Source organism: Solihabitans fulvus, assembly GCF_008386585.1.
In the GTDB taxonomy this organism is placed as follows: domain Bacteria; phylum Actinomycetota; class Actinomycetes; order Mycobacteriales; family Pseudonocardiaceae; genus Solihabitans; species Solihabitans fulvus.
In genome coordinates this window covers 111,455-169,125 of sequence record NZ_VUOB01000005.1, presented here as the reverse complement: position 1 = coordinate 169,125, position 57,671 = coordinate 111,455, and the positions used below count along the sequence as shown (strand labels likewise).

Below are 57,671 nucleotides of genomic sequence, written 5' to 3'. Positions count from 1 at the left end.
GGTTCGACCAGGGTCTTGATGCGCGCAGCGGCTCCCAATAGGAAAGAGGCCATGGACGACACGACGATCCGCCCGTACGCGCTCGCGCAGGGAACGGGCTGGACCTACAACTTCGGTGTTGACTTCGTGGTCAAGGTCGGCGAGCTCGGCCAGGGCCGGCGGCTGGCGGTCGTCGAGTACACGACCAGGGCCGGCGAGGAGCCACCGGACCACACACACGACACCGAGGACGAGTTCTTCTACGTGCTCAGTGGCGAGCTGGAGTTCCGCTGCGGGACCGAGCGGTTCGAGGTGGCGGGCGGCGGGTGCGTGTTCCTGCCGCGCGGCATCGAGCACGGCTACGAGATCAAGAGCGCGGGCGAAGTCCAGTTGCTCGCCATCACGGCACCGGCGCCGCAGGCCGCCGCCAGCGGCTGGGGTGGCTTCGTCGCCGACTTCGAGCAGGAGGCTGAGCTGCGGATCAGCCCGCCCGAGGGGTGAGCCATGCCGCCGGACGTGACCGTCGTGGTGCCGGTGTACGACGCCATGCCGTACCTGGTCACCTGCCTGTCCTCGGTGTTCGAGCAGTCGATCGGGCGGGACCGCCTTGAGGTGATCGCGGTCGACGACGGGTCGACCGACGGCTCCGGGACCCAGCTCGACCTCCTCGACACGTGCTGGCCGAACTTGCACGTGACCCACCAGCCGGCCTCCGGCGGCCCCAGCCACCCACGCAACGTCGCGCTGGACCAAGCGCGCGGGCGGTACGTGTTCTTCCTCGACGCCGACGACTACCTTGGACCCGAGGCGCTGGAACGCATGGTCGCGTTGGCCGACCAGCGCGACGCGGACGTGGTGGCCTGCCACCGCAGGAGCGTTGGCGGGCCCAAGGGCATCGCCAGCCCCGCCGACCACGTTCCGCTGGCCGGCCGGCTTCGGCATCCGGGCATCGACGCGCACGACTACATGGCCGCGCTCGGCCGCTCGGCCGCGGCGGCCGAACAGACCGCGCTACTGGTTGCCCTCGGGGACTGCAAGCAGCTGTTCCGCCGGGACCTGATCACCCGGTTCGGCATGCGTTTCGACGAGGAAATGATCTTCGGTGAGGACACCCTGTTCTCCGCCACCTACGTCGACCGGGCCGCGACCGTGAGCATGGTCAGCGACTACGACTGCTACTTCGAGCGGGTCCGCGACGACGGCAACAACCTGACCTCCCGACTGATCGGGACGCTGTCGCACGTCGAGTCGCTGGAACTGGGGCTGCGGCTGGACGATCGCCCGGAACTGCGTTGGCGGCGGGACTTCACGGTGCGCGACGCCGTGCTGGACCTGACCCAGCAGGTGTTCGGCGGGCGCTTCCTGCGGCACGGTCCCGACGCGCGGCGCGTGCTGGTCGACCGGTCCCGCGGGTTGCTCGCGACCTGGCTGACGCCCCGGGTGACCGCCCGCCTGCCGGCGCTCGACCGGGTGAAAGCCGAGCTCATCGCGCGCGGCCTGGAGGCCGAGTTGTCCGAGCTCGTACGGGTCGTCGCGGCTGGTGAGCGCGGACCGGACACCATCAGGGCCGGCCGGGTCTATGCCGGCTACCCGTACCTGGACGACCCGACGGTCGGCGTGCCGGCGAGCTGCTACGACATCACCGGCGAGCTCGAGGTGCGCCACCGCCTGGACACCCTGCGCTGGGACGGCCCCCGGCTGCGGCTGGCCGGGCACGCCTTCCTGGAGCGCGTGGACACCGTCGAGGTCAGCACCGAGCTGGTGCTGCGCGATCGGCTTGGCCGGCAGGAACACCGCTGGCCGGTCAGCCCAGTGCCCACGCCGGAGCTGGCCCAGGAGCACGGCCGGGGCCGTTTCGCGTTCGCCGGGTTCGAAGCGACGGTCGACTGCACGGACGTCGGGGACGGGCGGCCGCTGGCGCCGGGCCGGTGGAACGCCTTCCTCGTGGTGGGCGCGCAGGGCGTGCGCAGGGAGATCCCGCTCGGCGGCAGCCGAAGCGAGGCCGTGGACGCGGCGGCGGGGAGCGGGTCCGCCGGCATTTCGGTCTGCTTCGGCAGGTTGGGCACCCTTACGCTGGACGTCGGCGAGCTGACGTGACGGCGGATGGAGGCGCGACGGTGGTCACCGAGGAGGACGTGCGCCGGGTCGCGTTGTCGCTGCCCGCCACCACGGAGAAGCCCTACAACCGGCTGCCGGGCTTTCGGGTGCGGAACTCGCTGTTCGTGCGGGTCCACGAGCAGCCGGAGGTCATCATGATCGGCTGCGCCGACCTGGCCGAGAAGGACGGGCTGATCGCCTCGGAGCCGGACAAGTTCTTCACCACGGCGCACTACGACGGCTATCCCGCCCTCCTGGTGCGGTTGGCGAACATCGATCTCGACGAGCTCACCGAACTGCTGACCGACTGCTGGCGGCGGGCCGCGCCGAAGCGGTTGCTCGCTGAGTTCGACGCGGCGCACCCGCCAGCCTGAGCTCAGCCCCGCCCGTCGTCCTCGGACAGCACGCGCTCCCGTGCCCAGGCGGCCGCGTCCTCCGGTCGCGCGGGCACGGTGGCCACCCACCGGTAGGTGGCCGGCGCGCGCGTGTCGTCGCGGCCCCTGATTGCCGCCACGAACTGCTGGTGCAGCTCAGCGAAGAGGGGTTGAGCGGCCGAGGCGAGATAGCCCACCAGCCGGTGCCCGTCGGCGTCCTCCTCGACCATGACGGCGCAGGCCTCCGATCCGGTCACCGTGCGCCACACCTCGCTGGTGGCGGCGACGTCGACCCAGCCGGTAGCGAGCCGAACCCAGCCGGCGTCGCGCGCCACCTCCGGCACCCCGGTCACGCTGGCGAGGTCGGCGCCGTCCACGTCGCCGGAGCTGGCCGCCGCGACGAGCAGGCGCTCCATGCCGCACAGCAGCAGCCGCATCGTCTCGCGGGAGAGATATGCGGTGTCGCAGAACAGCAGCAGCGGCATGGTCGCGCCGTGCTGGGCGGTGAGCAGCAGCCGGATGTCCTTCCTGGTGACCTTGGCCTGCCAGGCCCGGTCCCACCCCGACCAGGTGTCGGGCGCGCTCAGCCCCGACCCGTTGGCGGAGCGCTCCTCGGGCTCTGGCTCGACGGGGTCGGACTGGTCCAGGGCCTCCTGCCCGGTCTGCATGTCGTTGTAGTAGACGGCCAGGTCCAGGAACGCGCCCCGGCTCAGCTGGATCTCCTCGCGCACCGCCGCGACCGCGGCGGGATCGCAGTAGGCGAACTGGTTCGCGGCGCTGATCGCCTTGGCCGCCCCTCGGGCGATCACCGCGAACGACGCGCCGGTCAGGTCGATGTGCATCAGGCCCTCGGACAGCAGCGTGCCGAGCATCCGCCGGCGGTCGCGGTCGGTGCGGTTGCCGGCGAACAGCTGCACGACCGCCGCGCGGTGCCCGGTGTGCTGGCCCAGCACCAGGGCCAGGGCGCCGAGCACGAGAGCCGCCTCGGGCACCCGCCAGCGCTTACGCAGCACGCGCACCGCGCGTGCGAGGGAGATCGACTGCATCTCGGCCATGACATAGCGCAGCTCGTCCGGTGGCGGCGGGGGGAAGTCGAACATCGACGGCGGGCACTGGGTCAGGACGGTCCGCCAGTACCGCACCGCCCGGTCGCTGATCGCCGCCCCCGCCGGGGCGAGCTCATGGCGCGTCTCCTGCCCGGACTGCCAGCGCGGCACCAACTCGCCGCCCCGGCCACTGGCCAGCTTGCTCATCTCGTCGATGACCGACTCCATGCTCTGCACGTCGATGAGCAGCCGGTTGTACGCCGTGACAATGAAGTCGGGCCGCCCGGCCACGGTCACCACGCTGACGCGGACTGGCCACTCCCGGCACGTCCACGGCCGAGCGGACAGCTCCTTGGCGATGGTGTCCGCGACCGATTCGGCGTCGCCTGGGTCGCTCACGTGGATCTCGATCGGGAACTCGCCGGAGCCGGCGATCAGCTGGCCGGCCAGCTCGCCGTCGGCGATCTCCAGGGTCGTGCGCAGGGCGTCGTGGCTGTGCAGCACCTGGCCGATGGCGTCGGCGAGGGTGTCGAGATCGCAGCCGTCGGGGATGTAGTAGCAGACATGGCAGGACTGCCCGTTGTCGAAGACGGCCTCGTCCTGGTCGACTATTCCGTGCCACTGCCAAATGCAGAGCTGTCCCCACGTCGGGGGCAATGCCGCCGCGGCGGCGCCGGTGACGGAAATGGTCAGGAATCGGGTCGGCTCCAGCACTCCACACCCCACGCGGTCAGCAATTTCAACCGTGGCCGGAAATTCGAAACACGAGTGTGGCGTGCCGGCCCGGTCCGGTGCAGTGGCGCGGTTTGCACGCCGGGACGTGGCCATTCTGCTCGGCTGGACGCCGGCCTTGATCGCGGCCCAGGCTCTGGGTCGGCACTGGACCGGAGAAGGGCGATCGGCGATGGAGCGGTCCGTCGAACGCGTCGAGACACCGTCGGGTCACCCGGCCTGGCACGTCGTCCGCCACGCCGAGGTGAAGGCCCTGCTCGGGGATCAGCGGCTTGGCCGCAGCCATCCCGATCCGGCCAACGCCGGGCGCTACTCGAAGGACGACATCGCCGGGCGTCCGGCCGGCGGGGGCAGCTCCGAGCACGCCGAGCACGCCTGGTGGCGCAGGACCATGAACAAGGTGTTCTCCCCGGCCAATCTGGAGCGGGTCACCCCCACGGTGCGGTCGCTGGCCGCGGCGGTGGCGGAGGAGTTCGCCGGCGCGGCGCAGCCGGCCGAGCTCAACGGCCAGTACTCCACCCCGCTGGCGTCGCGGGTTATGTGCGCGCTGCTTGGCACGCCGACCAACGACGTCGACCGCTTCCGTGAGTGGACCGAGGAAGGCGCTCAGGTCACCGATCTCGAGCGGTCGATGACCGGCATGAGGCAGCTGATGGCCTACGCGGCCAAGCTGGTCGGCCGGCGCAGGGCGGACCCGGGCGAGGACGCGGTGTCCGCACTCATCGAGGCCAGCCGGGACGGCTCGAAGATCAACCAGGGGAGGGTCGTCAAGCTGCTGGCCGGCATGCTGGCGTTCGGCCGGGAGACGCCGGCCTCGGTGATCGACTGGGGCACCCTGCTGCTGCTGACCAATCCCGGGCAGCTCGAGCTGCTGCTGGCCGACCCGGCGCTGGTGGCCCCGGCGGTCGAGGAGATCCTGCGGCTGTTCAAGCCGCACGCCGCCACCGACCAGGGGTTGCTGCGCTACGCGCACGCCGACATCGAGGTCGGCGAGGTCACCGTCCACGCTGGGGACATGGTGCTGCTGGACGTGATGCTGGCCAACCGCGACGAGGACGTCTTTCCCGAGCCGGAATCCTTTGACATCACTCGTGTGCACAACCCGCATCTGACGTTCGGATTCGGCGCCTACATGTGCAACTTCACCCGGCTCGGCCGGGCGGAGATCGGGATAGGGTTGGCGACGCTGTTCGAACGCTTCCCGACTCTCGCGCTGGATCAGCGCCCGGACGAGCTACAGATCAAGGACCACCTGCGGACCGGCGGCCTCGTCAGGCTGCCGGTCACCTGGTGAACCCAAACGCGGACATGCCGCAGTTGCACAGTTGCGCCGGTGGCCGGCCGCGAGAACCGTTGTTTCTTCCGCGAATCCGTGACCGATATCGAATTCATTCGCGCGGTCACGCTCGTGGTGGTCGTTTCCCTTCCTGAGGAGGAGATGCCGTGAGCCAGCGCGCCGAGCAGCTCGCCGCCCGACTCGACGAGGAACTGTCCCGCATGGGGGAGTTCGTGTCCGGTCTGACCGCCGCCCAACTGGACGCGGCATGCAAGGACCCCAGGGGCGTGACGGTCCGCCACGTGCTGGACCACCTGCGCGAGGGAATCGACCTGCTCCTCACCTGGAGCGACAGCGTCACCTCCGGCTCGCCGGCCGGAGTCGACGTCCCAGCGCCCCACACCCACGCCCATTCCCACGACCCCGCCAACGCGGCAGCCGACGTGGCGACGACGGTCGCGGCGCTGCGCGAGGGCGGGTCGGCCTTCGTCAGCACCGTGCGCGGGCTCACCGACCAGCAGCTGGACAGCAGTCCGCCGCCGACCGAGAGCCTGACCAACGGGTCGACCCCGCTGCACGAGATCGTCGCGTTCATCGCCGACGACGTGGCCGGTCACCTGACGCACCTGAAGGAGGCGGTGGGCGCGGGCGCCCGAGTGCACCAGGACGCGACGTGACCGAGCTCGGCGAGCTGGTCGGCCAGCTCATGCAGGCGTCGGAGGACCCCTATCCGACCTACGACCGGATCCGCGAGCACAGCCGGGTCTGCTGGGTGCCCGACCTCGGCCGCTGGCTGGTCACCGGCCATCGCGAGGTCCTCGCTGTGCTCAACCACGGGCGGGTGTCGGTGGACCGCCGTCGCTACGGGACGGCGCCCGACGACGACAACGGCGGCTACCGGCCCGGCGGCCTGCCGTTCGTCGACCCGCCCGACCACACCCGGCTGCGCTCGCTGGTCCAGGACTCCTTCAGCCCCAAGACGGTGGCGCGGCTGCGGCCGGAGGTGCAGCGGCTCACCGACGAGCTGCTGACCCGGGCAGCCGAACGCGGCGAGATGGACCTCATCGCCGACTTCGCCGGGCCGCTGCCGGCCATCGTGCTCGCCGGGCTGCTCGGCATCCCCGCCCGCGACCAGGCGATGTTCCGGTCCTGGGCGATGACGATCATCGAGACCATCGACCCGGTCAGCCACCGGGTCGTGTCCGAGGACGGACACCAGGCGCGCACCGACCTGACCGCCTACCTCACCGAGGTGGTCGCGGCGCGCCGCCGGAGGCCGGAGGACGACCTGATCAGCCGGATGGTGCGCGCCGAGGAGTCCGGCCAGCGGCTGACCGCCGCAGAGCTGCTGGAGATGTGCCTGCTGCTGGCCATCGTCGGCCTGGAGACGACAACCAACCTGATCGGCAACGGGATGAGCGCGCTGCTCGCGCACCCGGCGCAGCTGCGTCGGCTGCGCGAGGACCCGGCGCTGGTTCGGGGCGCGGTGGAGGAGCTGCTGCGCTACGACGCCCCGGTCCAGCTGGCCGGGCGGGTCGCGGCGGAGGACATCGAGCTGGCCGGGCAGGCGCTGCGTCAGGGCCAGGTGATCGGGCTGGTGCTCGGCGCCGCGAACCGGGACCCGCTGGCGTTCCCCCTGCCCGACCGGCTCGACATCGCGCGCGGCCCGGCCAACCACGTCGGGTTCGGCCGGGGGATCCACTTCTGTCTCGGCGCGGCCACCGCACGGCTGGAGGGCGCGGTCGCGATCACGGCGCTGGTCACCCGGTTCCCGGACCTGCGCCAGTCCGGAGCGGTCAAGCGCCGGCAGAACGTCCACGTGCGCGGGTTCGAGTCGCTGCCCCTGGCACTGAACTGACGAGCACCGGAGAGAGCGGACCGCCATGTTGTCATCGTTGCTCGGCGAACTCGCCCGGGCCGGCATCAAGCTCAGGCTGGCCACCGGCGACCGCCTCGAGGTGGCCGCGCCCCGGGGCGCGCTCACCCCCGAGCTGCGGGACCGCATCGCCGGGCACAAGGTCGAGCTGGTCGGCTGGCTCGCCCGCGCGGACGAACACGCCACCGGCGGGCCCGCGCTCACCCCCGACCCGGCCGCCTGGACGCAGCCCTTCGCGCCGTCCGACCTCCAGGTCTCCTATCTGGTCGGCAGTCGAGAGGGCCTCGAGTACCACGTGCGGCCGCACCAGTACATGGAGTGGGACTACCCGCTGCTCGACCCGGCGCGCTTCGAGCACGCGCTGAACCGCACGCTGCGGCGGCAGCGAGCGAACCTCATGGTGCTGCGCGAGGACATGCGGCTCCAGGCAGTCGGCGACCCGAACCCGGTCAGGGTCGGGGTCACCGACGTCCGCGCACTGCCCGAGACGCAGGCGTTGGCTGAGGTCGAGCGGGTCCGGGAGCGGATGCAGCGTCGGGAACCGCCGCTGGACCGGTGGCCGTGGCTGGACGCGCACCTCACACTGCTGCCATCCGGTCGCGCGCGACTGCACTACAACCACAACAACTTCTTCTGCGACGGACCGAGCATCAACCAGCTGCTCAACGACATCCACCACTACTACGACCATCCCGACCAGCCGCTGCCCGAGCTGGCGCTGAGCTACCGCGACTGCGTGCTGGCCCTGGCCGACCTCGAGGAGACGCCGGCGGGCCGCGCCGCCCGGCAGTACTGGCTCGACCGCCTCGCCGACTGGCCCGACGCGCCGAGCCTGCCGCTGGTCGCCGGTGCCGACAGCAGGGACCGGACCCGGCTGGGCCGACGGGACTTCGTCCTGCCGGCCCCAGTGTGGGCGGCGTTCAAGCGGCGCGCCGCCGCGCGCGGGCTGACCCCGACCGCCTCGGTGTGCGGCGCGTACGCGGAGATCGTCGCCTACTGGAGCGGATCCCGGCACTTCCTGCTCAACAACATGATCACGCACCGGATGCCGCTGCACCCCCAGATCGGCGAGGTCATCGGCAACTTCGCGGCGCTCTACCCGCTGGAGGTCGACTGGCGGCCCGACGAGCCGTTCCGCGATCGGGTCCGCCGGCTGGCCACGCGGATGCTGGCCGACCTGTCCCACACCAGCTGGAGCGGCACCAAGGTGCTCCAGACCCTGAACCAGGTGCGCGGCACCCCGGGCCGCGCCGTGTGCCCGTTCGTCATCGGCAGCGGGCTGTTCATGGGGCAGCTGGACCGCCCGGCCTTCAGCCGGCTGGAGACCCCGCAGGTGTTGCTGGACTGCCAGTTCTGGGAGCAGCACGACGGAAGCCTGTGGATGGTCTGGGACGTCTTCGACGAGATGTTTCCCAACGGCCTGATCGACGCCATGCAGGCCGGCTACCGCTCGCTGCTGTGCCGGCTCGCCGGCCAGGACGCGGCGTGGGACGCCGAGGCATTCCCGCTGCTGCCCGTCGAGCAACGCGACGGGCGGGCCGAGGTCAACCGGTCGGCGGCCGCGGCGCCGGAGGGCCTGCTGCACCGCGGCCTGGCCGCGCGCGCCGCCCAGACACCGGAACGGCCGTACGTGGTGGCCGAGGACCGCACCCTGAGCTACGGCGAGACCCGTCGGCGAAGCGCCGCACTGGCCGCGCGACTGCGCGCCGAGGCGGTGCGGGCCGGAGACCTGGTGGCCGTGGTGCTAGCCAAGGGCTGGCAGCAGATCGTCGCGGTGCTCGCGACGCTGTCCGCCGGGGCCGCCTACGTCCCGGTCGACCCGGACTGGCCGGACGACCGGATCCGGTACCTGCTCGCCAGGACCGAGGCCGCTGCGGTGCTCTGCCTCGGTGCGGCGGCCGACCGGCTCGGCGGGCTCACCGACGCACCGGTCATCGACGTGGGGACGCCGGCCGCCACGGCCCTCGACACGGACCTCGCCGCCGGAGTCGACCAACGCGACGTGGCGTACGTGATCTTCACCTCCGGGTCCACCGGCCGACCCAAGGGCGCCATGCTCGACCACCTCGGCCCGCTCAACACGGTGGTCGACATCAACCGCAGGTTCGACATCGGCCCTGAGGACGTGCTGCTCGGCGTCTCGTCGCCGTGCTTCGACCTGTCGGTCTACGACGTGTTCGGCGCGCTGGAGGCCGGCGCGACGCTGGTGCTGCCAGACCCGGCGCGCAGCACGCCGGCCGACTGGCTGCGGCTGCTGCGCGACTACCGGGTGACCGTGTGGAACTCGGTCCCGGCGCTCATGGAGCTGCTCGTCGCGGAGGCCGCCGCGGCGGACGTCCGGCTGCCCGCGCTGCGCACGGTCCTGCTCAGCGGCGACTGGGTTCCGGTGCAACTGCCCAGCAGGATCCGCGAGATCGCCCCGAACGCCAGGGTGGCCAGCCTTGGCGGCGCCACCGAGGCGTCAATCTGGTCGATCTGCCATCCCGTCGACGCCGCCGACCCGGAGCCGGTGAGCATCCCCTACGGCCGGCCGCTGGCCAACCAGACCTGGCACGTGCTCGACGCGCACGGCCGCGACGCCCCGACCTGGACGGCCGGTGACCTGTACATCGGCGGAATCGGCGTCGCCGTCGGCTACCTGAGCGACCCGGAGCGGACCCGCGCGGCCTTCGTCGCCCATCCGCGCACCGGCGAGCGGCTGTACCGCACCGGCGACCGGGGCCGCTACCTGCCCGACGGGGAGATCGAGTTCCTCGGCCGGGCCGACTTCCAGGTGAAGATCCAGGGATTCCGGGTGGAGCCCGGCGAGGTCGAGCACACACTGTCCGGCCACCCGGCCGTCCAACAGGCGGTAGTGGTCGCCCGAGGGACACCGTCGGGCCGGCAGCTGGCGGCCTTCGTGCTGGCGCGGCCCGAGACCCGGCCGGACCCGGCCGAGCTGCTGGCCCACCTGTCCGATCGGCTGCCCGGCTACCTGGTGCCCAGCCACCTCAGCCTGGTCGACCGGCTGCCGCTGACCGCGAACGGCAAGATCGACCGGCTGGCGCTGGAGACCGTGCACGGGGCCGACCCCGCCACCACGGCCGATCCCGTCGCGCCGCGCACCCCGCTGGAGGAGGCGCTGGTCCTGGCGTGGCAGGAGATCCTGTCCGCGCGGTCGGTCGGCGTCCACGACGACTTCTTCGCGCTGGGCGGCCAGTCCTTCGCCGCGCTGCGGCTGGTCACCCTGCTGCGCGAGCGGCTGGGCCGGCAGGTGTCGATCGGCACGCTGCTGGAGTCCAGGACGGTGGCCAGGCTCGCCGAGCGGCTCGACGCGGAAACGGCCAGCTGGTCGCCCCTGGTGCGGCTGGCGGAGGGCGGCGCGGCGGATCCGCTGTTCCTTGTCCATCCGGCCGGCGGCGACGTGCTGTGCTACCGGGACCTGGCCGTGCTGATCGACCGGCCCTGCTACGCCTTCCAGGCGCCAGGCCCCTCGGTCGGACGCCCTGTGCCGCAGACCGTCGAGGGCCTGGTCAGGGAGTACCTGCCGGCGCTGTGGTCGGCGCGGCCGAGCGGCCCCTACCTGCTCGGCGGCTGGTCGTCGGGTGCCGCGATCGCCTTCGAACTGGCCCACCAGCTGGAGCGCCGGGGCGAGACGGTGCGGCGGGTGGTGGTGCTGGACGCGCCCGCCCCGGTCGCGCCGTGCGAGGTGGACGAGGTCACCTCGCTGCTGTGGTTCCTGGAGAACCTGGACATCGGGTTCGACCCGGCCCTGGTGCCGGCACAGGTCAGGCGCGAGCTCGCGGCGCTGCCCGGCGACACCCGCCTGGACGCGGTCCTTGAGGTCGCGGCGCAGCAGGGGGCGCGCGAGACCGACGCGGGCCGGGCTGGTCTGGGCGGCCTGCTCGCCGTCTTCGCGGGCGTGGTGCGGGCCTGCCACCGCTACCGCGCGCCGACCATCGCGGCGGACCTCACCGTCGTGCGGGCGGCCGAGGGCGTCGTGACCGAGTTCGGCGACCACCCCGACGCGGGCCGCCCAGACTGGGGATGGTCCGCGCTGACCAGCGGGCGGGTGGACGTGGTCGCCGTGCCCGCCACACACCACGCGATGCTCGGCGCCCCGCACGCGACCGCCGTGGCCGCCGCGATCGCCGAGCGGGTTCGACACCCGAGCACCCCCGTCGGGTGACCGCCGGGACGGACATCGGGAGACAGGAGATCGGGATGGCGCAGGACCTACTCCTCGAGCTCCACCGGCGCGGCGTCCGGCTGCGGCTGACCGACGACGGCCGCCTGGACGTGCTGGCGCCGGCCGGGGCGCTGACCGAGGAGCTGCGGACGCAGCTGCGGAAACACCGCGACCACCTCGTCGCCATGCTCAGGCTCAGCGCGGGGGCGGAGCACCTCGCCGAGATCGCTGCCGACCCCGCGCGCCGGCACGAGCCGTTCCCGCTGACCGACATCCAGCACGCCTACTGGGTGGGCCGCGCCCCGGCCGTGGAACTGGGCGGAGTCGCCACCCACTTCTACGTCGAGCTCGAGCGCGACGGCATCGACATACCGCGCCTGTCAGCGAGCCTGCGCAGGGTGATCCAGCGCCACGACATGCTGCGCGCGGTCATCCAGCCCGACGGCAGCCAGCGGGTGCTGTCCGAGGTGCCCGACTACGACATCGCCGTCGCGGACCTGGCCGGTCTTGACCCGGCCACCCAGCGGGCACGCATCGCCGGGATCCGCGCGGAGATGGGCCACCAGGTGCTGGCCGCGGACCGGTGGCCGCTGTTCGAGATCCGCGCCACCCTGCTTGACCACGAACGGATGCGCCTGCACGTGAGCCTGGACCTGCTCATCGCCGACGCGTTCAGCATGTACCTGCTCTTCCAGGACTGGCGGCGGTTCTGCGAGGACCCCGACTGGTCGCCGGAACCGCTGGCGGTGTCGTTCCGGGACCACGTGATGACCGAGCAGGCCGCGCGCGGCGGAGACGCCTACCGGCAGGCGCGGGACTACTGGCTGGCCCGGCTGGACTCCCTGCCGCCCGCGCCGGCCCTGCCGCTGGCCGTGCGGCCCGCGCAGCTGCCGCGACCGGAGTTCACCCGCCGCCGCGCCAGCCTGGCCCCGGCGCGGTGGGACGCGGTGAAGCGGGAGGCCCACCGCAGAGGGCTCACGCCGTCGAGCGTGCTGGCCACCGCGTTCGCCGAGGTGCTGCGGCTGTGGTCCAACCAGACGCGGTTCACGCTGAATCTGTCGCTGTTCAACCGCCCCCCGGCGCATCCGCAGATCAACCAGGTCATCGGCGACTTCACCTCGGTGACGCTGCTCGAGGTGGACGCCGCCCCCGAGGAGGCGTTCTGGGTCAGAGTGCAGCGGCTCCAGCGGCAGCTGATGCGCGACCTCGGGCACCTGTCCTACAGCGGGGTGCGGGTGCAGCGCGAGCGCGCCAAGCGAGTCGGCGGCGGCCCCACGGCGGCCATGCCCATCGTGTTCACCAGCGCGCTGGCGCTGAGCCCGGTGGAGGACGTGACTGACGGGCGGAGCTTCTTCGGTGGCACCGGGTACTTCGGCACGTTCACCTACGGCATCAGCCAGACCCCTCAGGTGTGGCTGGACCACCAGGTCGCCGAGGAGCAGGGGGAGCTGTTCGTCAACTGGGATGCTGTGGAGGCGCTGTTCCCCCCGGGACTGCTAGACGACATGTTCGCCGCCTATCGGGGCCTGCTCGACAGGCTCAGCGTGGAGGCGGACCTGTGGGACCGGCGCGGGTCGATGGTCTCGGTGCCCGAGCGGCAGGCCGCCGAGCGGGCCGCGGCCAACGACACCGCGGCGGACTACCCGCCGCGCACCCTGTGCGGGCTCGTGGCCGACCAGGTGCGGGCGCGACCGGACGCCGTCGCCGTGCTGGCCGCCGACGGCCAACTCACCTACCGGGAGCTGGCCGGGCAGGCCCATCGGCTCGCCAGGCGGTTGGGTGCGCTCGCCGCGGCGGCGGACACCGCACTGGTCGGCGTGGTCCTGCCGAAGGGATGCGAGCAGGTCGCCTCGGTGCTGGGCGTGGCCTGGTCGGGCGCGGCCTACCTGCCGATCGACCCCGAGTGGCCGGCGGCCCGTCGGCGGCAGCTGCTCGAACAGGGCGGGGTGCGCACCGTCGTCACCACCCCCGGGCTGCGCGACAAGCTGACCTGGCTGCCCGGCATCACCCTGGTCACCCTCGCCGACCGGGAGGTGCGCGAGGCCGATCCCGCGTGCCCGGAGGCCGCCCCGGCGCCGGAGGACCTGGCCTACGTCATCTTCACCTCGGGTTCGACCGGGCAGCCCAAGGGAGTGATGATCGACCACCGCGCGGTGGCCAACACCATCCAGGACCTCAACACCCGCTTCGCGGTTGGGCCACAGGACCGGGTGCTCGCGCTGTCGGCGCTGAGTTTTGACCTATCGGTCTACGACGTGTTCGGCATCCTCGCCGCCGGCGCCACGGTGGTGATGCCGGATCCGGAGGGCGGGCACGACCCCGCGCACTGGACCGACCTGATCAGCCGGCACGGCGTCACCGTGTGGAACTCCGTCCCGGCGCTGATGCAGGTGTGGCTGGACGCGCCGTGGACCCGCGCCGAGCCGCCGCCGCTGCGGCTGGTGCTGCTGTCCGGCGACTGGATCCCGGTGACCCTGCCGGACGCGGTGCGGGCCCGCGCTCCCCGGGCCAAGCTGGTCAGCCTCGGCGGCGCCACCGAGGCGTCGATCTGGTCGGTGTGCCACCCGATCGGGCAGGTGCCGGCGGACCTGGTGCGCATCCCGTACGGCCGGCCGCTGGCCAACCAGACCCTGCACGTGCTGGACGACCGGCTGGCCGACTGTCCGGTGTGGACGGTCGGGGAGATCCACATCGGCGGGGCTGGCCTTGCGCTGGGCTACTGGGCGGACCCGGCGCGCACCGCCGAGCGGTTCCTGCTCCGCCCCGGCACGGGCGAGCGGCTCTACCGCACCGGCGACCACGGGCGCTACCTGCCCGGCGGCGACATCGAGATCCTCGGGCGGACCGACAACCAGATCAAGCTCAACGGGTACCGGATCGAGCTCGGCGAGATCACCTCGACACTCCAGCGCCAGCCGGGCGTGCGGGACGCTGTGGTCACCGTCGACACCAATCCGGCGACCGGCCGCCGCCAGCTCGTCGCGTACGTGGTGCCCGAGCGGGGCGCCGACGGGAACTGGCCGGCCCTGGTGGCCGCCGGGAGTGACCGGCGCGAGCGGGAGGCGAGCACCGGGGCCGACGGGCTCGCCGACTACGCGGCGGTGATCCGGGCGTTCAACGAGACCACGACGCCGCTGATCGCCGCGAGCCTGGCCGGGCTCGGGGAGTTCACCGCCGAGGGCGACCGCGCCGACGCGGGCGGGATCGTCGAGCGGCACGACCTGCGGCCGCGTTACCGGGGCCTGCTCGCCGAGTGGCTCGCACTGCTGGCGGGAGAGGGCCTGCTGGCCGCGGCCGGGCGGCCCGGCGAGTACATCTGCCGGCGCCCGCTGGACGCGAGCGTGCTCGACGCGAGGGTCCGGCGGGGACTGGCCGCGCTCCCGGTGGACGGCGCGCTCGGGGTGCTCGCCGGCAACTTCGCCGACTGCGCCCGGCACCAACTGGACCTGCTGCGTGGGCGGACCAACGCGCTGGAGTTCCTCATCCCGGACGGCGGCCTGCATGTCGCCGACGCCATGTACGCGGACAACCCCATGGCGCGCATGCAGAACCGGATCGTCGCTAGCCTGGCCTGGTCCTTTGTGGACTCTCGCGCGGACGGCCGGCCGATGCGAGTCCTCGAGGTGGGTGCCGGCTGCGGGGCGACCACCGCGCAGGTGCTGCCCGAGCTGCCCCCGGACCGGGCGAGCTACCGGTTCACCGACGTGTCCAGCTACTTCACCCAGCGGGCCCGCGCGCGGTTCGCCGACCACACCTTCGTGGACTACGCCCAGTTCGACATCAACCGCCCTCCGCAGGAGCAGGGCGTCGCGGCCGACTCCGTGGACCTGATCATCGCCGCCAACGTGCTGCACAACGCCGCCGACCTCGACCAGACGCTGCGCCATCTCCGCGTGGCGCTGGACCGGGACGGCCTGCTGGTCCTGGTGGAGAACACCCGCAACGAGCCCTTCCACACGGTGACCGTCGGCTTCTACCAGGACTTCGGCGACTACCGGGACGGGCGCCGCCTGCCGTTGCTGGGACCCGACCAGTGGCGCTCCGCCCTGCGCTCCGCCGGCTTCCCCCTGACCGAGGCGATTCCCGGCGCCGGAGCGGACCCGCTCGGCCAGCACGTCCTGGTCGGCGCCGAGGGAACCGGGCGCGACGCCGACCCGGCGCGGCTGCGCGATGCGCTGGCCGAGCTGCTGCCCGGGTACATGGTGCCCACCCACTACCAACTCATCGACCGGACCCCGCTCAGCGGCAACGGCAAGGTGGACCTCACCGCCGTGCCCAGCCCGTGGGAGGGCGGCCAGGCCGCGCGGGTCGACCCGCGCGGCGAGCTGGAACGCCAGATCTTCGAGATCTGGCGGGACGCGTTGGCGCGCGACGACTTCGGCGTCGACGACAACTTCTTCGAGCTGGGCGGCGACTCGCTGCACGCGGTGCGCGTCATCGCGCGTCTGCGGGAGGAACTGGGTGTCGCGATGACCGCGGACGAGGGGCTACAGGTCCTCTTCGACAGCCCCACGGTCGCCGAGATGGCCGGCACGCTGCGGCCGGTGACGGAGCCCTGACCGGGATGGCGGGCGGCTGCTCGGTTCGCGGCTGGGACGACGTGGTCGTCGGGGCCGGCTCCGCCGGCGCCGTGCTCGCCAGCCGCCTGTCGGAGCGATCGGACCGCCAGGTCCTGCTGATCGAGGCCGGCGTGGACGGTCTCGACCCGGCGCGCCAGGGCGCTCCGGTGCTCAACGGCTACAACTGGGACTACGAAGCGATTGTCGGCGCCGACACCGCGCACTCCCGGCGGTTCCCGTACCGGATGGGGAAGGTGGTCGGCGGCTCGTCCGCGGTCAACGGCGCCATCGCCCTGCGCGGCCTCGCGTGCGACTTCGACGAGTGGGCGGCGGACGGGAACCCCGACTGGGCGTGGCGCCGGGTGCTGCCGGTGTTCCGCGCCATAGAGACCGACGGGGACTTCGGCGGCCAGGCGCACGGCGGGACCGGACCGGTGCCCATCCGCCGCTGCCGCACCGACGACCTCGACCCGGTCTCGCGCGCCTTCTGGCTCGCCTGCCGCAACACCGGCCTGCCGGAGGTGCCAGACCTCAACGCCGGCTCCGAGATCGGAGTCGGGCCGGTGCCCGCCAACGTCGACGCCGGTCACCGAGTGTCCACTGTGGACACTCATCTGGCCGCCGCCCGCGACCGGGCCAACCTCGCGATCTGGGACCGCTGCCGTGTGCGCAGGGTGCTGTTCGCCGGGCGGCGGGCGGTCGGCGTTGAGCTGGTCCGGCGCGGCCGGCTGGAACGGGTGCGGGCCGGCCGGGTGACGCTGTGCGCCGGGGCCGTGAACACCCCCGCCATCCTCCAGCTCTCCGGTCTCGGCCCGGCGAACCGGCTGATCGAGGCGGGCATCCGGATCGTGGCCGACCTGCCTGGTGTCGGCGAGAACCTCGTGGACCATCCGACCATGGCGATCTGGTCGGTGCTGCGGCCCGGTGGCGGCGCGCCGGGCCGCTCCGAGCACTCGGTGATGGCACGCCTGGCCGTGTCAGGCGGCGACCCCGACATCAGCGTCACCGTCGCCAACAACGTCGCCATCCCCGACATGCCGGGCATCGGGGCGATCCTCGGCGACCGCGTGTGCGTGTCGGTCGCCGCGACGCTGCTCGCCCCGCGCTCCCGCGGCCGGGTGGCGCTGCGCGCCGGCGACCCGGACGGCCCGCCGGTCATCGAACTGCGCCTGGCCTCCACACAGCGCGACGTCGATCTGCTCATGCGGGGCACCCGGTTCGCATGGTCGCTGATCCGCGCCGCCCCGCTCGCCGACCTGCTCGACCGGACGTTCGTGTGGACCGACCGCATGGTCCGCGACGACGCGCTGCTGGCCTCGGCGGTGCCGCGATTCGTCTCGCCCATGTGGCACCCGGCCGGAACGGCGCGGATGGGACCGGCCGGCGACCCCCTGACCGTGGTGGACGAGCGCTGCAGGGTGCGTCAGGTCGAGGGCCTGCGGGTGGTCGACGCGTCGGTGATGCCCTCGGCCCCCAGGGCCACCCCCAACCTCACCTGCATCGTGATCGCCGAGCGGGCGGCCGCGTGGATGGACGCGTCGGAGGCGGGATGACCAGCGAGCCGAGTGCCGAACCGTTCCCCATGACCGACCTGCAGGAGGCCTACCTGGTCGGCACCAGCTCGCTGGTCGACCTCGGCGGGTTCCTGCCCCACTTCTACCTGGAGTTCGACGTGGCCGGCCTGGCCGCCGAACGGATCGAGAGCGTCGTCAACCAGCTGGTCGCGCGGCACGAGCAGCTGCGCACCGTGGTCGGAGAAGACGGCGCCCAGCGCGTGCTCGACGTCGCCGAGCTGCCCCGGCTCCGGGTGCCGGTGGCCGACCTGCGCGACCAGGACCCGCGTCGCGCCCTCGCCAGGACCAGGCGCGGCATGACCGAGTCGGGGCACGACCCGGCCACCTGGCCACTGTTCGACGTGGCGGTGAGCCTGCTGCGCGAGCACCGCGCCAGGGTGCACATCGGGATGAGCCTGCTGCTGCTCGACGCGCACAGCACCTGGCAGGTGCTCGCCGAGGCGCGCGCTCTGAGCGTGCACCCGGCCCGGCCGCTGCCGCCCGTGCCGCTGACCTTCCGGCACTGGCGCCGCGCGCAGGCGGCCCAGCAGGTCGACGGGGAGCACTGGCGGTACTGGTCCCAGCGCCTCGACTCGCTGCCGCCGGCGCCCGAACTGCCGACCGCCAGACCGCTGGCCGACCTCGGCCCGGTCCGGCTCACCCAGCGCACGTGCGCGCTGACCGCGGCGCAGTGGCGGCAGCTCCGCACAACCGCGCGCCGCGAGCGGATCATGCCGGCCTCGGCGCTGGCCCACGCGTTCGCCGAGACGCTCGGCGCCTGGGCGCTCAACCCGCGCTTCTGCCTCAACGTCCTGCACGAGGGCTGGCGCGGCCGGCACCCGGAGTGGGCCGGCGTCGTCGGCCAGCTCGGCGCGACCCTGCCGGTCGAGGTGGACCTGAGCCGCGACGAGGACTACTGGCAGCGCGGCCGCCGGTTGCAAGGCCAGCTGTGGCGGGACCTCGAACACTGCGACGTCACCGCGGTGCAGGTCATGCGTGCTGTCGCGGCCAGGCGGGGCTGGACGTCGCGACCGGCGCTGCCCTACGTCTTCAACGGCATGCTCGGGTCCGGCCCGCGCGCCGCCTCAGCGCCTCGGCCGACCGGCCGGATCGCAGCCAGCGCGCTGCGCACGCCGCACGTGCTGGTGGACAGCCAGGTGCAGGACGCGCCCGGCGGCGGCATCACCTGCACCTGGTACACGGTGGACGAGGCGTTTCCCCCGGGACTGCCGGACACGATGTTCGACACCTACCGCGACCTCCTGCACGAGATCGCCGCGCCGTCCTCGGCCGCGCCGACCCTCGCGCTGGCCGCCCACCGGGCCACGGTGGCGGCCGTCAACGACACGGCCACGCCGCAGCCGAAAGGGCGACTGGAGGACGGCTTCCTGCGCCAGGCGGCGCTGCGCCCCGACGCGGTCGCGGTGGTCAGCGATGAGCGGACGATGACCTATCGCGAGCTGGAGTCCGCGTCCCGGGCCGTCGCCGGCTGGCTTGGCCGGCTCGGCCTCGGCCGGGGCGACCTGGTGCCGGTCGTCATGGTCAAGGGGTGGGAGCAGGTCGTCGCCGTACTCGGCGTGCTGCGCGCGGGAGCGGCGTACTGCCCGGTCGACGCCGGGCAGCCGGTCGACCGGATCCGGCGTCTGGTCGGCCAGTGCTGCGCGCGGGCCGTACTCGCGACCTCGCATCATCCGGCGGCGCTGGGGGAGCAGATCCCCGTGCTGGAGGTGGATCACGCCCCGGCGGGCGGCGAGCCGGTCACCGGAGTCCCCGGCGGCGTGGACGACCTCGCGTACGTGATTCACACGTCGGGGTCGACCGGCACGCCCAAGGGCGTCATGATCGAGCACCGCGCCGCGTGGAACACCGTGCAGGACATCAACGACCGGATCGCGCTGGACGCGGGCGACCGGGTGTTCGCCATATCGTCGCTGAGCTTCGACCTGTCGGTGTGGGACGTCTTCGGCACGCTGGCGGCCGGAGCCGCGCTGGTGCTGCCGCTCGCCACACCCGTGCCGGCTCCGGCGGAGTGGGCCCGGACCGCCGCCCGGCACGGCGTCACGGTGTGGAACTCCGTCCCCGCCCTCGCCGACCTGCTGGCCGAGGTCGTCGGGCACCAGCCCGAGCGCAGCCGGCCCCCGCTGCGGGTCGCGCTGCTGTCCGGCGACTGGATCCCGCTTGCCCTGCCAGACCGGCTGCGCCGGCTCTGGTCAGAGCTGCGGGTCATCGCCATGGGCGGCGCCACCGAGGCCGCGATCTGGTCGAACAGCTTCGAGGTCGGCCGGGTCGACCCGGGGTGGCGGAGCGTCCCGTACGGCACCCCCCTGCGCAACCAGCGGATGCTGGTGCTCGACCACCGGATGGAGGTTCGGCCGCCGTGGGCCACCGGGCGGATCCACATCGGCGGCGCGGGCCTGGCCAGGGGCTATCTGGGCGACGCGGAGCGCACGGCACGGCGTTTCGTCCGGCATCCGGGCACCGGGGAGCGCCTGTACTGGACCGGGGACCTCGGCCGGTACTGGCCTGACGGCACCATCGAGTTCCTGGGCCGGGAGGACCGCCAGGTCAAGGTGCTCGGTCACCGCATCGAGCCGGGCGAGGTGGAGTGCGCGGTCCGCGAGTGCCCCGGGGTGGCCGAGTGCGTGGTCACCACGGACACCGCCCCGGACGGCGGCCCGCTGCTGGTCGCCCTGGTCGTCGCCGAGGACGGCGCGCGCCTGGACTGCGACCGGACCCGGGCGTCCCTGCGCGAGCGCCTGCCCAGCCACCTGGTGCCCGGCCGGATCCACCTGGTGGCGGCGTTGCCGCTCACCGTCAACGGCAAGGTCGACACCGCCGCCGCGCTCGCCTCGCTGCCGGCCATGCAGCCCGCGCCGCTGCCCGACGGCGCGGACGGCCCGCTGACCGCCGAGCTCGCCGGGCTGTGGTCGACGCTGCTCGGCGTCCCGGCAGTCGCGCCGGACAGCGACTTCTTCGCCCTCGGCGGCACCTCGCTGCTCGCCCTGCGACTGGTCCACCGGATCCGGGACGAACTCGCCGTCGACGTCCCGCTCGGGGTCGTCTTCGAGGCCCCGACCGTGCGGGCGCTGGCCGCCCGACTGCGCGCCGGCTCCGGAGCCGGCGGCGAGACCCGGGCGGTCCGCCTCAAGGCCGGCGCCGGCCCGGCGCTGTTCCTGTTCCACCCGGTCGGCGGCTCGGTCGGCTGCTACGCGGAACTGGTCCGCGGCTGGCCGGGGCCGGTCCACGGGTTCCAGAGCTCGGCCCTGACCGGCCGGACCGCCGCGACCTGGCCGGATCTGGGGTCCATGGCCGCCGGCTACCGCGACGAACTGCTCCGGCTGGCTCCCGACGGCCCGCATGTCCTCGGCGGGTGGTCGATGGGCGGCGTGCTGGCCCACGAGGTCAGCCGACAGCTGGCCGGGCGGGGCCACCGGCCGTGCGTGGTCATGATCGACAGCGAGGTTCCCGCCGGCGCGGGCCCCGACGACGAGCGCACCCGGCACCTCGCCTTCCTGACCGACCTGGCCGCCGGGCGGCTGCCATCGGACACCGCAGCCGCGATCCTCGACGCGGACCCCGGGGCGCTCAGCCGGCGCGCCCTCGACGCGGCAACCGAGGGCGGGCTGCTCCCTGCCGGCACCGACATCCCCGGCTACCAGCGGTTGATGGGCGTGCACCGGCGCAACCTGGAGCTGCTCAACGGCCACCGGGCGGGCCACTCCGACGCGCCGACGCTGCTGTTCGTGGCGTCAGCCGCCGACCGCCCCGACCCGGCGCCGGCCTGGCGGGCGCTGTGCCGGGACCTGGACGTGGTGCGGTGGCCGGTCGACCACTACGCGATCGTGTCGGACCGGCGGCTGGCCAGCATCGCCCGCCGGATCACCCGGTGGCTGCCGGGTGCGCGGGCCGATGGGAGGCCTTGAGCAGTCCAGTCATGGGGCGTTCAACCGCGTCCCGTCGCCGCCCTGGTCAGGACCGGCGGCGTCGCTATTGTCGTCGATATGATCTCGTTCGTCTGGACGGCTTCGTCCACATGGGACGATCCGCTGCCGGTCGTTCCGAGCCAGGGCGGCACGGAGATGGTCACCCTCGGCCAGTGCCGCGAGCTGGACCGGCGTGGCATCGCCAACCGGATCGTCACCTTCCGGATGGGCACCGACGACGGCCGCGGCCACTCGCCGGACGTCAGGTTCGAGGCCTATGCCAGTGTGCGGGAACTCGGCCGCCTGGACGGCCGGTCGTTGCTGGTGACCGAGCCGCTGGACGCGCCGGCGGACCAGCCGCCCTTCCAGATCCTGCACGGCCGGCCCTACGTCCACCTGAGTCGGCAGCACTACCGCACGGCGCTGGCCAACCGGCGGCTCATCGCGCCCAGCCGCGCCGCCGCGCGCATGTGGGCCGACCACCTGGGCGCCTCGCCGGACACGATCGCGGTCATGTATCCCTTCGCCGACAGGGCTTTCGGCGTGCGGCCCCTGCCGCCGCGCGAGCCCGGCCCGGTCCGGGTGCTCTTCGCCGGTCGGCTGTCGGTGGAGAAGGGCGTGTACTCGTTCCTGGAGACACTGCACTACTTCTACGGCAAGGACTTCGTCTTCACCGTCGTGCTGGCCGGCGCGCTAGGCAACGAGTACCCCCTCGTCGAACCGCTGCTCAAGGCCAACCTGATGGTGAGGACTCTGCCGGAGCAGACCCGCCAGCAGATGGCCGAACTGCTGGTCACCCAGGACGTGGTCGTCATGCCCGGCCACGGCACCCTGCCGCCCGAGCCGTTCGGGGCGCTTTCGGTCGAGGCGCAGCACGCCGGGTGCCGGGTCGTGGCGGGCGACGCGGGCGGCCACCCGGAGACCGACTGCGGCGGGCTGGTCCTGTTCCGGCCGGGCGACCCGATCGCCCTGGCGCACGCCATCCGCCGGGCCGGCAGGATGGGTCGGCTCACCGAGGCCGAGCGAGAGAAGGCGGCGCAGCGGTTCACCGTCGCGCAGTCGGTCGACCAGCTGCTGGAGATCCTGGACGGAGACACCCCGGCATACCAACCCTGACCGGCTCCTAGAGGGCGTTGCGTGAGGGATTGCCCGATATTGGCTTGGGCGGGGTTTGAGCAGCGGTCCGGTGATGTCGGCTGCCGGCCTCTCAGAGCGTCAGGATCTCCGTGTCGGCGCCGTCCTCCAGCGGCTCGTCGCCCAGCGCGATGACACTGCGCAGGGCCAACTGCTCACAGATCGACTCCACGACGTCCACCACCGTCTTGCCGTTGAACAGGAACTCCGGCGGGATGTCGGCGGCGAAGTCGAGCAGGATGCGGTTCTGCAACTGCACGGCGGTCAGCGAGTCCAGGCCCATGGTGCTCAGGTGCCTGTGCCCGGCCGTGGCCCGCAGCTCCTCCTGGTCCTCCGGAGCCAGCCGCAGCAGGGGCGCGAGCTGCTGGAGCAGCCCAGCCAGCACGGCCTCGCGGGCGGCGGCCGGATCCCGCACCGCCAGCCGGGCCAGGTCGGGTCCAGCTGGCCTGCGCGGGATCGGCGCCGTGCGGTCGGGTTGCACCGGCAGCAGGTCGGCGATCACCGTGTCCGGCATCCGCCGGCCGGCCGCCACCCGCCGCCAGTCCACCGAGGCCACGCCGATGTGCGCCGGTGTCGCGGCTCCCGACGCCGCCCCGGCGAGCACCCTGCCCAGAGCGTCGAGGTTGACCCCGGCCGGGACCGAGGACAGGCCGGCGGCGGCCAGCCGGTCGGCCAGGTCCCGCCGCGCGACCATGCCGACCCCGGCCCACGGACCCCAGCTCACGCTGACCGCTGGCAGGCCACGATCGCGCCGGTAGCCGGCCAGCGCGTCGAGAAAGGCGTTGGCCGCGGCGTAGTTCGCCTGGCCCGCCGTCCCGATCATCGACGCCACCGAGGAGAACAACACGAAGAAGTCGAGATCGAGCCCGGCCGTGCCGCGGTGCAGGTGCCAGCCGCCGCGCGCCTTGGGATCCAACACCTCCGCGAACCGCTCCCAGCCCAACCAGGTCAGACTGGCGTCGGCTGTCACCCCGGCCGCGTGCACCACCCCGCGCAGCGCGGGCAGCTCGCCGCTAGCCGCGGACAACAGGTCCGCGACGCGGCCCTGGTCGGCGACATCGACCTGGCGCAGCTCCACCCGCACACCGGCGGCCCGCAGCGCCGCCAGTGCTGGTGGCTCCTCGGCGGGCAACGACCGGCCAACCAGCAGCAGGCACCGGGCGCCCAGCCCGGCCAGCCAGCCAGCGACCTCCAAGCCCAGCCCGCCCAGCCCGCCGGTGATCAGGTAGGTGGCGTCCGCGCGCACCGGGACGGCGGCGGTTGGGGGCAGCTCGCGAAGCCGCAGCCGCGCCTCCTGCCAGCGCCCGCCGCGCAGCGCCAGGTGACCCGCGCCGGGGAGCCGGGCGACCTGGTCGAGCAGCTCCGGCAGCGCCGGCGCCTCGGGCCCCAGATCGACCCGCACGCACCGAAGGTCCCGATACTCGGCGGTGACCGCCCTGGTCAGCCCACCAACTGCGGCGTGCGCGAGGTCGCCATCGGCCAGGCACACGACCACGTCCGGCCGCTGCGCGCCGTGCGCCAGCAGGAACTCCTTCAGCAGAGCGAACGCGTGCCGGGTGAGCCGGTAGCCGTCCTCGACCGGGTCGCCGGCCGGTGACGGCGTCCCGCAGTGCAGGACCAGGCCGGCCAGCCGCGCCGCGCCCCGGGCGGCCTCAGCGAGACCGCGCCGCACATCGTCCGCAGAGCCCGTGGCCACGGGGCGCACCGCGACTGCCGGCACGCCCGCCGCAGCCAGCTCGGCACACCACCGCCCGACCAGGTTCACGTCGGGGCCAGACACCAGCCACGTGCCCGCCGGCCGATCCACGGGCGAGCGCTCCGCGACGACCGGCCGCCAGCGCACCTCGTGACACGCCAGCCGCGCGCCGCCCAGCTGCGCCAGCGCCGCCGGGGACACCGCTCGCAGCCGCATCTCCTCCATGGTCGCCAGCACCTGGCCGGCCTCGGAGAGCAGGTCGAGGTCCATCGCGCACTCGCCGGCGGGCCGGCGGCCCTGCCAGCGCACCCGACACCAGACCCGGCTGGGCGGCCGGTTGTGGACCACCACCCGGCGCACCCCCGATGGCAACCACACCGCGCCGCCGTCCTCGGGCAGGAACACCGCCGCGACCTGCACGCACGCGTCGACCACCACTGGGTGCAGCGTGTATGTGCCGCCGTCCTCGGCGGCCTGCCCGGCCTCGATCAGCGCGAGCGCCTCGGTCGCGCCGGAGAACAGCCGGCTCAGGCCGTGGAAGGCGGGACCGTGGTCCAGCCCGCGATGCGACCACCCCCGCCGCACGGCGTCGACGTCGCGCTGGGCGAGCGTGGCTCGCAGGCAGTCCAGGTCCACCCCGGGCGGCCGCACCGGCCCGCCAGGCGCGGCGTGCGCTACCGCCACGTGCTCCGTCCACGCCGCCTCCGGCAGGCCGGCCGGCCGCGCGAAACAGCGAACCCGGTGACCGTCCTCGGTGGCCTCGACCATCGCCTGGACGCTCACCGGGCGCCCTTCGACGACCGGCAGCGGAGCCAGGAACGTCACCTGGTCCAGTGTCTGGCTCCCGGCCGCGCCACCGGTGGCCGACCGCAGCGCCCCGAGCGCCCACTCGATCATCGCGGACGCCGGCAGGACCGGCGTGCCCAACAGCGTGTGCTGGGCGAGGAACCACGGCTCGTCCACCGCCAGCGTCCCACCGAACCAGCGGCTTTCGTTCTGTGCCAACGGAATCGGCCGGCCGGCCAGCGGATGGCCGACGCGGGCGACGGTGACGGCGTCGGGGTGCCAGCAGTAGCGGCGCTGGAACGGGTAGGTGGGCAGGTCGACCGGATGCCCGGCACCTGGGTGGGCGCGTTCCCAGCGGACCGTGCCGCCGCCGCGCGTGTGGAGGTGCGCGAGGGCGGCCAGCAGGCTTTCCGGCTGCCGCTGGCCGGGGTGACCGGCGCTGGCGATGTGCGCGGTGCTGTCCTCGCCGAGGCAGCGCCGGATGTGCGAGCCGAGCGTGGGCACCGCGGCGATCTCCAGGATCGTCGCGGTCGGCGCCGCGCCGCCGAGGTGGGCCACGGCCTGGGCGAACCGGACGGGCTTGCGGATGTGGTCGGACCAGTGGGCGGGGTCCTGGAGCTGCCCATCGGCGGCGGGCTCGCCGGTCACCGTGCTGATCACGGGCAGACCGGCCGGGTGGTAGGCCAGGCTCGCCGCGGTCCGCAGGAACTCCTCGAGGATCGCGTGGGTGGCGGGGGAGTGCAGGGCGTGGCCGACCGGGAGCAGGACCGCGCGGCGGCCCAGGTCCCGAACGCGCGCCACGACGGCGTGGATCGCCGCCGGATCACCGGAGACGACGGTGACGCCGGGGGAGTTGTAGGCGGCGACGCTGACCGGAGCGAGCCCGTCGACGAGCGTCGCGAGCTCGTCGGGGCCGGCGTGGATCGCCGCCATCGCGCCCTCGGGCAGGCTCGCGAGCAGGCCGCCGCGGGCGGCGAGGAGGGCGCAGGCGTCGGGCAGCGTGAGGACGCCGGCCAGGTGCGCGGCGGTGATCTCACCGAGGGAGTGGCCGATGAGCCAGTCCGGGGTCAGCCCCAGCGACTCAAGCAGCCGGCACAGCGCGGTCTGATAGGCGAAGACGGCAGCGTGGGTGTAGCGGGTGTTGTCCAGCAGGTCGGCGTCGCGGGTGCCCGGATCGGCGAACATGATCTGCCGCAACGGGGTGGGCAGCTGCGGGTCGAGCAGGGCGCAGACCCGCTCGAGAGCGTCAGCGAAGACCGGGTACCGCTCGGCCAGCTCGCGCCCCATACCTGGGTGCTGGCTGCCGTGCCCGGGCAGCACGTAGGCGATCGGCCGGCCGGATTCGGCGACGCCCCGGACCAGCCGAGGCCCGTCGCTGCCCTCGCGCAGCGCGTCGACACCGGCCAGTAGCTCGGCGCGGGTGCGGCCGAGCACGACCGCCCGGTGGCCGAACACGGCCCTGGTGGCGGCCAGCGAGTAGCCGATCCGCTCGGGCTCCCAGCCGGGGTTCGCGTCGAGGTGGCCGCGGAGCCGGCGGGCGGCCGAGGCCAGCGCCGCCGCCGAGGCCGCCGAGACCGGCCACACCATGGGGTTCGGCCACGGCTCGTCGCCGGCTGCGGCGGCCGGCGCGGCAACCGGCTCCGGTGGCTGTTCGAGGATGAGGTGCGCGTTGGTGCCGGAGATACCGAACGAGGACACCCCGGCCCGGCGCGGACGGTCCGACTCCGGCCAACGGATGGTCTCGGTGAGCAGCGCCAGCCTGCCGTCGTCCCAGTCGACATGCGGGGAGGCGGGGCACGCGTGCAGGGTCCCCGGCAGCATTCCCAGCCGCACCGCCATGATCATCTTCAGTAGCCCGGCGACACCGGCGGCGGCCTGGGTGTGCCCGATGTTCGACTTGACCGACCCGAGCCACAGAGGCGGCCCGCCCGGTCGCGGCCGGTAGGCGTCGGCCAGCGCCGCGGCCTCGATCGGATCCCCCAACCGGGTGCCGGTGCCGTGCGCCTCGACGACGTCGACATCCGACGCCGACAGGCCGGCGTCGGCCAGAGCCGTGGCGATCACCCGCTGCTGGGCCGACCCGCTCGGCGCGGTCAGCCCGTTGCTCGCGCCGTCCTGGTTCACCGCGCTGCCCCGGATCACCGCCCAGACCTGGTGGCCGTTGGCCAGCGCGTCGGACAGCCGCTCCAACACCACCACCCCGGCGCCCTCGGCCCACCCGGTGCCGTCGGCCGCCGAGGAGAACGGCTTGCACCGGCCATCGGCGGCAAGCCCGCCCTGCGCGTCGAACTCGGCGAAGATGCCTGGTGTGGTCAGCACGGACACCCCGCCGGCCAGCGCGAGCTCGCACTCGCCGGACCGCAGCGCCCGACCGGCGAGGTGAATCGCGACCAGCGACGACGAGCACGCGGTGTCCACGCTCAACGCCGGCCCGCCCAGCCCGAGCGTGTACGCCACGCGACCCGCCACTATCGACGGCGCGGTCCCGGTCAGCACGTGCCCCGCAGCGGACGCGGCCTCGTGCAGCCGCGGCCCGTACTCAGAAGGGGACACACCCACGAACACCCCGACCGCACGCCCGCGCAACGTGCCGGCATCCAGGCGAGCCCGCTCAACCGCCTCCCACACAACCTCCAGCAGCAGCCGCTGCTGCGGATCCATCGCCCGCGCCTCACGCGAGGACACCCCGAAGAACGCCGCGTCGAACCCGGTGGCCGTCGCGACGAACCCGCCGGTGCCCGACAGCGGCCCGTCCGGCCCGACCCAACCCCGATCACCGGGGAACCCGCCGGTCGCGTCCACGCCGTCCACCGCGATCCGCCACAGGTCCTCGACGCGTTCCACACCCCCGGGGAACCGGCACCCGACGCCCACCACCGCGATGGGCTCGCGCACCCCCGCCTCGGCGTCTCGCAGCCGCTGACGCGCGGCACGCAGGTCGTTGGTGGCGCGCCTGAGGTACTGGCGCAGCGTCTGGTCACTCGCCATGTGGGTCCCCCCGATCGTGGGGCGGGCCGGGAGGCGGGCCGAACTCGCGCTCAAGCGTGGCGAGCAGTTCCTCGTCCGTGCCGTTCTCGGTGCCCGCGCCCTCTTCGTCGAGTCGCCAGACCAGTTCCAGCAGACGCGCTCTGACCGCCGCGCGCTCGTCGTCCACGGTCAGGCCGGCCACCGCCGCGCCGATCGTGTGCAACGCCGCGTCCAGGGACGCCGCCGCTGGCGCCGGTTCGGTCGCGGCGAGCCGGTCGCGCAGATGATCGGCGAGCGCGGCCGGCGTCGGATGGTCGAAGACCAGCGAGGCCGGCAGCCGCAGGCCGGTCACGTCGCCGACCCGGTCTCGGAGCTCGAGCGCGGCATGGGAGTCAAACCCGAGGTCCTTGAAGGTGCGGGTCGCGTCCCCGGCGGCCAACTGGCGATGCCCGAGGGTCGCGGCGGCCGCGTCGAGCACGACCTCGCGCACCGACCCTGCCCGGACGGGCCCGCTCGCGGCGGGGACGCCAGCAGGCTGTGGAGCCTCGACGGGGGCCGGTGGGCCCGCCGGGTCGCAGGCCAGCCAGTGGCGTTCGCGCTGGAAGGCATAGGTCGGCAACGGCACCCGCCGCCCGCCGAACTCGGCGTTGACGACCTGCCACGCGACGGTCGTGCCGCGCACGTGCGCCCGCGCCGCCGCGCGCAGGAACTCCTGCCAGCCCCCGCCCTCCATCGCCACCGCCACCGGCGCCTGGTTCGCGTTCAGTGTGCGCGGGCCGATCTCGATGAGGACCGGGTGGCCGTCGTTGGCCATCGCCCCCAGGGCCCGCTCGAATCGTGTGTGCTCCCCGAGGGCGCGGCTCCAGTGCCCGGAGTCGAGATCGGTGGCCGCGAGCCGTTCACCGGTCACCGCTGAGTAGACCGCGACCTCCGCCGGCCGGGGCCGGACGCCGGGCGGCTCGGCCGCCTCCCGGCCGCGCCACACGGCGAGCCGAGCAGCGTCCTCAATGGACAGTGCCCCCGCGGCTCGCGCCGCCGCGACCTCGCCGATCCCTCGGCCCACGACCGCGTCGGGCCGTACACCCACCGAGCGCCACAGCGCGGCCAGCCCGAGCATGACCGCCAGCCGCAGCGGCTGCGCGACCTCGTCCCGGTCCACCGGTTCGTGGCGCAGCAGGTCGGCCAGCGACAGGTCCGAGTGGGCGTCCACGGCCTCGGCGCAGGCAAGCACCTCGCGACGGAACACCGAAACGTCGCGCAGCCGCAGCCACGCTGCCGCCGCCCATCCCGTGTCCTGCCCGGAAAACACAAAGCCCGGCCCCGAGGGCGCATCGCACCGCCCGTCGAGCACGGCCGGCGACGGCGCGCCCCTGGCCAGGTCGGCCAAGCCACGCAGGAAATCGGCGCGGGTCCTCGCGACGACGACGGCGCGGTGCTCGAAGCTTGACCGGGTGCTGGCCAGCGAGAACCCGACGTCGGCCAACCCGAGATCGGACCTGGCGGCGAGGAAGTCGCTCAGTCGGGCGGCCTGCCCGCGCAGCGCGCCACGGCTGCGCGCCGAGATCGGCCACGCCAGCAACGGCCCCACCTCGCCCGGCGCCTCGACAGCGGCGCCGGGCGCCTGACCGAGCAGGAGGTGGCAGTTGGTGCCGCCCATGCCGAATGAGCTCACGCCGGCCAGCAGCGGCTCGTCAGGGCGCGGCCACGGTCCACCAGTGCTGCGGACGGCCAGGTTCAGCCGGTCAAGCGGGATGTCGGGGTTCGGGGTGACGAAATTGAGGCTGGGTGGGATCTCGCGGCGCCGGATGCACAACGCCGCCTTGAGGACCCCGGCAATTCCCGCGGCGCCCTCCAGGTGCCCGATGTTGGTCTTGACCGAACCCACCAGCAGCGGCCGCCCCGCATCTCGCCCCGCACCCAGCGCGCCGCCGAGCGCGGCCGCCTCCACCGGGTCGCCGACCCTCGTCCCCGTCCCGTGCAGCTCGACATACTGGATGCTGGCCGGGTCGACGGCCGCACGGGCACAGGCCGCGCGCAGCACCGCCTCCTGCGCCAGTTGGTTGGGCACCGCGAGGCTGTCCTTGTCCCCGTCGCTGTTGACGGCGCTGCCGAGAACCACGCAGTAGACGCGGTCGCCGTCGGCGAGCGCGTCCGACAGCGGCTTGAGGACGATCACCCCGCCGCCCTCCCCGCGGACGTAGCCGTTGGCCCGCGCGTCGAAGGTGTGGCAGCGGCCGTCTGGGGACAGCGCGCCGAACCGCTCGGCCCGCAGCGCGCTGCCCGCAACGAGGTTCAGGTTGACGCCGCCGGCCACGGCTAGCGCGCACTCGCCGCCGAGGATGCTGCGGCAGGCGAGGTGGACGGCGACAGCGGAGGAGGACTGCCCGGTGTCCACGGCCAGGCTGGGGCCGTGCAGGCCGAGCGTGAAGGACACCCGGTTGGCGATGATGCCGCGGTGCAGCCCGGTGAGGCTGTGCCGGGTGATCGCGGCAGGCCCGCCAAGGGCCACCATCGCGCTGTAGTCGTCGGCGGCGGCCCCGATGAACACGCCGCACCCGCTGCCCCGGAGGGAGGCTGGCACGATCGCCGCGTCCTCCATGGCTTCCCAGGCCAGCTCGAGTATCAGCCGCTGTTGCGGATCCATCGCCGCGGCCTCGTTCGGGGAGATGCCGAAGAAGTCGGCGTCGAAAAGGTCGACGTCATCGAGAAATCCACCAGCGCGGGCGTGTGGAGCCTGCCCCGAGGGCCACCGGCCTTCCGGCACCTCGGTGATGGCGTCGCGGCCCGCGGTCAGCAGCTCCCAGAACGAATCGAGATCCGCCGCCTTCGGAAAGCGGCACGAGCAGCCGACAATCGCTATCGACTCGTCCGTCCGCATCCGCACCGTCCCTCTGTACCGCCGTGCGCCGCGTGCGGGCAAGGCGGTCAACGGGCCGCCATCTGAGCGTGGCATGCCCCGGAAGCCTGGACCCACTACAGATGGGACACCCGACCAGCACGCCGCCCTAAAGATCACCTACTTGCGCGGCCGCCCAGGTTCATCATCGCGCGGTAGACACACGTGAGCGCACGGGCAAATAGGCCGTGTTCGGGGGCAGGACGCGAGCACCACGCCGGGGCGGCGCCCTCAGGCCAGTGCCTCGGTAGGGGTGAGCCTGGACGCTCGAACCGCGGGATAGGCGTCGGCGATCGCGCTCACGGCCATGGCGGCGCCGACTCCGCCGAGCAGTGCTGGCAGCGGGATGACAGCCGGCCAACCTTGGCTGGCGGCATAGCCTGCGGTGGCGGCGATACCGGCGAACACACCGACCGCGCCGCCCAGGCCCGACATGAACACCGACTCGGCCAGGAACTGGCCACATCCCCATGGCCTGGACGAGGTGCGCGGAGGTCGCGGCAGCATCCCAAGGGGTCGGCGGCGCGCTGGGCGAGTCGGCAGAGCGCGCGGGGCGTGCGTCAGGTCGAGCTGTCCTGGTCGCAGGCGGTCGCCCAGCGCCAGGCCGCTCAGGGCTCGATCTTCCGATCTTGATGATCTCGCACAGGCCGACTCGGCCGAGGCGTGGGTTGATCAGGCGCTACGACCGGCGCGACACCCGCGACCCCGACCGCACCTGCCACTCCCAGACATGCGCAGGACACCGTCCGGGCTGCGACGGCTCCGAGTACACCCTCACGGCGGCGTGGGCCGTGGACGACCTCGCCGGCCCGGCGTCGTGCGGCGGCTCCTTACGAAACTTTCGTCCACTGTGGACTTTCTGGGCAACGCCTGGACAACATGAGGATGAGTCATATTGAGCCCTAACGGGACTCAACGAGGCGTTTCCGCTGGTGAGGGAGCTGAGCCCCCTCACCAGCGGATGATCAGCCGTTCTGCTGCTCCAGCCACGACCGCTGGCCGGTCTCGGGCAGCGTGGCGATCGGGTCGTAGTAGGGGTAGCGGCGGTTGAGCGCCTCGGGGTCGTCCAGCTCGATCCCGGTGCGGTAGTTCTTCGTCCAGTAGGAGATGCCCAGCTCGCGGTCGTACTCGGCGATCTGGTGCACCCACCGCTTGCCCACGTACGGCACGTCGCAGACGATGCGGGGGGTCGCGTACCCGGGCAGGTAGCCCATGATGGCGTGCTGGAGCTCCTGGGCCTCCCACACCGCCACCCGCCAGTGCTCGGCGTTGGGGATCATGTCGCACATGTAGAAGTAGTACGGCAGGATGTTCGCCTCGCCCTGGAGCGCGAAGCACAGGTCGAGCAGATCCTCCGGGGTGGCGTTGACCCCGCGCATCAGCACGCCCTGGTTGCGGACGTCGCGGACGCCGACCTCCAGCGCGGTGCGGGCGGCCTCGGCGACCAGCGGCGTGACCGACTGGACGTGGTTGACGTGCGTGTGGATCGCCAGGTTCACCCCGCGCCTCGCGGCGGTGCGGGCGACCCGCTCCAGCCCCTCGACGACCTTGGCCTGGAGCCAGTGCTGGGGCAGCCCGGCCAGGGCCTTGGTCGCCAGGCGCACGTCGCGGACGGAGTCGATGTCCAGCAGCCGCATGAGGAACGACTCGAGCTGGGGCCAGGGCACGTTGGCGACGTCGCCGCCGGAGACCACCACGTCGCGCACGCCGGGGGTGCGCTTGAGGTAGTCGATCATCTGGTCCTGGCGGTCGGTCGGCTTGAGGTCGAGCTTGAGCTTGGCGACCTGGGGCGTGGAGTTGCCGACCAGGTCCATCCGGGTGCAGTGGCCGCAGTACTGGGGGCAGGTGGACAGCAGCTCGGCGAGGACCTTGGTGGGGTAGCGGTGGGTCAGGCCCTCCACGACCCACATCTCCTGCTCGTGCAGGGAGTCGCGGGAGGAGTGCGGGTGGCTGGACCACACGGGCTCGCGGTCGGCGCGCACGGGCAGCATGTAGCGGCGCACGGGGTCGGCGAGGAACGCGGCGGTGAACGACGCCTGGTCGGTGTCGGCGTGCGGGGCCATCGTGTTGACCATCTGCGGCGGCACCAGCATCGACATGGTGGCCAGGTTCTCCTGGTCGGCGATGAGCTCCTCGTAGAAGCTCTCGGCCAGCAGGTCGCCCATCAGCGCGCGCAGCTGCTTGATGTTCTTGACGCAGTGCACCCGCTGCCACTGCGCGTCGCGCCACTGGGCCTCGGTGACGTCGCGCCAGCCGGGGAAGCGCCGCCAGTCCGGCTCGACCAACTCCCTGCGCACGTACTCGTAGGGCTGTCGATCGGTCTGGTCGACGGCCGCCGAGACCGTGGTCGCGGTGCCCCTGGTGGTCGGCACCGCTTCGTGAAGCGCAGTCATCCCTACTCCTCGCCCTCAAGGTGACGTAAAGATATGCTGCCAGAGGGTGGATGAGACGTAAATATTTCGGATCAGTCGAGTTTCAACGCAGGTTGTCCGGCGTCCCCCAGGTGTCGGGAGCGTTTCGGGCGGCTCGTTCGTTGACCCTGCACGCGCCCGCGAATCCGAACTGGAGGTGCGCACCGTGCCCGTGCTGCTGCCCCTTGCCGCCCTCGCCGAGATCATCGCGTTCGTCGCGGTCGGTCAGGCGATCGGCGTGCTGCCCGCGATCCTGCTGCTGCTCGCCACCTCGGTGATCGGCGTGGCCCTGCTGGGACGGCAGGGTGCGCGCGCCTTCGCCGCGCTGCGCGAGGCGGTGGGCGCGCGCCGCAACCCCCAGCGGGAGGTCGCCGACGGCGCGCTGCTGACCGTGGCCGCCGTGCTGGTGGTGCTGCCGGGGTTCCTCACCGACCTGGTCGGCTTCGCGCTGCTGGTGCCGGCCGTGCGCCGCTTCCTGTCCGGCCGCGTCGCCCGCCGCGTGGTGCGGCACGTCGCCCCGCCCGGCGCCGGCATGGTGGTCGACGCGGCCGGCTTCGCGGTGCGCACCGTCCGCTCCCAGCGCGCGGACCGGGCCGAGCGTGTCGACCAGGTGCAGCGCGCCGACCAGGCGCAGGGTGCCGGGCCGCGGGGCGCGGCCGCCCCGATGGTGATCAGCCTGCCGCCCGCCGACGTCACCAGCCGCCCCGCCGAGCCGGGGGCCGACGGCCGGTAGCCGCCGCTCACCACCCGACACCTCCGACTGTCCGCAACCGATACTTGCGGAAGATTGATGGATGACGTGAAGATGTTCACGCCATCCAGACATGAACCGGAGGATTTTCAGGTGACTGCCTCCCCGTACGGCCTGCACCGCGTGCTCGAACCCGCCGGCGTGCTGCCCCAGCAGGCCTGGCGGCTGGACGCGGACCCGACGCCGTGGCCGGACGAGGTGATCATCGACGTCGACCGACTCAACCTCGACGCCGCCTCCTACCGCCAGCTGCGCGAGCAGCACGGCACCGGCGACGCCGTCCGCGCCGCGGTCCTCGAGATCATCGAGCAGCGCGGCAAGATGCAGAACCCCGTCACCGGCTCCGGCGGCATGCTGCTGGGCACCGTCCGCGAGGTCGGCGAGCGATCCCCGCTGGGCCTGCGCCCCGGCGACCGCGTCGCCACCCTCGTCTCCCTGACCCTCACCCCGCTGCGCGTCACCGACGGCCTGGCGTCCTGGGACGGCGAGGACGAGCAGGTCCCCTGCACCGGCACCGCCGTCTTGTTCGGCCGCTCCATCGCCGCCGTGCTGCCCGCCGACCTGCCCGACCCGCTGGCCCTGTCCGTCCTCGACGTCTGCGGCGCGCCCGCGCTGACCGACCGCGTCGTGCGGGAGAAGGCCGGGCAGCGCGGCCGCGCCGCCACCGTGTGCGTGCTCGGCGGCGGCGGCAAGTCCGGGTCGCTGTCGCTGGCCGCCGCCCGCCGCGCGGGCGCCGGCAGGCTCGTCGCGCTGGTGCCCACCGACGCCGAGGCCGCCGCGGTGCGGGCCGCCGGCCTGGCCGACGAGGTCGTCGTCGCCGACGCCCGCAACCCCGTCGCCGTCGCCGACGCCGTCGGCGAGCAGGTCGACATCACCGTGGTGTGCGTGGACGTGCCCGGCTGCGAGCACGGCGCGATCCTGGCCACCGCCGACGGCGGCACCGTCGTCTTCTTCTCCATGGCCACCTCCTTCGCCGCCGCCGCGCTCGGCGCGGAGGGCCTGGCCGCCGACGTGGAGATGATCGTCGGCAACGGCTACGTGCCCGGCCACGCCCACCTGGCGCTGGACCTGCTGCGCGAGGAACCCGGCGTGCGTGCCCTGTTCGAGGGGCGCGCCGGAGTCGCCGCGCACGCCGCGGGCGCCGACGGGCAGACTTCGTCCCCGTGACGACCGAGAACACCGCCGCGACCACCCGCAGGCCCCACACCACGCTGCTGCTGGGCGGCCGGATCCACTCCCCGGCCAACCCCGACGCGACCGCCATGGCCGTCACCGACGGCACCGTGGTGTGGCTCGGCCAGGACTCCGTCGGCCGGGCGCTGCACCCCGACGCCGACGTGGTGCCGCTGGACGGCGCGTTCGTCGCGCCCGCGTTCGTCGACGCGCACACCCACGCCACCGCCACCGGCCTCCAGCTGCACGGCCTCGACCTCGCCGGCGCCGACAGCCTCGCCTCGTGCCTGGCTCGGGTCGCCGCGCACGCCACCGCCCACCCCGGCGCCCCGATCTGGGGGCACGGCTGGGACGAGACGCGCTGGCCCGAGCGCCGCCCGCCGACCCGCGCCGAGCTGGACGCGGTCGTCGGCGACACTCCCGCCTACCTGTCCCGCATCGACGTGCACTCCGCGCTGGTGTCCACCGCCCTGGTCGCGCTCGCGCCCGGGGTCCGCGACGCCGACGGCTGGTCGGAGCGGGGACCGCTGACCACCCAGGCCCACCACCACAGCCGTGGTGCCGCGAAGGACGCGCTGCGGCCCGAGCAGCGCGCCACCGCCCAGCACGCGTTCCTCCGGCACGCCGCCGCCAGGGGCGTCGCGAGCGTGCACGAGTGCGCCGGTCCCGACATCTCCAGCGCCGAGGACCTCGCCGACCTGCTCGCCCTGTCCCGCCGCGGCGGCCTGCCCGAGGTCGTCGGCTACTGGGGCGAGGCGGGCGCCACCGCCCGCCTCGGCGAGCTCGGCGTGCGCGGCCTGGCCGGCGACCTGTTCGTCGACGGCGCGCTCGGCTCGCACACCGCCGCCCTGCTCGAGCCCTACACCGACCGGCCCGACAGCACCGGCGCCCTGTACCTGGAGCCGAAGGCCATCGCCGAGCACCTGGTCGCCTGCACCGAGGCCGGCACGCAGGCCGGGTTCCACGTCATCGGCGACGCCGCCGTCGCCGCCGTCGTCGAGGGATTCGCCCTGGCCGAGCGGACCGTCGGCGCGCCGGCCCTCGCCGCGCGCCGCCACCGGCTGGAACACCTGGAGATGGTGACCGCCGAGCAGGCCGCGCGACTGGCCGCGTGGGGCGTGGTCGCCTCCGTGCAGCCCGCGTTCGACGCGGCCTGGGGCGGCCGGCACGGCATGTACGCCGACCGGCTCGGCCCCGACCGGGGCAGCCGCCTCAACCCGCTGTCGCGGCTGGCCTCCGCCGGCATGCTCCTCGCGCTGGGCTCCGACGCGCCGGTGACCCCGGTCGACCCGTGGGCGGTCGTCCAGGCCGCGGTGCACCACCGCACCGACGGCCTCGGCCTGTCGCCGAGGGCGGCGTTCACCGCGCACACCAGGGGCGGCTGGCGCGCGGCCGGCGTCGACGACGGCGTCACCGGCACGCTCCAGCCCGGCGCGCCCGCCACCTACGCCGTCTGGGACGCCCCCGAACTCGCCGTCACCGCGCCGGACTCGCGCGTGCAGCGCTGGTCGACCGACCCGCGCTCCCGCGTGCCCGGCCTGCCGCCACTGGATCCCGGCACACCACTGCCCACCTGCCTGCGCACCGTCCTGCGCGGCCAGGTGATCTTCGACCGCGAGGGAGCACTGGGTTGACCGCACCACCCGCCGCCATCAGCCCCACCGGGTTGCTGAACCTGGACCCCACGGTCGTGGCGACCGCGCGCAGGCTGGCCGCGCGCGCCGCCGAACCCGTCGTGGCGATGGCCAGGGCGCACACGACCGTCGCCGTGGAGCGCGCCACGCTGCGGCTGGCCGGCATCACCGGGGCCGACAGCACCCACCGCGCCGGTGACGTGCCTTGGGTCAACCGGGTCGTGGACACCGTCCGGGAGCACTGCGGCCTCGAGCACGGCGCGGTCCTGCCGGTGTTCCACGCCCTGCGCGAGCACAACCTCGGCACGCTCACCGAGCTCGCCGAGGCCACCGCCGCCGGGCAGGTCCGCTACACCGTGCCCGATGGCCGCGACCGGGACCGCGCCGCGAAGGCCGGCCGCACGGCCGTGGCCAGGGGCCTGCGCACGGTGGACCGCAACCGCGCCCAGCGCGACCGGCTCGTCGGCAGGCTCGGCGACCCGAAGCAGCGGCCGTGGATCTACCTGATCGTCGCGACCGGCGACATCGACGAGGACGTGGTGCAGGCCGCGAACGCGGCCCGCGCGGGCGCCGACATCATCGCGGTGATCCGCTCGACCGGGCAGTCGCTGCTGGACTACGTGCCCGAGGGCGCCACCCACCACGGCTTCGCCGGCACCTACGCCACCCAGGAGAACTTCCGCATCATGCGGGCCGCCCTGGACGAGGTCTCCAAGGAGGTCGGCCGGTACGTGCGGCTGACCAACTACGCCTCGGGGCTGTGCATGCCCGAGATCGCGGTGCTGGCCGGGCTGCAACGCCTGGACATGATGCTCAACGACTCGATGTACGGGATCCTGTTCCGCGACATCAACCCCGTGCGGACCTTTGTGGACCAGCGGTTCTCCCGGCAGGTCCACGCCCGCGCCGGCATCATCATCAACACCGGCGAGGACAACTACCTCACCACCGCCGACGCCGTGGACGCCGCGCACACCGTCACCGTGTCGCAGCTGCTCAACGAGCACTTCGCGCACGAGGCCGGACTGCCAGACCACCTGTTGGGCCTCGGCCACGCGTTCGAGATCAACCCGACGATCCCCGACTCGTTCCGGCTGGAGCTCGCGCACGCGCTGCTGGCCCGCGAGCTGTTCCCCGACGCGCCGCTGAAGTGGATGCCGCCGACCAAGCACATGACCGGCGACGTGTTCAACGGCTACCTGCTCGACGGGTTCTTCAACCTCGCCGGTGTCCTGACCGGCCAGTCGATCCTGCTGGTCGGCATGATGACCGAGGCCGTGGTCACGCCGTTCCTGTCCGACCGCGACCTGGCGTTGGCCAACGTCCGCTACGTGCTGGGCGCGGCGGGCGCGCTGGCGGAGGACTTCCGGCCCGCGCCGGACGGCCTGATCGTGACGCGCGCCAAGCAGGTGCTCGGCGAGGCCGTCGACCTGTTGGAGCGCATCGTCGACGACGGTCTGCTCAACGCGATCGCGGACGGCACGTTCGGGCTGATGAAACGGCCCGCGGACCGGGGCAAGGGCGTGGACGGCGTGGTCGAGAAAGCCGACGGCTACTGCAACCCGGCCTCGGAGCTGCTGGAGTCCGGCCAGTCGGAGGAGGGGGCCACCGCATGACCGACACCATGGGCGCGCAGGCCGAAGCGGGCACGCCGGACGGGCCCGGCGCGAAGCGGTACGTGCGGCCCTACGGCGACACCACCGGCGACGGCATGGCGCAGCTGTCGTTCACGCTGCCCGTGCCGCACGGCCCGCGCGCCGACGGCGCCGCGCAGCAGTTGGCCAACAAGATGGGCATGGATCCCGCGATGGTGGTGCACTCCCATCCCATCGGCGCGGACTTCACCTTCTTCGTGGTCTACGGCTCGGTGTCGCACCTGGTTGACCTGGACACCGTGCGGGTGGTGGAGCGCGAGTTCCCGCTGCTCACGCCGTCGGAGGTCAACGCGGACGTGAAGAAGCTGTTGCGCCGCAAGCTCGTGGTGGTCGGCGCGTGCATCGGCACCGACGCGCACACCGTGGGCATCGACGCGATCCTCAACATCAAGGGCTTCGCCGGCGAGAAGGGCCTTGAGTACTACCGGGAGCTGCGGGTGGTGAACCTCGGGGCGCAGGTGTCGGTGCCGGAGCTGGTGCGGCAGGCCCGCGCGGACAAGGCCGACGCGGTGCTGATCTCGCAGGTGGTGACCCAGCGCGACGCGCACATCCTCAACACGCAGGAGATGTCGGCGGCGTTCCGCGAGGCGATGGGAGACCGGCGTCCGCTGCTGATCGCGGGCGGTCCCCGGTTCGACCCGCTGATGGCGGGCGAGCTGGGGGTGGACCGGGTGTTCAGCCGGGGCACTACTCCCGGCGAGGTGGCGAGTTATCTGGTGCACGCGGTGCGGACGAAGCGAGGAGCGACGGTATGACGGGGGCATTGGTCGAGGGTTTCGCGGTGACCCACCGCAGGTACGTGCCCTACGCGCACGCCCACTACGGCGGCAACCTGGTCGACGGCGCGTACAGCCTTGGGCTGTTCGGGGACGTCGCCACGGAGCTGTGTGTGCGCACCGACGGCGATGAGGGCCTGTTCGCGGGCTACGAGTCGGTGGAGTTCGTGTCGCCGCTGCACGCCGGTGACGTGGTGGAGGCCACCGCGACGCTGGTGCGCATCGGCAACCGGTCCCGGCGCGTCGAGTTCGAGGCGCGGGTGGTGTGCCGGGCGGCGACCGACCGGGGGCCCTCGGCGGCCGACGTGCTGGACCCACCAGTGGTGATCACCCGCGCCACGGGCACCGTGGTGGTGCCCATCGCGGCAGGCTGAGGCGCGGGCGCCCCGCGATCCGGTCGCGCCGCGCCGACCGGGCCTGCTCGGCCGGCGCGGCGCCCAGGTAGGTGTGGAGGTCCTCGAGGAACGTGCGGCGCAGCGCGGGGATCCGGCCGGTGTGAGGCCGAAGTGGGCGCGGGCGTCGGCCAGCGCCAAGCGGCCGACGCCGGGCTTGTAGAGCGGGTCGTCGCCGCTGGTGCCGTTGTTGTCCAGCGCGTCGGTGGCGCTACCGATCCGTCGGGGCGAGGCCTGCGAAGTCGGCCATCACCTCGACCTGGTGGTCGAAGTACTCCTGCCGCGCCGCGAGCATCGCCTCCAGCCGGCCGAACACCTCGAAGCTGATCAGGCCGAACAGCTGCGTCCACAGCGTCATCGCGACCGCGAGCACCGCCTCGGCCGGCACCGCCGCCCATTCCCTCGGCAGCGGTTCTGGACCCGGCCACTTGCCCATCAGCTCCCGCAGGTCCGCCAGCAGCGCGGGCGGCATCGGCGTGGCCGGGCCCTGCGCGAGGTGGCCGGCCGCCGCGCCGTCGAACAGCACCGCGACCACCGCCACGATGACCCGCGAGGCCGGGCCGACCGTGTCCTGCGGCGCGGCGTAACCGGGCACCGGGCTGCCGTAGATCAGCGCGTACTCGGCCGGGTGCTCCAGCGCCCAGGTCCGCGCGGCCCCGCAGACCGCCAGCCACCGGCCGCGCGGGTCCGCGCGCGGCACGGCGGCCTCCGCCGCCTCCACGGCCGCGCCCATGTCGTCGTAGGCGCTGGTGATCAGCGCGGTGAGCAGCGCGTCGCGGCTGGGGAAGTACCGGTACAGCGCCGAGGGCACCATGCCGAGGTCCCTGGCCACGGCGCGCAGCGACAGGTTCGCGCCGTCGGCGGCGAGGTGGCGACGGGCGACGGCCTTGATCTCCTCGGTCAGCTCCGCCCGTACCCTGGCCCGGATCGATGGCGCTGTCATGCTGGGATTATCGCACACAAGCGAGACTGGCGACACGAAGCGAGAACGCTGTTCTTGACTTGGCGCGCGCCGTGAGTCAAGCTCTGTGCAGCACCGGAGAACACCGTTCTCGCGCCGAATCACCGCACTCGGAGGTTGTTCCTGATGGCCCTGCACGTGATCGTCGGCGCCGGCCCCGTCGGCTCCGCCACCGCCCGCCTCCTCGCCGACAGGGGCGACCAGGTCCGCGTCCTGACCCGCTCGGGCACCGGACCCGACCACCCAGCCGTCGAACGCGTCACCGCCGACGCCACCGACGCCGACGCGCTGACCCGCCACACCGAGGGCGCCGACGCCCTCTACAACTGCGCCAACCCGCCCTACCACCGCTGGCCGACCGACTGGCCCCCGCTGGCCGCCGCGCTCCTGCGCGCCGCCGAGGCCACCGGCGCCGTCCTGGCCACCACCAGCAACCTCTACCCCTACGGCCCTGTCGACGGCCCCATCACCGAACACACCCCGCTGCGCCCCAACGGCGCCAAGGGCGAGGTCCGCGCCCAGATGTGGCGCGACGCGCTGGCCGCCCACCAGGCCGGCCGCGTCCGCGCCACCGAGGTCCGCGGCTCGGACTACCTCGGCGCCGGCACCCAGTCCCTGCTCACCGCCCTTGTCCTGCCCAAGGTCCTCGCCGGCGGCCGCGCCAGCGTCCCCGCCGACCTGGACGCCCCGCACAGCTGGACCTACGTCGGCGACGTCGCCGCCACCCTCGTCGCCGCGGCGGGAGACGACCGGGCCTGGGGCCGCGTCTGGCACGTGCCCACTGGCCCAGCCCGCTCCATCCGGGAGATCGCCACCGAGGCCGCCGACCTGGCCGGCGCCCCGGCGCCGCGCCTGTCGACCATGCCCGGCGCGCTGCTCTGGCTCGGCGGACTGGCCAGCCCGCTGGTCAAGGAGCTGCGCGAGACCCAGTACCAGTTCCGGCGTCCCTTCACCATCGACTCCACCGCCGCCACCGCCACCTTCGGCCTGCGCCCCAGCCCCCGAGCCGACGCCCTGCGCGAGACCATCGAGGGCCTGGCCGCCACGCCGCCCGGCAAGGCCTGAACCCGGGGAGCGGGCGGCCGGCGCATACCAGTTCCACACCGGCCGCCCCGTACGCTGATCGGGTGGTCGCACCCGCCGTGACGCCGGACCAGCCGGCCGCCCCCGACACCCCACCCGCCCCAACCGCATCGCGGCGCCGCGGCGCCGTGCCCGCCAGGATGGCCCTGGCCGTCGCGGCAGGCGCGCTGCTGTACCTGAGCTTCCCGCCGCGCACGGTGTGGTGGCTCGCGCCGCTGGGCTTCGCGCTGCTGGCCGCCGTCCTGCACGGCCGCCGCGCCAGGGCGGGCTTCGGCTACGGCGTCCTGGCCGGCCTCGGGTTCCTCGTCCCGCTGCTGCGCTTCACCGGCGAGTTCGTCGGCCTGATCGGCTGGGTCCCGCTGAGCCTGTTCGAGGCGCTGTTCATCGGCCTGACCACCGCCGCGATCTCGCTCGTGTCGACCATGCGGGCCTGGCCGCTGTGGGCGGCGCTGCTGTGGGTGGCGGGGGAGGCCCTGCGCTCGGCGGTGCCCTTCGGCGGGTTCCCCTGGGGCAAGATCGCCTTCGGCCAGCCCGAGGGCCTGTACCTGCCGCTGGCCGCCATCGGCGGCACCCCGCTGATCGGGTTCGCCGTCGCGTTGACCGGCTTCGGCCTCACCGCCCTGGTCCGCGCCGCCCGCACCACCCCACGCGCCACCCGCACCCTGCTGGCCCCCGCGCTCGCGACGGTCCTGCCGCTGCTGGCCGGCGTCGCCGCGATCCCCCTGGTGGGCACCGACGCCAACGCCGGCACCGTCGTCGTCGCCGCCATCCAGGGCAACGTGCCCCGCGAGGGCCTCGACTTCAACTCCCAGCGCCGCGCCGTCCTGGACAACCACGTCGCCCGCACCATGCAGCTGGCCGAGGACGTCCACCACGGCCGCGCACCCCAACCCGACCTGGTGATCTGGCCGGAGAACTCCTCCGACATCGACCCCTACCGCAACCCCGACGCCTGGTCCCGCATCGACCAGGCCGCCAAGACCATCGGCGCGCCCATCTCCGTCGGCGCGGTCGTCGTGGGCGACGACCACCGGCCCCGCAACACCGCGATCCTGTGGGACCCCCAGCGCGGCCCGCTCCAGCAGTACGTCAAACGCCAGCTCCAGCCCTTCGGCGAGACCATGCCGTGGCGGTCCTTCTTCCGCCTGTTCACGCCCCTGGTGGACCGCGCGGGCATGTTCGTCCCCGGCACCAGCCCCGAGGTGTTCACCATGGGACGGGCCAAGGTCGGCATCGCCACCTGCTACGAGGTCGCGTTCGACTCGGTGGTCCGCGACTCCATCACCGACGGCGCGCAGCTGCTGGCGATCCCCACCAACAACGCCACCTTCGGCCACACCGAGATGACCTACCAGCAGCTGGCCATGTCCCGGGAACGCGCCGTCGAGCACGGCCGCTCCGTCGTGGTGGCCGCCACCAGCGGCGTCAGCGCCATCGTCGCGCCGGACGGCACCGTCACCAAGCGCAGCGGAGCGCTGTTCACCCCCGACGCGCTGGTCGAGACAGTGCCGCTGCGGTCAACCACTACGCTGGCCACTCGGCTCGGCGGCTGGCCCGAATGGCTCATGACCGCCGCCGGGCTGCTGGCGCTGGCCTCGGGCATCACGACCCGGGTCCGGCTCCGCCGCGCGCACCGCGCGGACACCGGCGCGGCCGCGGCGGCCGACACGACGAACTGACCGACGAGCACACCGTCCGGCGCGCACCCACGCGCCGGCGAGGAGGACACGGATGACGGACCAGCAGGCGCAGGGTCGACACGAGCTCGGGCCGGTGCTGGTGGTGATCCCGACCTACAACGAGCGGGAGAACCTCGGACCGATCGTGGCGCGGCTGCACGCCGCGCTGCCGCAGGCGCACGCCCTGGTCGTCGACGACGGCAGCCCCGACGGCACCGGCGCGCTGGCCGACGAGATGGCCGAGGCCGACGAGCGGGTCCACGTGCTGCACCGCACCGAGAAGGCGGGCCTTGGCGCCGCCTACATCGCGGGCTTCCACTGGGCGCTCGCGCGCGACTACGACGTCGTGGTCGAGATGGACGCCGACGGCTCGCACGCGCCGGAGGACCTGCCGAGGCTGCTGGCCGCGCTGCGCGAGGCCGACCTCGTGCTCGGCTCCCGCTACGTGCCCGGCGGGAAGGTCGTGAACTGGCCCAAGCACCGGGAGTGGCTCTCGCGCGGCGGCAACATCTACTCCAAGATCGCGTTGGGCGCGAAGCTCAACGACATCACCGGCGGGTTCCGCGCCTACCGCCGCGAGCCGCTGGAGCGGATCAAGCTCGACAGCGTCGCCTCGCAGGGCTACTGCTTCCAGATCGACCTGGCGTGGCGGACCATCGAGGCCGGGTTCCGCGTGACCGAGGTCCCGATCACCTTCACCGAGCGCGTCATCGGCGAGTCGAAGATGAGCGGCAACATCGTCCGCGAGGCGCTGCTGCGGGTCACCAAGTGGGGCCTGCGCCGCCGCCGCGACCAGCTGCTCGCCCTGCTCGCGCCGCGCCGCGAGCCCGCCAACCGGGCCTGAGACGCCCCTTCGCCGCCGGCCTCGGGCCGGCGGCGAAGGGACTCCGTGCATGCGACGAGGCCGCCCCCGGTTCCAGTACCGGGGGCGGCCTCGTCGGTCTGTCCGATCAGTGCGGTTACGCGGAACGCGTCCGGCGCCCGCGCAGCTCCTCGAGCCGCTCGTTGAGCAGCTCCTCCAGCTCCGGGATGCTGCGGCGCTCCAACAGCATGTCCCAGTGCGTGCGGGGCGGCTTCACCTTCTTCTGCTCCGGCTCGGCTCCGTCGATCAACTTCGACTCGGTACCGTGAAGGCGGCACTCCCAGGTGGGAGGGACCTCGGCATCGTCGGAGAAGGGGACCTCGAAGTCGTGCCCCTTGGGGCAGGCGAACCGCACCGACCGGCGCGGGGCGAGATCGTGATTGCGGTCGGTCTCGTAGCTGACTGCTCCGAGCCGGCTGCCACGCAGTACGCGGTCGGCCATGGCGGTTGTCCTTTCGCTCGGCTCAGGGCCGGGGCCCAGGTTGTGCTTACCGAGTGCAACGAACGGCTTGGTCCGTTCGTTCCCGGTCTTGAGGTCATGGTTGCCGACAGTGACGTCTTTCACGTGTCAACGAAGGCTCCCACCATAGGGATGCAATCGCGCGAGCTTCGTGACGCGTTATCCGACTGTCGTGCAACCGCATCACTCTAACGGAGGAGTCCAGGTCGCGTTGCGTGTGGTCAGGTAAGACTCAGTTGACCGTTATGTGGCACAGTTGGCCCCAAATCGCCCAATCTGAAGTGACGCCGACAGAGCACCTGGTAACGCACCGTAGTTTCGGGGTGTTCGGCGGCGCGTCGGTGCGCTACGTCACCATCGCCGGCGGGCTCGAACTGCTCCGTGTCGGCCACCAACACCGTGTCCCCGGCCCGCATCACCCGTCCGGCCCGCACCCGCGCGTTGAACCGCCCCGGCAGGCCGCACCAGCACAACACCTCCACCTGCACCGCCTGGAGCTCGTCGGCCAACTCGAACAACCGCCGCGACCCCGGAAACATTTCGCTGCGGAAATCCGTCGCGATCCCGAAGCAGTACACGTCGACCTGCACGTCGTCGGCCAGCTCCGCCAGCTGCTCCACCTGCGCCGAGGACAGGAACTGCGCCTCGTCGACGATCAGGTAGTCCACCCGGTGCCCCAACGCCCACTGCTCCCGCACCAGCTGCCGCAGATCGTCGCCGTCGCCGACCTCCACCGCCGTCCGCGTGATCCCGATCCGGCTCGTGATCGTCGGCTTCCCCGACCGGTCGTGCCGCACCAGCAACAACCCACGCCGGCCCTGCCGCGAGTGGTTGTGATTGATCTGCAACGCCAACGTGGACTTCCCACAGTCCATCGGGCCGTAGAAGAACCGCAGGTGCCCGACCACCGGCGTCGCGCGGCGGGCACCGGCCGCCGGCACGGCCGACAGCGCGTCGGTGGGATCAGGGGATAGGGTCGCAGCAACATCCACGGCCGGTGACCCTACGTCAACGCCTCCGCGCCCGTCGCGGCCCCGCCCAAGGTCGCCGGGGGAGTGTTGCCCGCGGCGAGAATCGCCTTGCGGACGTTCACCGTCAGTAGCAACGCCAACCCCACCACGAAGAACACCACCAGCGAGAAGATCGCCGACCGATAGCTGCCCGTGTTCTGCAACGTCAACCCGAACACCAACGGACCCAACGCGCTCGTCCCCGAACTGGAGATCTCGTACAGGCTGAAGTACTCCGCCTCCTTCGCCTTCGGGATCATGCTCGAGAACAACGACCGCGACAGCGCCTGCGTCCCACCCATCACGATCGACAACGCCAACGCCAACCCGAAGAACTGCAACGCGCTGCCCACCTGGAGGAAGTACGCCGCCACGACGATCCCCACCCACACCACCAGGCTCACCGCGATCACCCGCTTCGCGCCCCACCGGTCCGCGAACCGCCCCAACAGCAACGCCCCACCGAACGCGGTGAACTGCACGATCAGGATCGCCGTCAACAGCGTCGTCTCACCCAGCTTCAACTCCTTCTGCCCGTAGTCCGCGGACAACGTCGTCACCGTCGAGATGCCGTCGTAGTACACGAGATAGGCCACCAGGAACAACAGGCTCAACGGGAACCGCCGCAACCCCCGCAGCGTGTCACCCAACTCCCGGAACCCCGAGGTCAACACCGAACCCGACACCGGCCGCCGCTCCACCGCCCCCTTCGGCAGGTGACGCAGGATCCGCAACGGCACCAGCATGAACACCGCCCACCACACCCCGGCGCTGCACAGCGACAACCGCGCCAACAACGCCGAGTCGTGGATCAGGAACGACGCCACGAAGTTCAAGGCCAACAACACCCCGCCACCGATATAACCGGCAGCCCACCCCACCGACGAGATCCGATCCCGCTCGTCCGGGCTGGCCAGATCCGGCAACAACGAGTTGTAGACGATCTTCCCGCAGCTGTAGGACACGTACGCCAGCGCGAACAGCACCGACCCCAACACCCAACTGGTCAGCCCCACGAACAACATCGCCGCGCAGCTGGCCGCACCCACATACCCGAACCCCAGCAACATCAGCCGCTTACGGCCCGTCCGGTCCGCGATCGCCCCCACCACCGGCAACATCACCAACATCAACACACTGCACGCCGACACCACGTACGTGAACAGCGAACCCGGCGCCAGCGGAATGCCCGCCACATGCAGCCGCCCGTGCTCACCGACCGCGTTGGTCGCCACCGCAGGCAGATACCGGCTCATGAACACCGTCACCACGGTCGCCTCGAACGTGTGGCTCGCCCACCCGTAGGCGTACCACCCCAACCGCGCCCGCCGCAGCTCCGGGGCCGCCTTGGCACCCACCCCAGCGATCTTCGACATCGATCATGCCCTCCGCGCCAACCAGTGCCCGACCAGCGCGTTCCCGCGCGGGTACGCGGACTGTACTGGCCACAGCACCCCCACACCGCGCGATCAGGGCATCCCGTTGCCGCATGGACGCCCAGCCTTCACCTGGCGCCGCGCCCACAACCCTTCGACGGGTCCCTCCCGGCCCAGACCGCGCCCCGCCGCATCGCGCCGCCCCAACACCGCCCCTACGCCCCGCCGGCGTCGGCAGGCCAACACCCACGGGACCGCAACACCTCACGCAACACGTCCGGCCGATCCGTCACCAACCCGTCAACCCCAAGATCCAACAACCGCCGCATCTCCACCTCCTCATCCACCGTCCACACGTGCACCTCAACACCCCGCCGCCGCGCCGCAGCCACAAACCGCCCATCCACCACCGTCAACGGCCCCTGCCGCACCGGCACCTGCGCCATCGCACCCCGCACCACACCACCCACCGGCAACCCCGCCACCCGACCCGACGCCCACAACGCCCCCACCGACAACGGACCCATCGACGTCAACAACCCCGGCCCACCCAACCGCCGCAACCGCGCCAACCGCGCATCCGAGAACGACGCCAAACACACCCGATCCAACGCCCCCGACCGCCGCAACACCCCCAGCACCGGCCCCACCGCCGCATCCGACTTCACATCGATGTTGAAAAACGCCCCAGGCAACTCCTCCAGCGCATCCTCCAACCGACACACCGGCTCCCGACCACCCACCTTCGCCGCGCCCACCACCGACCACGGCAACCCCGCCACCGCACCAACCCCATCGGTCGTGCGATCCAACACCGCGTCGTGATGCACCACCACCACACCATCCGACGTCGCATGCACATCGGTCTCCAAGTACCGAAACCCCTCCGCCACCGCCCGACGCAACGCCGACAACGAGTTCTCCATCCCGGACAACTCACCCAAATGCCACCCCCGATGCGCGAACGCACGAGGATGCGGACCAGCCAGATACGGGTGCGAATCGATGCTCACCCGCAGCAGTCTGCCCTCACCCGGTAGCCGCCACGTGACCACCCGGTGGCCACACAGGACACACCCCACCCCACCCGACCCGGCCAAACTCACACCCACCCACGGCGGGGCACCACCAACCCACCCCACCCCGCCCGGCATGATGCACCCCGTGCCCGGTGATCACGCGAGTACGGAACTGGCCACCCAACCAGCCGACCCCCTCCGCAGCCGCGCCGAACCACGACACTGCGCCTGGTGCGGACGACGACTACCCACCAACGGCCGCGTCGGCCGCCCACGCCGCTACTGCGCCCAACCCTGCCGCCAACGCGCCTACGAACAACGCGCCGCCGTCCAACGCGGCGGACTACCCGAAGACGCCGTCGTCCTCTCCGGCACCGAACTCGCCGACCTCCAGGACCGCCTCTTCCAACTCCGCTGCGCAGCCGAAGACATCATGACCGCAGCACAGGACGGCGCCGGCCCCGACGAACTCCACAAACTCGCCGCAGAGATCGCGCACACCGCCATAGGATTGGAACGACTCCGCTAACCGGCCTACTTGACCGTGCACCGGCTTGCCCACAACCCGCCCGACGACCACGATGACGGCGCGGACGGCAAGGAGGAACGGGTGATCGTGAACGGCGCAGACGGCGCCCTCTACCGCAACGTGCTCACACACGCCGACATCGGCCTCGGCGTCACCGACCTCCAAGGCACGCTGCGCTGGGCAAACCCCGCACTCGCCGCCATGCTCGACATCCCCGCCGACCAAACCACCGGCCGCTCCCTGCCCGCACTCCTGCCCGGCATCCCCGAAACACCCCGCCCCGGCCTCGCCCTCCTCGTCCCCACCCGCGAAGCCCCAGGCCACCGCTGGCTCGACATCACCTGCGACACCCTCCCCGGCGACACCGAACTGCTCTACCGAGCCATCGACGTCACCGACTGGCGCGACCGCGAACTCGAAGCCACCCACGAAGCCCACGCCCTGCGCCGCGCCCAGGTCCTCGGCCGCATGGGCAACTGGGAATGGTTCGTCACCGACGACCGCGTCGTCTGGTCAGACGCCCTCCTCGACATGTTCGGCTACCCACCCGGCACCGAACTCGACTTCGCCCGCTACTGCCAACTCGTCCACCCAGACGACCTCCCCGCACTCCAGGCCACCCTCGAACACGCCATGCACAACGGCACCCCCTTCACCTACACCCACCGCATCCGCGTCGCCGACAACACCGAACGCGTCTTCGAATGCTTCGGCGAAATCATCACCGACACCGACGGCAACCCCACCCAGGTCCTCGGCACCGCACACGACATCACCCAAGCCCGCCGAGTCCACGACGAACTGCTCCGCATGGCCGAAGAAGACCCCCTCACCGGCCTCCCCAACCGCCGAGCACTCACCCGCGAACTCGAACGCCAACTCGCCACCGGCAACCCCGGCGCCCTCCTCCTGCTCGACCTCGACAACTTCAAAGACGTCAACGACCTCCGCGGCCACGCCGTCGGCGACCGCGTCATGCGCACCCTCGCCAGCACCCTGCACACCCGCCTCACCCAACACCAGGTACTCGGCCGCCTCGGCGGCGACGAATTCGCCGTCATCCTCCCCAACCACACCACCCACCAAGCCACCGAAGTCGCCGCCCGACTCCGCAACGCCGTCGCCGCACTCCCACTCATCACCTGCGGCATCAACACCCGCATCACCGTCAGCACCGGCGTCGCCGAATACACCCAAGGCGACAGCTGGGAACTCGTCCTCGCCAACGCCGACCTCGCCCTCTACGCCTCCAAAGCCGCAGGACGAGACCGCGTCACCGTCTACGACCCCGGCCACTACGCCGACACCGCCAAACGCGTCTCCATGCTCGACCGCCTCCGCACCGCACTCGACAAAGGCGGCTTCGAACTCCACGCCATGCCCATGGTCCAACTCGCCAGCAACCGCACCCTCGGCTACGAACTGCTCCTCCGCCTCAACGACGGCCAAGCACCCGCACTCGGCCCAGCCGAATTCCTCCCAGAAGCCGAACGCTCCGGCCTCATCCTCGACATCGACCGCTGGGTCCTCAGCAAAGCCATCGACGCCCTCGTCACCGACCCCAGCCCCCACCTCCGCTTCAACGTCAACGTCTCCGGCCGCACCCTCGAAGACGAAGACTTCGCCGACTTCGTCCTCGACAAACTCGCCGCAGCCGGCGTCGCACCAGGCCGCCTCGGCCTCGAAATCACCGAAACCGCCGCCGTCACCAACCTCGACGCCGCCCGCGCACTCTCCACCCGCCTCCGCGCCATCGGCTGCCGCATCACCCTCGACGACTTCGGCTCAGGCTTCGGCTCCTTCATCCACCTCAAACACCTCCCCATCACCGGCATCAAAATCGACGGCGAATTCGTCCACGCCATCGACACCCCAGGAGCAGACGCCGTCCTCGTCTCCGGCATCGTCGCCATCACCAGAGGACTCGGCCTCTCCGTCGTCGCCGAATGGGTCGAACGCCCCGCACAGGTCGAAGCCCTCACCAACCTCGGCGTCCGCGTCGCCCAAGGCTTCCACTTCGGCCGCCCACGCCACCTAACGGACGTACTGATGCCGCCAAACGGCGCATTGTCCAGCCACCTCGCCAACACCGAGGATGGGGCCCGCTCCTGATCACAGGCCGGAAACCACACCCGGCCCAACCCGATCGGAACCACCACGTGCCCCACAGCCCCGTCCGCGGCCTGCGCTGCATCGACCTGCGCACCACCAACCCCATCGCCACCGCCGAGCACTACCAGCAACTCCTCGGCTGGATCGCGCTCCCCACCGGCGACGGAGCCGTGGACTGCTGGGTGGGGGACAGGCTCGCCGCCCGCATCCACCCCACCAACACCGGCGAACAACCCGGCTGGCACCTCATCTTCGGCGGCGCCACACCCCGCGCCCTCACCGACCCCACCGGCACCACCGCCACCACCGACAGCGGACGCGTCCAACACGGCCCTTGGGCACCCGAACCACGCCACGGCGAACCCTGCTGGACCGAACTCCTCACCAACACCGACACCGACCACTACTGGACCACCGAACTCGGCTGGCACACCCGCCAACCCACCCCGGCAACACCCTTCACCCTCTACGAAACCACCGGCGGAAACGACACCACCAAACCCATCGCCGGCCGCCTCCTCCTCGACCACGACCTCGCCGCCCGCGTCGGCACCGGCTGGATGTGCTACTTCGCCGTCACCGACACCAACGAAGCAGCCGCCATCAACCACCAACTCGGCGGCACCGTCCTCCTCCCACCCCAGGACGTCCCCACCGGCCGCATCACCACCATCGCCGACCCAACCGGCAACATCTGCACCCTCCTCCAGAACCCCACCGGCTGGGGCGGCACCTGGACCACCTGACCCAACCCCTCAACCAGCGAGCTCCGGCGGAAAACCACCCGACGCCACCGGACCCCACCGATCCACCACCACCCGGATCAACGACTTCCCCTGCCGCACCATCGCAGCCCGGTACTCCGCCCAATCCGGGTGCTCCCCGGAAATCGACCGGTAGTACTCCACCAACGGCTCCAACGCCTCCGGCAGGTCCAACACCTCAGCACGCCCATCCACCTGCACATACGGGCCATCCCAGTCGTCGGACAACACACACAACGACACCCGCTCGTCCCGCCGCGCATTACGCGCCTTCACCCGCTGCGGATACGTCGACACCACCACCCGACCCTCCGCGTCGACACCACACGACACCGGCGACACCTGCGGCCGCCCATCCGCGCGGGTCGTCACCAACAACGCCCGATGCCTCGCACGCAGAAACTCCAGCAACTCGGCGCGATCAATGACCTTCGCTGACGCGATCTTTGCAGACATGCCACCACCCTAGAACCACCACAGGGGAGCAGACAGGGCACACCACGCCCACCCACACCCCAACGCGGCTACCTGCCACGCCACGCCAACCGTCACGCCCTCAGCACCGCCCGGTAGCCACCACCAACCACTACTCGGCCGCCACTCGCGCCACCTCACCCAACGCCCGATACGTTCGATTGCTCGCCACCGCGGCCCGCCGCTCCCGCGCCGTCGCCTCGATGTAGTTCTGGCTCGTCGCCAAACTCGCATGCCCCAACAACGCCATGATCTCCGACGCCGACGCGCCATCCTCCGCCAACCGCGTCGCGAACGTGTGCCGCAACGCATGCAGATTCGCCCCCGACGGCACCCGGTCATGCAGACCCGCCCACCGATAACACGACCGCACCAGGTACTCCAACGCACCCCGACCGATCGGCTCACCGGCCCGATCCCGCAACAACGCCGAACCCCGCCCGAACCGCCCAGCCCGAAAACGCCGCCGACACGACTCCAGATACACCTCGACGATCCGCTCCATCGCAGGCTCGATCGGCACCGAACGATCCCGACTGCCCTTACCCAACACGTGCAACCGCCGCTCGCCAGGCCGCCCAACCACCGACCCCAACGTCAGCGACCGCATCTCCGCCGACCGCAACCCCGCCACCAAACCCAACGCGATCACCAACACATCCCGCTCCGGCCACGGATCCCGCGCCCGCCGCGCCCCATCCGCCGCAGCCGACAACAACTGCTCCGGCGTGTCCTCCCCACGCAACGGCTTGGGCACCAACGGGGGAGCCTTCGGCCGCGCCACCGCCGCCATCGGATTGCCCGCCAGCAGCTCGTCGGCCACGCAGAACGTCAGGAACTGGTTCCACGTCGACCACGCCCGCAACACCGAGCTCTTCGCGTGCGAGTCCGCGAACTGACCGAACGCCGACCGCAACACCCCCGTCGTCAACTCCTCGACAGCCAGCCCCTCGACCGACCGCCCCGTCACCTCGGCCAACAACACGTTCACCCCGGCCAGGTCGCGCCGATACGCGGCCGTCGTGTGCGGCGAGTCCTTGCGAGGTCGGCGAGCGAGGAAGAAGGCGTCCTGAGCGTCCAGCACGTGCATAGTGATCTTGTACAGCACGCCACCGACAAGAACCGGAAACACCCTGGTCCCGGCGCTCGCCCCGCGCCCGGCCGCCGGCGACCGCCAGGCGCCGACCGCCCGAAGCGCCGACCCTCGTCCAACAGGGATGCCGCTTCTATGAATGGCGATCCACGACTCGGTGACGCCAAAGGCACACTCAATCCCGACGCCGAGTCTCGCCAACACGCACCTCGAAGAATGACCCGATCGTGTGAGTCGGCATTGCCGTCGCATTAGGCCGTTCGGGTGATATCGCTGGCCAATGATGATTCCCGCATCCACACTGCAATTGTGCACGCCGCAACGGCGAATACGACCACGAGTCGGGCGCGATCTCCCAGGGTGTGGAGGTCGTGCCGATTCTGCGGCCATTTCCCTCGACATCCGCGACTACAGGAGCAACTGGCCGCGGACCTCAAGGTGCTGTGGTGGGTGGTGACGTCCGGAACGATTCGCGCGGAACGGCACTGCGTTCGATGTGCGCCGAGGCGAATTCTGTGGTCGGTCGACTGTACGCACTGTGCCGACGGCCCGCTCGTCGTGGTCGAAGGCATGGTGGAGGCGGAGCGAGCCAGGCGGCAGACGCTGTCCGCGTTGTCGGCGGCCCGCTGGCGCGTCGACGGGGGAGCGGGGCTGGTGTGCGCGCGATGTCGCCGATCCGAATCGTAGATCAACACGTGGGGGAGAAGGAGCAGGGGAGTGGCCTCTGAATGTCGTGGGCGCGACGCGAATAGCCCGACGAGGATCGCGTGCGGAGCCGGTATGCTGTCACCGGCCGATGGGTCGGTCTGCACCGGCTTACCGTCGATATGATGGATAATGCATATTATCCATCATATGTGGCGACGGGAGGGGTTGGCCCTCTCGCGGGGGATGGAAATCCCGCCGCGCTCGCCGGAGGCCCATTCGAGCCCGTCATAGCGTCGTTTCCGCTGTCAGCCTCGCGGCATTCGACTCGGACCCATGGGTGGCCATTGCCTCGAAGGAGGCGCGGCGTGGTCGGCATCGTGGGCGATCCGGAGTCGTCGGCGGTCAGCGCGTATCGGCTCGGCGCGTTCGTCGTCTCGCGCTCATCCCGCCACACCACCATTAATACGTCACAGTGACGTATTAATGGTGGTGTGGCGGGATGGTGGGCACGCCGCTCGGTAGGCGACCCCGCACCTGCGGCCCGCCATCGGACCGTCCGGGTGCTCGCTCCCGGCTGTTCAGGCGCCAAGGGCGTCGACCGTCGATCCGCACGACGATGCGTCGCGGCGTTCCCTGGTGGACGCCGTGCGGCTGCTGCGGTGTTCGTGGTGCAGCGCGACCGTCGCGAGTCGTCCCGAGGCTCCTCTTGGCCTGGTCAGGCGCCTGGTGACAAAGTGCCGATAATCTACATTATGTTAAGTGAAGGCTGATGACGGCCGGGCAGGCCTCTCCCGCTACGCCTTCCCCGGCTTGCGGGCCAGGAAGAAGCCCTGCGGTCCCTTCTCGTCCGGGTCCGCGCGCCGCACCAGGCGGCCGACCTCGACCATCCCGGTGTGGCTCGCCAGCTCCGCGACCCGGTCCGGCGACAGCCAGTAGACGTCCAGCGAGATCTCGTGGCCGTAGCCCTGCGCCAGGTGCCGCAGCTCGTCGCCGACCTTGAAGGCGATCATCAGGTGTCCGCCAGGGGCCAGAACTCGGTGGAACTCCGCGAACATCACCGGCAGCTGCTCCGGCGGCGTGTGGATGATCGAGTACCAGGCCAGCACTCCGCGCAGCGACTCGTCGGGCAGGTCGAGGTCGAGCATCGAGCCCTCGTCGAACTGGAGTTCCGGGTGTCGTTGGCGGGCGACGGCGACCATCTTCGGCGACAGGTCGATGCCGCGGATGGCCAGTCCGAGCGAGTGCAGGTGTGCCGTGATGAGGCCGGGACCGCAACCGAGTTCCGCGACCGGTCCCCCGTCGGCTGCCTTGACCACGTCGGCGAACGCGGTGAGCATCGCTCGGTCGAAGGGCTTGTTCTGGAGCTGGCCGTCGAGGAGCTCGGCGTAGTTGACGGCGACGGTGTCGTAGGAAGCCCTGGTGGTGCGCACGAAGTCCGGTTCGATCATGGGGAGGACCGTAGTCCGCGGGCCGAGTTGGGCGGGCCGTTTTCCTGCCGGTGATCGTTCTGCGGCTGGTCGCGCTCCCCTGGCCGTCGGCGCGTCGAGTGGCCGCGGGGTCAGCTGGTCGGCTCCCCCGGCCTGGTGCCGATGACGACGGTGGCGGACAGCTCGTCGGAGCTGACGACCTGTGTGTTCAGGCCGTTGCTGGTGAAGATCTCGACGGTGGTCGGGGCCTGGCGTCGGCTGGTTTCGATGAGCAGGTGTCCGCCGTGTCGGAGCCATCGGGTGGCGTCGGCGGCCACGCGCCGCTGGATGTCGAGGCCGTCGGTGCCGCCGTCGAGGGCGATCTGGGGTTCGTGGAGTCGGGCTTCGGGTGGCATGAGGTCGACCTCGTCGGTCGGCACGTAGGGCGCGTTGACGGCGAGGACGTCGACGCGGCCGAGGAGCGTGGCCGGGAGGGGTTGGTAGAGGTCGCCTTCGTGGACGTGGCCGGTGGGGATGTTGCGGCGGGCGCAGCGGACGGCGGCGGGGTCGATGTCGGCGGCGTGCAGGTCGACGTGGTGGAGGGCGGCGATGATGGCGGCGCCGACGGCGCCGGATCCGCAGCACAGGTCGATGACGACGGGTGGCCGCGCGTCGGTCTGGCCGGCGAGGGTGATGGCCTGGGTGGCGAGGAGTTCGGTGCGGCGGCGTGGCACGAAGACGCCGGGTTCGACGGCGATGCGGAGGCCTCGGAACTCGGCCCAGCCGAGGATCTGTTCCAGGGGCAGGCCTTCGACGCGTCGTTGGACCATCGTGTCGAGGTTGGCGGGGTCGGTGGCGGCGTCGATGAGCAGCTGGGCTTCGTCCTCGGCGAAGACGCAGCCGGCGGCGCGGAGCCTGGCGACGATGTCGTGTGTCGGCACCGGTGTGCGCGGTGAGGGCATGGAGAGCGTCCTTCGGGTATGCCGGCGGGTGCTCTCGTGGTCGCCTAGGTGGGGCGGACCGTCTGGGGTGAGGGCACCCGGAGTGGGTCTGCGCGCATGGGTGTTCCCACCTCCCCCAGCGATGTGTCCGGTGCTGTGACGTGTGGACTTTAGCAGTGGCGTTGTGCGGTGTGGCGTGCCTGGTTTCCCTCTGGCGGGGTAGGCGGGTGGCGCTGTGGAGGGAGGTCGTGGGGTGGGTTTGGGTGTGATGGTGTTGGTGTGATTGGTATGTCGCGGGACGCGATGGTGTGGTGGCGGTGGGCCGCGGTTGGTTGGGCGGCGCTGTATGGGGTGTTTGGGGTGGTGTGTGCGGTGTCGGGGGTGCCGTTGTTCGGGTTGGGGCCCTCCTCCCCTGGTCCGGTGGCGTTGGACTGGGCGGTGGTGGCGGTGTGTGTCCTTGCGGCGGTGGTGGTCGGGGCGGTGCGGGTGCTCCCCCGGCCGGTGGTCTTGGTGGGGTTGTGGGGTGTGTGCGTCGCGTGCGGGGTGGCGGCGTTCGGGTTGTTGATGGAGTTGGTGACGTTGGTGTTCAACCAGACGGTGGACCGGTGGTCGTCGGCGGTGAGTCAGGCGTTGGCGGCGGTCGGGGTGGTGGTGTTGGTGGTCGTCGCGCGTGACTACTGGCGTGTGTCGGCCGGTGTGTGTTCGCGGTGTGGGTCGGTGCATGGTGTGTCGACGCGGTGGGTGGTGCCGGGGCCGAGTGCGGCGCCGAGGTGGGTGCGGCGGGTTGCGTGGGTGGGTGTTGCGGGGTTCGTGCCGTACGCGGCGATGAAGACGACGTGGGCGTTGGGTGGCACGTTCGCGGGTCTGACGCATGCTGATCTGGTGGCGGGCGCGTCGGCGTCGTGGGCGGCGTTGGAGTCGTTCGGTGTTGATCCGACGGCGTTGTTGGCGGCGTTGGGGGTGTTTTTGTTGTTGGGGTTGGTTCGGCCGTGGGGGCAGGTGTTTCCTCGGTGGACGGTGTGGTTGGCGGGTCGGCGGGTGCCGAGGTGGTTGCCGTTGGCGCCGGCGTTGGTTGGTGCGGCGACGTTGGCGCCGTATGGGGTGTTCGGGGTGGGGCTTGTGGTGTTGGAGTCGGTTGGGGTGGTGCCGGTCGAGCGGGGTCAGTTCCGGTCGGTTGCGGATGCGTTGGTGGTGTCGTGGTGTGGGTTGGGGGCGTTTTGTTGTTTCGGGGTCGCGTTGGCGGTGGCGGCGTGGTCGTATCTGGTGCGGACGCGGCGGCGGTGTGTGAGTGTCTGATGTCGACGGCAATGGGGTCGACGACGTTGGGAGCGGGTCATGTTGGAGCAGAGCAGGGCGTTCAGTGGGTTCTCGGTGGATGATGTGTCGGCTGCGCGGCGGTT

Annotated in this window: 40 protein-coding genes (2 of these 40 running past the window's edge); 26 read left to right on the top strand and 14 right to left on the bottom strand. The window is 72.3% G+C overall.

Going from position 1 to position 57,671, the window contains the following annotated elements:
* The 4 genes in view from F0L68_RS04240 to F0L68_RS04225 are tightly spaced (at most 10 nt apart) and all read left to right on the top strand, a layout consistent with a single transcriptional unit that may run on beyond the window.
* Positions 1-41, top strand: partial view of an MmcQ/YjbR family DNA-binding protein gene (locus tag F0L68_RS04240; RefSeq protein WP_223198480.1) — the final stretch only. It extends 355 nt beyond the left edge of the window; 41 of the gene's 396 nt are visible here — the last part of the coding sequence; its start codon lies beyond the left edge, outside the window; the stop codon is at positions 39-41.
* 10 nt (positions 42-51) lie between these two features.
* A complete protein-coding gene (locus tag F0L68_RS04235; protein ID WP_188316379.1) occupies positions 52-480 on the top strand; it encodes a cupin domain-containing protein in 429 nt (142 codons plus the stop codon).
* 3 nt (positions 481-483) lie between these two features.
* Positions 484-2,076, top strand: a complete 1,593-nt coding sequence (locus F0L68_RS04230) for a glycosyltransferase family 2 protein (protein WP_149848059.1) — start codon at positions 484-486, stop codon at positions 2,074-2,076.
* Positions 2,073-2,450 (top strand): MmcQ/YjbR family DNA-binding protein, encoded by a 378-nt coding sequence (locus F0L68_RS04225; protein ID WP_223198479.1) that lies wholly within the window; start codon positions 2,073-2,075, stop codon positions 2,448-2,450. Before F0L68_RS04230 ends, F0L68_RS04225 begins: the two co-directional genes overlap by 4 nt.
* A gap of 2 nt (positions 2,451-2,452) precedes the next feature.
* On the opposite strand, the gene F0L68_RS04220 is transcribed toward F0L68_RS04225, so the two are convergent.
* A complete protein-coding gene (locus F0L68_RS04220) occupies positions 2,453-4,210 on the bottom strand; it encodes a condensation domain-containing protein (RefSeq protein WP_188316378.1) in 1,758 nt (585 codons plus the stop codon).
* Positions 4,211-4,400: 190 nt separating this feature from the next.
* On the opposite strand from F0L68_RS04220, the gene F0L68_RS04215 reads away from it, so the two are divergent.
* From F0L68_RS04215 to F0L68_RS04180, 8 genes are all read left to right on the top strand, one after another.
* Positions 4,401-5,522 (top strand): cytochrome P450, encoded by a 1,122-nt coding sequence (locus tag F0L68_RS04215; RefSeq protein WP_149848057.1) that lies wholly within the window; start codon positions 4,401-4,403, stop codon positions 5,520-5,522.
* 149 nt (positions 5,523-5,671) lie between these two features.
* The gene (locus F0L68_RS04210) at positions 5,672-6,181 is read left to right on the top strand and encodes a DinB family protein (protein ID WP_149848056.1); all 510 of its coding nucleotides are present in this window, start codon (positions 5,672-5,674) and stop codon (positions 6,179-6,181) included.
* Complete coding sequence (locus F0L68_RS04205) at positions 6,178-7,362, top strand: cytochrome P450 (protein ID WP_149848055.1); 1,185 nt, start codon at positions 6,178-6,180, stop codon at positions 7,360-7,362. Before F0L68_RS04210 ends, F0L68_RS04205 begins: the two co-directional genes overlap by 4 nt.
* A 25-nt stretch (positions 7,363-7,387) precedes the next feature.
* The gene (locus tag F0L68_RS04200) at positions 7,388-11,548 is read left to right on the top strand and encodes a non-ribosomal peptide synthetase (RefSeq protein ID WP_149848054.1); all 4,161 of its coding nucleotides are present in this window, start codon (positions 7,388-7,390) and stop codon (positions 11,546-11,548) included.
* Between the two features lie 35 nt (positions 11,549-11,583).
* Positions 11,584-16,107 carry a non-ribosomal peptide synthetase gene (locus F0L68_RS04195; RefSeq protein WP_188316377.1) on the top strand — a complete coding sequence of 1,508 codons (4,524 nt, stop codon included), beginning with the start codon at positions 11,584-11,586 and terminating at the stop codon, positions 16,105-16,107.
* Between the two features lie 5 nt (positions 16,108-16,112).
* A complete protein-coding gene (locus F0L68_RS04190) occupies positions 16,113-17,660 on the top strand; it encodes a GMC family oxidoreductase (protein WP_149848052.1) in 1,548 nt (515 codons plus the stop codon).
* Between the two features lie 29 nt (positions 17,661-17,689).
* Positions 17,690-21,583: a non-ribosomal peptide synthetase gene (locus F0L68_RS04185; protein WP_188316376.1), complete on the top strand. Its 3,894-nt coding sequence runs from the start codon at positions 17,690-17,692 to the stop codon at positions 21,581-21,583.
* 78 nt (positions 21,584-21,661) lie between these two features.
* Positions 21,662-22,699, top strand: a complete 1,038-nt coding sequence (locus F0L68_RS04180) for a glycosyltransferase family 4 protein (RefSeq protein ID WP_149848050.1) — start codon at positions 21,662-21,664, stop codon at positions 22,697-22,699.
* 91 nt (positions 22,700-22,790) lie between these two features.
* Here the strand turns inward: F0L68_RS04180 and F0L68_RS04175 are convergent, their stop codons facing one another.
* From F0L68_RS04175 to F0L68_RS04160, 4 genes are all read right to left on the bottom strand, one after another.
* On the bottom strand, positions 22,791-28,187 hold the full coding sequence (locus tag F0L68_RS04175; protein WP_149848049.1) for a type I polyketide synthase: 5,397 nt from the start codon (positions 28,185-28,187) through the stop codon (positions 22,791-22,793).
* The gene (locus F0L68_RS04170) at positions 28,177-31,044 is read right to left on the bottom strand and encodes a type I polyketide synthase (protein ID WP_188316375.1); all 2,868 of its coding nucleotides are present in this window, start codon (positions 31,042-31,044) and stop codon (positions 28,177-28,179) included. The genes F0L68_RS04175 and F0L68_RS04170 overlap by 11 nt, the downstream gene beginning before the upstream one ends.
* Before the next feature lie 249 nt (positions 31,045-31,293).
* The gene (locus F0L68_RS04165; RefSeq protein ID WP_276313829.1) at positions 31,294-31,569 is read right to left on the bottom strand and encodes an ABC transporter permease; all 276 of its coding nucleotides are present in this window, start codon (positions 31,567-31,569) and stop codon (positions 31,294-31,296) included.
* A 458-nt stretch (positions 31,570-32,027) separates the two neighbouring features.
* Positions 32,028-33,455 carry a KamA family radical SAM protein gene (locus F0L68_RS04160; RefSeq protein ID WP_223198478.1) on the bottom strand — a complete coding sequence of 476 codons (1,428 nt, stop codon included), beginning with the start codon at positions 33,453-33,455 and terminating at the stop codon, positions 32,028-32,030.
* A gap of 184 nt (positions 33,456-33,639) precedes the next feature.
* Between F0L68_RS04160 and F0L68_RS04155 the strand changes: the two genes are divergently transcribed.
* The 6 genes from F0L68_RS04155 to kal all read left to right on the top strand — a co-directional run bounded on the left by F0L68_RS04155 (position 33,640) and on the right by kal (position 39,836).
* Positions 33,640-34,206, top strand: a complete 567-nt coding sequence (locus F0L68_RS04155; protein WP_188316374.1) for an FxsA family protein — start codon at positions 33,640-33,642, stop codon at positions 34,204-34,206.
* Positions 34,207-34,317: 111 nt separating this feature from the next.
* A complete protein-coding gene (gene kdd, locus F0L68_RS04150; RefSeq protein ID WP_223198477.1) occupies positions 34,318-35,391 on the top strand; it encodes an L-erythro-3,5-diaminohexanoate dehydrogenase in 1,074 nt (357 codons plus the stop codon).
* Positions 35,388-37,031 (top strand): amidohydrolase, encoded by a 1,644-nt coding sequence (locus F0L68_RS04145; protein WP_223198476.1) that lies wholly within the window; start codon positions 35,388-35,390, stop codon positions 37,029-37,031. The genes kdd and F0L68_RS04145 overlap by 4 nt, the downstream gene beginning before the upstream one ends.
* Positions 37,028-38,647 carry a lysine 5,6-aminomutase subunit alpha gene (gene kamD, locus F0L68_RS04140; RefSeq protein WP_223198475.1) on the top strand — a complete coding sequence of 540 codons (1,620 nt, stop codon included), beginning with the start codon at positions 37,028-37,030 and terminating at the stop codon, positions 38,645-38,647. The genes F0L68_RS04145 and kamD overlap by 4 nt, the downstream gene beginning before the upstream one ends.
* Positions 38,644-39,441, top strand: a complete 798-nt coding sequence (gene kamE, locus F0L68_RS04135) for a lysine 5,6-aminomutase subunit beta (protein ID WP_223198474.1) — start codon at positions 38,644-38,646, stop codon at positions 39,439-39,441. Before kamD ends, kamE begins: the two co-directional genes overlap by 4 nt.
* Positions 39,438-39,836, top strand: a complete 399-nt coding sequence (gene kal / locus F0L68_RS04130; RefSeq protein ID WP_149848046.1) for a 3-aminobutyryl-CoA ammonia lyase — start codon at positions 39,438-39,440, stop codon at positions 39,834-39,836. The genes kamE and kal overlap by 4 nt, the downstream gene beginning before the upstream one ends.
* Before the next feature lie 229 nt (positions 39,837-40,065).
* Here the strand turns inward: kal and F0L68_RS04125 are convergent, their stop codons facing one another.
* On the bottom strand, positions 40,066-40,797 hold the full coding sequence (locus F0L68_RS04125) for a TetR/AcrR family transcriptional regulator (RefSeq protein WP_149848045.1): 732 nt from the start codon (positions 40,795-40,797) through the stop codon (positions 40,066-40,068).
* A 144-nt stretch (positions 40,798-40,941) separates the two neighbouring features.
* Here F0L68_RS04125 and F0L68_RS04120 point away from each other — a divergent pair, with 144 nt between their 5' ends.
* The 3 genes from F0L68_RS04120 to F0L68_RS04110 all read left to right on the top strand — a co-directional run bounded on the left by F0L68_RS04120 (position 40,942) and on the right by F0L68_RS04110 (position 44,421).
* Complete coding sequence (locus F0L68_RS04120) at positions 40,942-41,880, top strand: NAD-dependent epimerase/dehydratase family protein (RefSeq protein WP_149848044.1); 939 nt, start codon at positions 40,942-40,944, stop codon at positions 41,878-41,880.
* A gap of 62 nt (positions 41,881-41,942) precedes the next feature.
* Positions 41,943-43,577: an apolipoprotein N-acyltransferase gene (lnt, locus tag F0L68_RS04115; RefSeq protein ID WP_223198473.1), complete on the top strand. Its 1,635-nt coding sequence runs from the start codon at positions 41,943-41,945 to the stop codon at positions 43,575-43,577.
* 52 nt (positions 43,578-43,629) lie between these two features.
* On the top strand, positions 43,630-44,421 hold the full coding sequence (locus F0L68_RS04110; protein ID WP_149848043.1) for a polyprenol monophosphomannose synthase: 792 nt from the start codon (positions 43,630-43,632) through the stop codon (positions 44,419-44,421).
* 115 nt (positions 44,422-44,536) lie between these two features.
* Here F0L68_RS04110 and F0L68_RS04105 read toward each other — a convergent pair whose 3' ends face one another.
* The 4 genes from F0L68_RS04105 to F0L68_RS04090 all read right to left on the bottom strand — a co-directional run bounded on the left by F0L68_RS04105 (position 44,537) and on the right by F0L68_RS04090 (position 48,298).
* Positions 44,537-44,881 (bottom strand): RNA polymerase-binding protein RbpA, encoded by a 345-nt coding sequence (locus F0L68_RS04105; protein WP_149848042.1) that lies wholly within the window; start codon positions 44,879-44,881, stop codon positions 44,537-44,539.
* A 239-nt stretch (positions 44,882-45,120) separates the two neighbouring features.
* Positions 45,121-45,891, bottom strand: coding sequence for a thymidine kinase (locus tag F0L68_RS04100; RefSeq protein WP_149848041.1), 771 nt, complete (start codon positions 45,889-45,891; stop codon positions 45,121-45,123).
* Positions 45,892-45,902: 11 nt separating this feature from the next.
* A complete protein-coding gene (locus tag F0L68_RS04095) occupies positions 45,903-47,285 on the bottom strand; it encodes an MFS transporter (RefSeq protein WP_149848040.1) in 1,383 nt (460 codons plus the stop codon).
* Between the two features lie 215 nt (positions 47,286-47,500).
* Positions 47,501-48,298, bottom strand: a complete 798-nt coding sequence (locus F0L68_RS04090) for a glycerophosphodiester phosphodiesterase family protein (RefSeq protein WP_438672244.1) — start codon at positions 48,296-48,298, stop codon at positions 47,501-47,503.
* Positions 48,299-48,440: 142 nt separating this feature from the next.
* On the opposite strand from F0L68_RS04090, the gene F0L68_RS43300 reads away from it, so the two are divergent.
* Genes F0L68_RS43300 through F0L68_RS04075 form a run of 3 tightly spaced genes read left to right on the top strand, consistent with a single transcriptional unit; the run spans position 48,441 to position 51,691 of the window.
* Positions 48,441-48,833: a hypothetical protein gene (locus F0L68_RS43300; RefSeq protein WP_223198489.1), complete on the top strand. Its 393-nt coding sequence runs from the start codon at positions 48,441-48,443 to the stop codon at positions 48,831-48,833.
* 15 nt (positions 48,834-48,848) lie between these two features.
* Positions 48,849-50,945, top strand: coding sequence for a putative bifunctional diguanylate cyclase/phosphodiesterase (locus F0L68_RS04080; RefSeq protein ID WP_223198488.1), 2,097 nt, complete (start codon positions 48,849-48,851; stop codon positions 50,943-50,945).
* 47 nt (positions 50,946-50,992) lie between these two features.
* Complete coding sequence (locus F0L68_RS04075) at positions 50,993-51,691, top strand: VOC family protein (RefSeq protein WP_149848038.1); 699 nt, start codon at positions 50,993-50,995, stop codon at positions 51,689-51,691.
* A 9-nt stretch (positions 51,692-51,700) separates the two neighbouring features.
* Here the strand turns inward: F0L68_RS04075 and F0L68_RS04070 are convergent, their stop codons facing one another.
* From F0L68_RS04070 to F0L68_RS04055, 4 genes are all read right to left on the bottom strand, one after another.
* Positions 51,701-52,165 (bottom strand): PPOX class F420-dependent oxidoreductase, encoded by a 465-nt coding sequence (locus tag F0L68_RS04070; RefSeq protein WP_149848037.1) that lies wholly within the window; start codon positions 52,163-52,165, stop codon positions 51,701-51,703.
* A 130-nt stretch (positions 52,166-52,295) separates the two neighbouring features.
* The gene (locus F0L68_RS04065) at positions 52,296-53,291 is read right to left on the bottom strand and encodes a tyrosine-type recombinase/integrase (protein ID WP_149848036.1); all 996 of its coding nucleotides are present in this window, start codon (positions 53,289-53,291) and stop codon (positions 52,296-52,298) included.
* Between the two features lie 1,427 nt (positions 53,292-54,718).
* Positions 54,719-55,372: a class I SAM-dependent DNA methyltransferase gene (locus F0L68_RS04060; RefSeq protein WP_149848035.1), complete on the bottom strand. Its 654-nt coding sequence runs from the start codon at positions 55,370-55,372 to the stop codon at positions 54,719-54,721.
* A 110-nt stretch (positions 55,373-55,482) separates the two neighbouring features.
* A complete protein-coding gene (locus F0L68_RS04055; protein WP_149848034.1) occupies positions 55,483-56,292 on the bottom strand; it encodes a putative protein N(5)-glutamine methyltransferase in 810 nt (269 codons plus the stop codon).
* Positions 56,293-56,691: 399 nt separating this feature from the next.
* Between F0L68_RS04055 and F0L68_RS43295 the strand changes: the two genes are divergently transcribed.
* Together F0L68_RS43295 and F0L68_RS04045 are read left to right on the top strand one after the other, a co-directional pair.
* On the top strand, positions 56,692-57,567 hold the full coding sequence (locus F0L68_RS43295) for a hypothetical protein (RefSeq protein WP_223198472.1): 876 nt from the start codon (positions 56,692-56,694) through the stop codon (positions 57,565-57,567).
* Between the two features lie 39 nt (positions 57,568-57,606).
* Positions 57,607-57,671, top strand: the start of a protein-coding gene (locus tag F0L68_RS04045; protein WP_149848033.1) for a VOC family protein. It continues 301 nt past the right edge of the window; the window shows 65 of its 366 coding nt (coding positions 1-65); its start codon is at positions 57,607-57,609; the stop codon falls past the right edge of the window.

Excerpts from the sequence above, each read along its gene's own strand:
- F0L68_RS04235 (WP_188316379.1), top strand. The coding sequence starts at position 52 with ATGGACGACACGACGATCCGCCCGTACGCGCTCGCGCAGGGAACGGGC.
- F0L68_RS04230 (WP_149848059.1), top strand. The coding sequence starts at position 484 with ATGCCGCCGGACGTGACCGTCGTGGTGCCGGTGTACGACGCCATGCCG.
- F0L68_RS04215 (WP_149848057.1), top strand. The coding sequence starts at position 4,401 with ATGGAGCGGTCCGTCGAACGCGTCGAGACACCGTCGGGTCACCCGGCC.
- F0L68_RS04200 (WP_149848054.1), top strand. The coding sequence starts at position 7,388 with ATGTTGTCATCGTTGCTCGGCGAACTCGCCCGGGCCGGCATCAAGCTC.
- F0L68_RS04195 (WP_188316377.1), top strand. The coding sequence starts at position 11,584 with ATGGCGCAGGACCTACTCCTCGAGCTCCACCGGCGCGGCGTCCGGCTG.
- F0L68_RS04190 (WP_149848052.1), top strand. The coding sequence starts at position 16,113 with ATGGCGGGCGGCTGCTCGGTTCGCGGCTGGGACGACGTGGTCGTCGGG.
- F0L68_RS04185 (WP_188316376.1), top strand. The coding sequence starts at position 17,690 with ATGACCGACCTGCAGGAGGCCTACCTGGTCGGCACCAGCTCGCTGGTC.
- F0L68_RS04180 (WP_149848050.1), top strand. The coding sequence starts at position 21,662 with ATGATCTCGTTCGTCTGGACGGCTTCGTCCACATGGGACGATCCGCTG.
- F0L68_RS04175 (WP_149848049.1), bottom strand. The coding sequence starts at position 28,187 with ATGGCGAGTGACCAGACGCTGCGCCAGTACCTCAGGCGCGCCACCAAC.
- F0L68_RS04170 (WP_188316375.1), bottom strand. The coding sequence starts at position 31,044 with ATGCGGACGGACGAGTCGATAGCGATTGTCGGCTGCTCGTGCCGCTTT.
- F0L68_RS04165 (WP_276313829.1), bottom strand. The coding sequence starts at position 31,569 with ATGCTGCCGCGACCTCCGCGCACCTCGTCCAGGCCATGGGGATGTGGC.
- F0L68_RS04160 (WP_223198478.1), bottom strand. The coding sequence starts at position 33,455 with ATGACTGCGCTTCACGAAGCGGTGCCGACCACCAGGGGCACCGCGACC.
- kamE (WP_223198474.1), top strand. The coding sequence starts at position 38,644 with ATGACCGACACCATGGGCGCGCAGGCCGAAGCGGGCACGCCGGACGGG.
- kal (WP_149848046.1), top strand. The coding sequence starts at position 39,438 with ATGACGGGGGCATTGGTCGAGGGTTTCGCGGTGACCCACCGCAGGTAC.
- F0L68_RS04125 (WP_149848045.1), bottom strand. The coding sequence starts at position 40,797 with ATGACAGCGCCATCGATCCGGGCCAGGGTACGGGCGGAGCTGACCGAG.
- F0L68_RS04120 (WP_149848044.1), top strand. The coding sequence starts at position 40,942 with ATGGCCCTGCACGTGATCGTCGGCGCCGGCCCCGTCGGCTCCGCCACC.
- F0L68_RS04110 (WP_149848043.1), top strand. The coding sequence starts at position 43,630 with ATGACGGACCAGCAGGCGCAGGGTCGACACGAGCTCGGGCCGGTGCTG.
- F0L68_RS04105 (WP_149848042.1), bottom strand. The coding sequence starts at position 44,881 with ATGGCCGACCGCGTACTGCGTGGCAGCCGGCTCGGAGCAGTCAGCTAC.
- F0L68_RS04095 (WP_149848040.1), bottom strand. The coding sequence starts at position 47,285 with ATGTCGAAGATCGCTGGGGTGGGTGCCAAGGCGGCCCCGGAGCTGCGG.
- F0L68_RS43300 (WP_223198489.1), top strand. The coding sequence starts at position 48,441 with ATGCACCCCGTGCCCGGTGATCACGCGAGTACGGAACTGGCCACCCAA.
- F0L68_RS04070 (WP_149848037.1), bottom strand. The coding sequence starts at position 52,165 with ATGTCTGCAAAGATCGCGTCAGCGAAGGTCATTGATCGCGCCGAGTTG.
- F0L68_RS04060 (WP_149848035.1), bottom strand. The coding sequence starts at position 55,372 with ATGATCGAACCGGACTTCGTGCGCACCACCAGGGCTTCCTACGACACC.
- F0L68_RS04055 (WP_149848034.1), bottom strand. The coding sequence starts at position 56,292 with ATGCCCTCACCGCGCACACCGGTGCCGACACACGACATCGTCGCCAGG.